Source organism: Pseudalkalibacillus decolorationis (genome assembly GCF_024609785.1).
GTDB lineage: Bacteria > Bacillota > Bacilli > Bacillales > Fictibacillaceae > Pseudalkalibacillus > Pseudalkalibacillus decolorationis.
Genome location: NZ_JANHJQ010000024.1, coordinates 1 through 57,671, shown reverse-complemented (window position 1 = coordinate 57,671; position 57,671 = coordinate 1). Strand labels below are relative to the sequence as shown.

General features: G+C 39.8%; 52 protein-coding genes, 6 pseudogenes and 2 riboswitches (1 of these 60 running past the window's edge). Of the genes and pseudogenes, 6 read left to right on the top strand and 52 right to left on the bottom strand.

Going from position 1 to position 57,671, the window contains the following annotated elements; all coding sequences use genetic code 11:
- From NON16_RS19300 to NON16_RS19225, 17 genes and pseudogenes are all read right to left on the bottom strand, one after another.
- Positions 1 to 633 carry the 5' portion of an ABC transporter permease gene (locus NON16_RS19300; protein WP_257351059.1) on the bottom strand. 150 nt of this gene lie to the left of the window's left edge, so the window shows 633 of its 783 coding nt (coding positions 1–633); it begins with the start codon at positions 631 to 633; the stop codon falls past the left edge of the window.
- A gap of 6 nt (positions 634 to 639) precedes the next feature.
- Complete coding sequence (locus NON16_RS19295) at positions 640 to 1,443, bottom strand: ABC transporter permease (protein WP_257351058.1); 804 nt, start codon at positions 1,441 to 1,443, stop codon at positions 640 to 642.
- A complete protein-coding gene (locus tag NON16_RS19290; protein ID WP_257351057.1) occupies positions 1,440 to 2,417 on the bottom strand; it encodes an ABC transporter ATP-binding protein in 978 nt (325 codons plus the stop codon). Before NON16_RS19290 ends, NON16_RS19295 begins: the two co-directional genes overlap by 4 nt.
- A 347-nt stretch (positions 2,418 to 2,764) precedes the next feature.
- Positions 2,765 to 3,367 (bottom strand): class D sortase, encoded by a 603-nt coding sequence (locus NON16_RS19285; protein WP_257351056.1) that lies wholly within the window; start codon positions 3,365 to 3,367, stop codon positions 2,765 to 2,767.
- Positions 3,368 to 3,455: 88 nt separating this feature from the next.
- Positions 3,456 to 3,917, bottom strand: a complete 462-nt coding sequence (locus NON16_RS19280; RefSeq protein WP_257351055.1) for an LPXTG cell wall anchor domain-containing protein — start codon at positions 3,915 to 3,917, stop codon at positions 3,456 to 3,458.
- Positions 3,918 to 4,121: 204 nt separating this feature from the next.
- Positions 4,122 to 4,290 (bottom strand): annotated as a pseudogene (locus tag NON16_RS25900) (group II intron reverse transcriptase/maturase); the annotation flags it as partial.
- Between the two features lie 349 nt (positions 4,291 to 4,639).
- Entirely contained in the window at positions 4,640 to 5,206 is a 567-nt protein-coding gene (locus NON16_RS19275; RefSeq protein WP_257351054.1) for a DUF624 domain-containing protein, read from the bottom strand.
- A gap of 19 nt (positions 5,207 to 5,225) precedes the next feature.
- Positions 5,226 to 6,107, bottom strand: coding sequence for a sugar phosphate isomerase/epimerase family protein (locus tag NON16_RS19270; protein WP_257351053.1), 882 nt, complete (start codon positions 6,105 to 6,107; stop codon positions 5,226 to 5,228).
- Positions 6,100 to 6,966 carry a sugar phosphate isomerase/epimerase family protein gene (locus NON16_RS19265; protein ID WP_257351052.1) on the bottom strand — a complete coding sequence of 289 codons (867 nt, stop codon included), beginning with the start codon at positions 6,964 to 6,966 and terminating at the stop codon, positions 6,100 to 6,102. The genes NON16_RS19270 and NON16_RS19265 overlap by 8 nt, the downstream gene beginning before the upstream one ends.
- Positions 6,963 to 8,048, bottom strand: coding sequence for a Gfo/Idh/MocA family protein (locus NON16_RS19260; protein ID WP_257351051.1), 1,086 nt, complete (start codon positions 8,046 to 8,048; stop codon positions 6,963 to 6,965). The genes NON16_RS19265 and NON16_RS19260 overlap by 4 nt, the downstream gene beginning before the upstream one ends.
- The gene (locus NON16_RS19255) at positions 8,045 to 8,521 is read right to left on the bottom strand and encodes a GNAT family N-acetyltransferase (protein ID WP_257351050.1); all 477 of its coding nucleotides are present in this window, start codon (positions 8,519 to 8,521) and stop codon (positions 8,045 to 8,047) included. The genes NON16_RS19260 and NON16_RS19255 overlap by 4 nt, the downstream gene beginning before the upstream one ends.
- Positions 8,522 to 8,589: 68 nt before the next feature.
- Positions 8,590 to 9,426: a carbohydrate ABC transporter permease gene (locus tag NON16_RS19250; protein WP_257351069.1), complete on the bottom strand. Its 837-nt coding sequence runs from the start codon at positions 9,424 to 9,426 to the stop codon at positions 8,590 to 8,592.
- A gap of 38 nt (positions 9,427 to 9,464) precedes the next feature.
- A complete protein-coding gene (locus NON16_RS19245) occupies positions 9,465 to 10,355 on the bottom strand; it encodes a carbohydrate ABC transporter permease (protein WP_257351049.1) in 891 nt (296 codons plus the stop codon).
- A 35-nt stretch (positions 10,356 to 10,390) separates the two neighbouring features.
- On the bottom strand, positions 10,391 to 11,710 hold the full coding sequence (locus NON16_RS19240) for an extracellular solute-binding protein (RefSeq protein ID WP_257351048.1): 1,320 nt from the start codon (positions 11,708 to 11,710) through the stop codon (positions 10,391 to 10,393).
- 148 nt (positions 11,711 to 11,858) lie between these two features.
- Positions 11,859 to 13,364 carry a response regulator transcription factor gene (locus NON16_RS19235; RefSeq protein WP_257351047.1) on the bottom strand — a complete coding sequence of 502 codons (1,506 nt, stop codon included), beginning with the start codon at positions 13,362 to 13,364 and terminating at the stop codon, positions 11,859 to 11,861.
- Positions 13,365 to 13,369: 5 nt separating this feature from the next.
- Entirely contained in the window at positions 13,370 to 15,106 is a 1,737-nt protein-coding gene (locus NON16_RS19230) for a cache domain-containing sensor histidine kinase (protein WP_257351046.1), read from the bottom strand.
- A 124-nt stretch (positions 15,107 to 15,230) separates the two neighbouring features.
- Positions 15,231 to 15,549 (bottom strand): annotated as a pseudogene (locus NON16_RS19225) (aminoglycoside phosphotransferase family protein); the annotation flags it as partial.
- A gap of 161 nt (positions 15,550 to 15,710) precedes the next feature.
- On the opposite strand from NON16_RS19225, the gene NON16_RS19220 reads away from it, so the two are divergent.
- Positions 15,711 to 16,061, top strand: a complete 351-nt coding sequence (locus NON16_RS19220; RefSeq protein ID WP_308216637.1) for a prolyl oligopeptidase family serine peptidase — start codon at positions 15,711 to 15,713, stop codon at positions 16,059 to 16,061.
- An 18-nt stretch (positions 16,062 to 16,079) separates the two neighbouring features.
- Here NON16_RS19220 and ppdK read toward each other — a convergent pair whose 3' ends face one another.
- The 8 genes and pseudogenes from ppdK to NON16_RS19185 all read right to left on the bottom strand — a co-directional run bounded on the left by ppdK (position 16,080) and on the right by NON16_RS19185 (position 26,789).
- Positions 16,080 to 18,749, bottom strand: coding sequence for a pyruvate, phosphate dikinase (gene ppdK, locus NON16_RS19215; protein ID WP_257351045.1), 2,670 nt, complete (start codon positions 18,747 to 18,749; stop codon positions 16,080 to 16,082).
- Positions 18,742 to 19,566: a pyruvate, water dikinase regulatory protein gene (locus tag NON16_RS19210; RefSeq protein ID WP_257351044.1), complete on the bottom strand. Its 825-nt coding sequence runs from the start codon at positions 19,564 to 19,566 to the stop codon at positions 18,742 to 18,744. The genes ppdK and NON16_RS19210 overlap by 8 nt, the downstream gene beginning before the upstream one ends.
- 314 nt (positions 19,567 to 19,880) lie before the next feature.
- Complete coding sequence (locus NON16_RS19205; protein WP_257351043.1) at positions 19,881 to 20,834, bottom strand: GNAT family N-acetyltransferase; 954 nt, start codon at positions 20,832 to 20,834, stop codon at positions 19,881 to 19,883.
- 238 nt (positions 20,835 to 21,072) lie between these two features.
- Positions 21,073 to 22,419, bottom strand: coding sequence for an aspartate aminotransferase family protein (locus NON16_RS19200; RefSeq protein ID WP_257351042.1), 1,347 nt, complete (start codon positions 22,417 to 22,419; stop codon positions 21,073 to 21,075).
- A gap of 23 nt (positions 22,420 to 22,442) precedes the next feature.
- A complete protein-coding gene (locus NON16_RS19195; RefSeq protein WP_257351041.1) occupies positions 22,443 to 23,903 on the bottom strand; it encodes a CoA-acylating methylmalonate-semialdehyde dehydrogenase in 1,461 nt (486 codons plus the stop codon).
- A 263-nt stretch (positions 23,904 to 24,166) separates the two neighbouring features.
- A pseudogene (locus NON16_RS25865) lies at positions 24,167 to 24,574 on the bottom strand (GABA permease); the annotation flags it as partial.
- Positions 24,492 to 24,764, bottom strand: coding sequence for a hypothetical protein (locus NON16_RS25860; RefSeq protein WP_425589736.1), 273 nt, complete (start codon positions 24,762 to 24,764; stop codon positions 24,492 to 24,494). The gene NON16_RS25860 and the pseudogene NON16_RS25865, both read right to left, overlap by 83 nt.
- Before the next feature lie 336 nt (positions 24,765 to 25,100).
- Positions 25,101 to 26,789 (bottom strand): PucR family transcriptional regulator, encoded by a 1,689-nt coding sequence (locus NON16_RS19185; protein ID WP_257351040.1) that lies wholly within the window; start codon positions 26,787 to 26,789, stop codon positions 25,101 to 25,103.
- Between the two features lie 102 nt (positions 26,790 to 26,891).
- Between NON16_RS19185 and NON16_RS19180 the strand changes: the two genes are divergently transcribed.
- Positions 26,892 to 28,124: a winged helix-turn-helix domain-containing protein gene (locus NON16_RS19180; protein WP_257351039.1), complete on the top strand. Its 1,233-nt coding sequence runs from the start codon at positions 26,892 to 26,894 to the stop codon at positions 28,122 to 28,124.
- 13 nt (positions 28,125 to 28,137) lie between these two features.
- Here NON16_RS19180 and NON16_RS19175 read toward each other — a convergent pair whose 3' ends face one another.
- A complete protein-coding gene (locus NON16_RS19175) occupies positions 28,138 to 28,575 on the bottom strand; it encodes a GNAT family N-acetyltransferase (protein WP_257351038.1) in 438 nt (145 codons plus the stop codon).
- A gap of 466 nt (positions 28,576 to 29,041) precedes the next feature.
- On the opposite strand from NON16_RS19175, the gene NON16_RS19170 reads away from it, so the two are divergent.
- From NON16_RS19170 to NON16_RS19160, 3 genes are all read left to right on the top strand, one after another.
- Positions 29,042 to 31,195: a M28 family peptidase gene (locus NON16_RS19170; RefSeq protein ID WP_257351037.1), complete on the top strand. Its 2,154-nt coding sequence runs from the start codon at positions 29,042 to 29,044 to the stop codon at positions 31,193 to 31,195.
- Positions 31,196 to 31,494: 299 nt separating this feature from the next.
- Positions 31,495 to 31,992: a CBO0543 family protein gene (locus tag NON16_RS19165; protein WP_257351036.1), complete on the top strand. Its 498-nt coding sequence runs from the start codon at positions 31,495 to 31,497 to the stop codon at positions 31,990 to 31,992.
- 222 nt (positions 31,993 to 32,214) lie between these two features.
- Positions 32,215 to 32,670 carry a CBO0543 family protein gene (locus NON16_RS19160; RefSeq protein ID WP_257351035.1) on the top strand — a complete coding sequence of 152 codons (456 nt, stop codon included), beginning with the start codon at positions 32,215 to 32,217 and terminating at the stop codon, positions 32,668 to 32,670.
- Positions 32,671 to 32,864: 194 nt separating this feature from the next.
- Here NON16_RS19160 and NON16_RS19155 read toward each other — a convergent pair whose 3' ends face one another.
- The 22 genes and pseudogenes from NON16_RS19155 to NON16_RS19050 form a co-directional block, all read right to left on the bottom strand.
- Complete coding sequence (locus NON16_RS19155; protein ID WP_257351034.1) at positions 32,865 to 33,278, bottom strand: DoxX family protein; 414 nt, start codon at positions 33,276 to 33,278, stop codon at positions 32,865 to 32,867.
- A 31-nt stretch (positions 33,279 to 33,309) separates the two neighbouring features.
- Complete coding sequence (locus NON16_RS19150) at positions 33,310 to 33,531, bottom strand: SRPBCC domain-containing protein (RefSeq protein ID WP_257351033.1); 222 nt, start codon at positions 33,529 to 33,531, stop codon at positions 33,310 to 33,312.
- Positions 33,500 to 34,045, bottom strand: coding sequence for a DinB family protein (locus NON16_RS19145; protein ID WP_257351032.1), 546 nt, complete (start codon positions 34,043 to 34,045; stop codon positions 33,500 to 33,502). Before NON16_RS19145 ends, NON16_RS19150 begins: the two co-directional genes overlap by 32 nt.
- Before the next feature lie 199 nt (positions 34,046 to 34,244).
- Positions 34,245 to 34,649, bottom strand: a pseudogene (locus NON16_RS19140) (transposase); the annotation flags it as partial.
- A gap of 186 nt (positions 34,650 to 34,835) precedes the next feature.
- Positions 34,836 to 35,657 (bottom strand): ABC transporter ATP-binding protein, encoded by an 822-nt coding sequence (locus tag NON16_RS19135; RefSeq protein ID WP_257351031.1) that lies wholly within the window; start codon positions 35,655 to 35,657, stop codon positions 34,836 to 34,838.
- A 24-nt stretch (positions 35,658 to 35,681) separates the two neighbouring features.
- Entirely contained in the window at positions 35,682 to 36,653 is a 972-nt protein-coding gene (locus NON16_RS19130; protein WP_257351030.1) for an ABC transporter substrate-binding protein, read from the bottom strand.
- A 17-nt stretch (positions 36,654 to 36,670) separates the two neighbouring features.
- Entirely contained in the window at positions 36,671 to 37,696 is a 1,026-nt protein-coding gene (locus NON16_RS19125) for a FecCD family ABC transporter permease (RefSeq protein ID WP_257351029.1), read from the bottom strand.
- On the bottom strand, positions 37,693 to 38,730 hold the full coding sequence (locus NON16_RS19120) for a FecCD family ABC transporter permease (protein ID WP_257351028.1): 1,038 nt from the start codon (positions 38,728 to 38,730) through the stop codon (positions 37,693 to 37,695). The genes NON16_RS19125 and NON16_RS19120 overlap by 4 nt, the downstream gene beginning before the upstream one ends.
- 14 nt (positions 38,731 to 38,744) lie before the next feature.
- Positions 38,745 to 39,298: pseudogene (locus NON16_RS25740) on the bottom strand (nitroreductase family protein).
- A 133-nt stretch (positions 39,299 to 39,431) separates the two neighbouring features.
- Entirely contained in the window at positions 39,432 to 40,991 is a 1,560-nt protein-coding gene (locus tag NON16_RS19110) for an AraC family transcriptional regulator (RefSeq protein ID WP_257351027.1), read from the bottom strand.
- Positions 40,992 to 41,458: 467 nt separating this feature from the next.
- Positions 41,459 to 41,554 (bottom strand): annotated as a pseudogene (locus NON16_RS25735) (transposase); the annotation flags it as partial.
- 156 nt (positions 41,555 to 41,710) lie between these two features.
- Positions 41,711 to 41,872 (bottom strand): Fur-regulated basic protein FbpA, encoded by a 162-nt coding sequence (locus tag NON16_RS19100; protein WP_257351026.1) that lies wholly within the window; start codon positions 41,870 to 41,872, stop codon positions 41,711 to 41,713.
- A 74-nt stretch (positions 41,873 to 41,946) separates the two neighbouring features.
- Positions 41,947 to 42,360, bottom strand: a complete 414-nt coding sequence (locus tag NON16_RS19095) for an IDEAL domain-containing protein (RefSeq protein WP_257351025.1) — start codon at positions 42,358 to 42,360, stop codon at positions 41,947 to 41,949.
- An 81-nt stretch (positions 42,361 to 42,441) separates the two neighbouring features.
- On the bottom strand, positions 42,442 to 43,230 hold the full coding sequence (locus tag NON16_RS19090) for a hypothetical protein (protein WP_257351024.1): 789 nt from the start codon (positions 43,228 to 43,230) through the stop codon (positions 42,442 to 42,444).
- Positions 43,231 to 43,251: 21 nt separating this feature from the next.
- Positions 43,252 to 43,710: a flavodoxin gene (locus tag NON16_RS19085; RefSeq protein ID WP_257351023.1), complete on the bottom strand. Its 459-nt coding sequence runs from the start codon at positions 43,708 to 43,710 to the stop codon at positions 43,252 to 43,254.
- A gap of 56 nt (positions 43,711 to 43,766) precedes the next feature.
- Positions 43,767 to 44,048: a DUF2325 domain-containing protein gene (locus tag NON16_RS19080; protein ID WP_257351022.1), complete on the bottom strand. Its 282-nt coding sequence runs from the start codon at positions 44,046 to 44,048 to the stop codon at positions 43,767 to 43,769.
- A 345-nt stretch (positions 44,049 to 44,393) separates the two neighbouring features.
- Entirely contained in the window at positions 44,394 to 45,836 is a 1,443-nt protein-coding gene (gene eat, locus NON16_RS19075; RefSeq protein ID WP_257351021.1) for an ethanolamine permease, read from the bottom strand.
- 81 nt (positions 45,837 to 45,917) lie between these two features.
- The gene (locus NON16_RS19070) at positions 45,918 to 46,685 is read right to left on the bottom strand and encodes an SDR family NAD(P)-dependent oxidoreductase (RefSeq protein WP_257351020.1); all 768 of its coding nucleotides are present in this window, start codon (positions 46,683 to 46,685) and stop codon (positions 45,918 to 45,920) included.
- Between the two features lie 45 nt (positions 46,686 to 46,730).
- Positions 46,731 to 48,149: a glutamine synthetase family protein gene (locus tag NON16_RS19065; RefSeq protein ID WP_257351019.1), complete on the bottom strand. Its 1,419-nt coding sequence runs from the start codon at positions 48,147 to 48,149 to the stop codon at positions 46,731 to 46,733.
- A gap of 15 nt (positions 48,150 to 48,164) precedes the next feature.
- A complete protein-coding gene (locus NON16_RS19060; protein WP_257351018.1) occupies positions 48,165 to 49,610 on the bottom strand; it encodes an NAD-dependent succinate-semialdehyde dehydrogenase in 1,446 nt (481 codons plus the stop codon).
- A 92-nt stretch (positions 49,611 to 49,702) separates the two neighbouring features.
- Positions 49,703 to 50,284 carry an ANTAR domain-containing response regulator gene (locus tag NON16_RS19055; RefSeq protein WP_257351017.1) on the bottom strand — a complete coding sequence of 194 codons (582 nt, stop codon included), beginning with the start codon at positions 50,282 to 50,284 and terminating at the stop codon, positions 49,703 to 49,705.
- Complete coding sequence (locus NON16_RS19050) at positions 50,259 to 51,689, bottom strand: sensor histidine kinase (protein ID WP_257351016.1); 1,431 nt, start codon at positions 51,687 to 51,689, stop codon at positions 50,259 to 50,261. Before NON16_RS19050 ends, NON16_RS19055 begins: the two co-directional genes overlap by 26 nt.
- A 499-nt stretch (positions 51,690 to 52,188) precedes the next feature.
- Here NON16_RS19050 and NON16_RS19045 point away from each other — a divergent pair, with 499 nt between their 5' ends.
- Positions 52,189 to 53,529, top strand: coding sequence for an HAD family hydrolase (locus NON16_RS19045; protein WP_257351015.1), 1,341 nt, complete (start codon positions 52,189 to 52,191; stop codon positions 53,527 to 53,529).
- Positions 53,530 to 53,635: 106 nt separating this feature from the next.
- Here the strand turns inward: NON16_RS19045 and NON16_RS19040 are convergent, their stop codons facing one another.
- The 4 genes from NON16_RS19040 to NON16_RS19025 all read right to left on the bottom strand — a co-directional run.
- Positions 53,636 to 54,808, bottom strand: a complete 1,173-nt coding sequence (locus tag NON16_RS19040) for a M20 metallopeptidase family protein (RefSeq protein ID WP_257351014.1) — start codon at positions 54,806 to 54,808, stop codon at positions 53,636 to 53,638.
- Positions 54,809 to 55,194: 386 nt separating this feature from the next.
- Entirely contained in the window at positions 55,195 to 56,445 is a 1,251-nt protein-coding gene (gene glyA, locus NON16_RS19035; protein ID WP_257351013.1) for a serine hydroxymethyltransferase, read from the bottom strand.
- A gap of 89 nt (positions 56,446 to 56,534) precedes the next feature.
- A riboswitch (glycine riboswitch) is annotated at positions 56,535 to 56,618 on the bottom strand.
- 3 nt (positions 56,619 to 56,621) lie between these two features.
- Positions 56,622 to 56,723, bottom strand: a riboswitch (glycine riboswitch).
- A 109-nt stretch (positions 56,724 to 56,832) separates the two neighbouring features.
- Entirely contained in the window at positions 56,833 to 57,219 is a 387-nt protein-coding gene (locus NON16_RS19030) for a GNAT family N-acetyltransferase (RefSeq protein WP_257351012.1), read from the bottom strand.
- Positions 57,220 to 57,379: 160 nt separating this feature from the next.
- Positions 57,380 to 57,671 (bottom strand): transposase (locus NON16_RS19025; RefSeq protein ID WP_257351011.1); only part of this gene is annotated, 292 nt, incomplete at its 5' end.

Sequence of the window (57,671 nt, the reverse complement as noted above, 5' to 3'; positions counted from 1 at the left end):
GACAGTTCCAAACGGAATAACAAATGTAAAAAAGCGGGTCACCCACTTCTGATAAATATTAAGCGGATACTGGGCCATTTCCCTTCCCCCGTCTGTAAAGATGTTGACCACTTCAAGACCCTGGATCGTCCAAAAGCATAATGTTGCAGCCAGTATAAAGAGCCCCGCGAAAATAGACACTCCGCTGATAATCATCAAACATAAGGTAATTGCTTTGATCACACTCCATTCGATGGCCAGATTGTTCAATGCCCAGACCAAAACCAACACACTTTGGAGCAGCCTCCCGAATCTCGTAAACTCGAATTTAGAGCCAAGCACTTGAACGATCGTACTCCTGGGACGTACCAATACCCGGTCAAAATCACCATTGTGAACAAGACTCGAAAAGGCATCGAATCCACGTGCAAAGCATTCACTGATCGCAAAGGCCATATGAATGACGGCAAAACAGAGTGCAACCTCGTAAAAGTCCCAGCCTTTGATCTGACCGAAACGCTCAAACAAAAAATACAAACCAGCAAAGAGAGATAACGGAACTAAGAACTGACCGATTGTTAAAAGCCAAAACGATGTCCGGTACTGCATTTGTGATTTAAATAGAATGAAAAGATAGTTGAAATAAAGGCTCAAACTCTCTCACCCTCCTTGTACGACGACTTTTTGTAACGCTTTGTTCAGTGCGATTCTACCGAGCAAAACAAGGATCGCTAGCCAAACCAGTTGTAGGAGTATACCCATGAGTGCTTCATCCTGTGGAATATGTCCCGAATAGACCCTGAATGGAAAATCAGCCGTCAACCGTAACGGAAGCATGTATGCAATCTCCTGTAACCAAGAAGGCATTAGTGGAATCGGAATGACTAATCCTGCGAAAAATTCTCCTATAACCCCGAACACGAGTAACGACCCAACCGGGGACAATGTAATAAATACAGAAATATAAATGAACATGGAGATGGCCACTAGAAGAAATAACCCAAACATCAACGTTACTAGAAATAATAGGAAGGTTGTGAAGCTAGGTGGTAGTGTCATTCGGTATGGTTGCGGTAAAAAGAAAGCGACGATCAGGATTGGAAAACATCGCAGCAAAGCACTCGATAAACGTTGTGCGAGAAGCTTGGCATACCAGTAACCGTAGATTCCACACGGCCTGCATAGTTCATAGGCGATATTTCCGGTTGTGATCAGATCGAACAGTTCGTTATCACGGAACCAAAGCATGATGAAAGCAAGAAACGACTGCTGGAGCCAAAGATAAACAATCAATTCCTTCAAGGAAATCGGCGGGTTATGTAAGACTTGATCATAGAACGCTTCAAAGATCATGATGTACATGAATCCCCAGAAAAATTGCGTCGCCACTCCTGCCAAAGCGGCTGACCTGTACTGCATGCCATTGAGCAACCTTAACTTTAATACCGAAGAATAAGGCTTCATATTTGGTACTCCTTATAAAGCTGAACGATAATGTCTTCGATCGGTTGTGCATCAATGGAAATATCAATAAGTTCAACTTGATTTGACAATTGCGTGATGACCTCAGAAACCATCGTTTGTTCTGTATCTACACTGAAGATCGCTCGTTCAGATGACCACGAAAGAAGTGAAGTGCCCGGAATATCAAACCTTTTCGCATGCTCACGATAATCTACTGTAATCGTCTTATGAGTGCCAAATCTGTTCCGTAATTCATTCAGTTTTCCGTCGTACAATATGCTTCCCTTTCCGATCAAGAGCACTCGGTCTGCCAACGCTTCGATATCAAACATATCGTGGGTCGTCAGAATGATCGTGACCCCCTTTTCTTTATTGATCGTATTAATGAATTGTCGGACTGCAATTTTGGAAACGGCATCGAGTCCAATTGTAGGCTCATCCAAAAATAATATTTTCGGGCTAGGTAGGAGAGAAGCGGCAATTTCACAGCGCATCCGTTGTCCTAAGCTTAATTGACGGACAGGTGAGTGAAGAAGGCTTTGAAGTTCAAGTGTTTCAACGAGCAGATCAAGATTATCTTTATACTCTACCTCTGGAATTTTATAAATATCGCGAAGAAGTTCGAAGGAATCGATGACCGGAACATCCCACCAAAGCTGGGAACGTTGCCCGAACACCACCCCGATATTTTGGACATAGGACACACGATCTTTCCATGGCGTGTAACCCATAATCGTGCAAGTCCCCGCGTCAGGCACCAAAATACCACTCATCACTTTGATCGTTGTCGACTTCCCTGCCCCATTCGGACCGATATAACCGACAATCTCCCCCGGTTCAATGGAAAAAGAGATATCTTTTAACGCGTCCACAATCGTATGCTCCCGATGAAAAAGTGCCTTCGTGGCTTGACGTAATCCGGAAGAACGCTTTGGAACCTTGAAAGATTTACTTAAACCTTCTACTGTTATCAATGATGATCTCCTCCTAACTTTTAACAGTCAAAGAAGATTATCTTACCATCATCATTATGAATCGTCAATTACTTTTTAGAAATTTGCGAACAATCAAAATCAAGAAAGAACGACCTTTAAAAGCCTACCTGGCTTTTCGGTCGTTCCTCTTCTTATTACCCACTACATAAAACATATTAAAATTGGAACTAGTTTTTGCATTTCAATTTCGGCCACCGGTAAGGCTCCACATAACGGACCATCGTATTGAATACGACTCCCCATTGATGTTCACTTAACTGCTGACTGGAGCTTCACGTTGAACGCCAGCATTTTTAAGCAGATATTTCATTTTATATTGTAATGTGTCACTTGACCTCGATCAACTCGCTCTGAATAATATATCGGTATAAAGCATCTCCTAAAAATTGAAAAGGATAACAGGTGGATAAAGTAAGCAAAGGCCTTTCTTTTTCGACAATCACTGTTCTATCATCCTTGTGAGTAACAAATATTTTTCTTACTTGATAGATATACGCTTTTCCTTTGAATTCAACCGAAACTAAGTCACCGATTTTCAATTCTCCCATTTCTTCAAACACCGTATCCCGATGTCCTGCCAAAAATACATGACCTGATTGATTCGGTTGAGTTGTCCATTTACTATCATACATCCCAACACCTGATGTTAGGGTTTCATCATCTGTTCCCCAATATATCGGATACTCTTTTTCAATGGCAGGGATATTCAATTCACCAACTTCTTCCCCTTTTTCAAAAAAGTAAGTTTCTTCACTCTCATTTTTCAAATCGATACCTGTTTCATAGATATCATCATATCCTAGATACTCATTCAATTCCTCATGGCTCATATCCTGAATGGCTTGTCTTTGTTCCCACCAATCATAGCCATAATAACCGACCACACTTAACCCGATTAGAATAATTACAAATCCTATTTTTCTACGCATTTAATCACCTATTTTATAAATAAAGAGCAGGCAAAATCGCCTACTCCGAAATCTATTAACCAACGGGATGAAAAACGCATTCAATTAATTAATTGATTTGCTTTTTACGAATAAAGAATAATCCACCAAGAGCAACCACCATCGCCCCCACCAACATCATCATTGGATTATTTGTTGCAGTGTCAGGTAATTCTCCACCTTTTTGATCGTCACTTTTGTTAGAAGAATCATCATTGGATTCTGTTGTTGTAGATTCTTCTTCTGTTGAATCTGCATCTGAATTTTTCTCAGCTTTTTTATCAGCAACATATTGATTCCATTCATCAGCTGAAACTTCACAAGGAATTCCATCATCGACAGAATTTCCACGACCATCTAAACGATGCGGATCATTTTCCGCAGAATATCCATTGTCATACCAAAATGCCATCACTTCTTCATGGCTAGAAAAATCGCCACAATCCTTATCAGATTCTGCATTAACAACTTGAAAACCACCTGCGATTAATCCCACAGATAATAAACCAACTGCAAATAACTTTTTAAACATGATAAAAAATCCCCCCGAGGTTAAATATGGTTTTACATCCCGTTGTTACCAATTCTAGTAAAACATAACTATATATTTTTTTCAAATAACTTTTTTCCTAGATTTACCGAATTATAATGTTTGTTGTCCTAATCTCACACCTTTTTCCGGGATTAATTTTGATTAGAAATTATTATTTCTTACGAAGATAGAAGTTCAACGATTTTTTTCACTTGTCTCAAGATGTAGTCTTATAGAGAAAACCCTTTATGGTATAATTCATTCGAACCGCTTGGGAGCGTGTACGACATAAGATCTTGAAGTCCTCCGCATAGCGGACGATATAAAATTCTTTAAGATTTGATTTCTTCAATGCTTGTACTCTACTTCCATTTTAGGTTGGTCGTTGCCGAAATGAAAAGATTTGAGCTAGATTCTACTTTGTATGCTTTAGGGGTTGAGCTAAATAATGAAATTTTGACCTCTATCATAAAGTCTTACAGAGATAGTACAATCTCTTATTACACAATATAGTCTTTTAAGAACGAAGTAATCAAAACAAAAATCCTGTAAGCATAATACAGGATTTTGCAATCTTTTGAACAGTGATCTTTATTTTAAAATTCACGTTAACAAGATATGTTCCAGTTTGATAGGTTACTTACCATTAGGTTAAGGTTATTGCATCAGAACAAAGAATTCCACCCACTATAGGTTACGACCTACACTTTGGTAAGCGCCTCTTATTTTGATGCCAGGTATATGATTGCCTTTGCCGCAATGCTTACGCCGAAGAAGCATGTGATGCCGGGGATGAGCCAAAGGGCTGCCCCTAGCATGAGAAAGATGCATGCGTAACCTACATTTTGTTTTGGATGTAGGCAGGCGTGTGCGAAGGATCGTTTGATTTGTACCGTCATGTGTTCATCTGCCTGAAAATAGTTAAAGAAGTGCACGATGCACAGTAGTAAGAAACTTATCATGCTTACAACAGCGAGTTTTAGTACTTGCTGCGTGTCTGGCAGGATCAGTAAGTTGGTGATCATAAGTAGGAGCATGGTGATCCAAATGATCGATGCTTTATTAATGACAAAGAAGGCGTCACGATAGGCTTCGCGAAAGGTGTGAAATATCGCGGCCGCCGATGTGTCTGCTTGTTGTTTCATCACCGTCAGTAGTGCATACGTTGCTGGAAATAGGCCAAAGATGAGTAACCCAGCTAGTGTAAAAAGTAGCCATAGTATTTGTACATAGGCGTACAAATATATTTTTTGAAGAACGCTCGCATATTGAGTTAGCACCGTATTCATAAGTATCACCACCCCATTGTTAGATGTTCTTTGCGGTTTGACGTGCTTGTAAGAACTGTACGGCTTGCTTAATGTTTTGAAAAGCATTGGTGCCTGCTTCGCGTTCAACAATTAAGTAACCGTCGTAGCCGATATCTTTGAGTGCTTGAAAGTAGTTATCAAATGGAACAGAGCCTTGTCCGAGCGGTGTTTCTCTGAAACCTGTGCTGTTTTCGACCATTTCGGCAATGGCTGCGTGACTCATTGGCTCGTATCCGAGTTCCCCGTAAACGTCTCGTGGATCAACAAGACCGAGTTTTCTTCCATCTTTGACGTGTGTATGCACGATGTAGTCCTTAAGTATATAGATGCCTTGTACAGGGTCATCGCCTGTGACCATCACCATGTTGGCTGGGTCAAAGTTGACAGATACACCGTTCGTTGATAGCTGATCAAGAAACGATTTAAGACGAGTAGCCGGCTCTGGTCCAGTTTCTACAGCAAAATACGCATCCAACGATGATGCAAATGTTCCAAGCTCGTCGCATGCCTTGAGCATTGTCTCATAAACGTGATTTTCTTCTTCTGGGATAATACCGATATGGGTCGTAACGATCGGTGTACCAAACTCAACAGCAAGCTCTAGTATACGCTTAGACATATCGATCTTTTCGGGGTTCACACTTCGATCTTGAAATCCGTGACCGCCTAAGTCCCCGCATAGGGCGGATATGGTTAAGTTGTTTCTTTGCAGCTCCTCTTTTAGCCGTTTTTTTGTGTCAACGGTAATCGTTTTTGGATTCATTTCTCCCGAAACGGCATACAGCTGTACACCTTGTACGTTCAGCTCTCCGGCTAAACTCAAGCCCTCCCAAAGTCCTCGTTGAAAGCCGTCTGTAATAACACCTATTGGATTATGCATGTGTTGCACACTCCTTATTTACTTGATTTTGGACATATTGAAAGCCCTTCGCCGTACCATCCAAACAATGTTCTATTCCTTCAAATTCAATCGAAAGCCAGCTGTCGTAACTGCTTTCAAGAATCGTGTGCAAGATACGGTCGATTGGCAGGTCACCTTGCCCAATGACCGAGCCTCTTATTTTTTTGCCGCCTGCTGTTTGGATCCAGCTGTCTTGTAGCAGCTCGTTTGCTTCGCGTACGTAAAAGTCCTTGATATGCACCATTGATGCATATGGCAAACATTTTTCTACTGCGATTGCTGGGTCTTCATCCGCACAAACGAAATTGCCAACGTCTAATGTAAAACGAAAATTAGGATGGTCTACTCGATCCAATAAAGCAATGACGCGATCACTGCCTTGTAAATATAGTCCGTGATTTTCAATCGATGTCACAATACCGTACGATGATGCATATTCGGTAATTTCTTTACATGCAGAGGCTAATTGGTCGAGCTCGTTAATAAATGTCGTGATAGTACCGTTCGGCCGTGTGGCTGCATCGTGTCTCATATGTTTAACACCAAGTGCCGCCGCCACATCTACTTGCCGCTTCACTCGTTCGATTTCTTCTTTGTACTGCTTTTCATCATCTACCGCAAAATTAGCGCCGATTGCGTAGTTCGAAATGGCTAAACCTTCCTGTATCGCTTGCTCACGAATGACGGGTGCGGTATCTAACGTGACATCAAAGCCGTGTGGTACGATTTCTACGTGCGTACCTCCTATTTGCTGGATCCATTGAAACATCCCTTCTACGGCTATTTCATTAGACCGTAGCGTTTGCAATAGGCTGTAGGAGCTTACACCAATGTTCATTCGACCGAAGCCCCTTTTTGCTTTTCTAATGTAATCTCTTGATGTTTTTCAGCAGATTCATAAATGCCATTCAGCATTCTCATCATTTGTACGCCATCTTCTAGCGAGCTAATCGGTGTTTGTCCTGTTTGACAGCATTGAATAAAGTGATCAATTTCTGCAGCGAATGCTTGTTTCACATCTAATGTTGGTGAATCAGTTTGCGGGAGGATGTTAAGCATCGTATCGTGCTGCTCGGTAATTATTTTGAGCTCAGGCTCCACTTCTAAACCGCCTTTTGTACCGTAGAGCTTCACAGCCGTTTCGTCTTTTGATGCATGTAGCGTATAGCTCACGTCCACCATTAAGGAGGCGCCATTTTCAAAGCGAATGATCGCATTTGCTAAATCCTCGACGTCATTTTGATTCGGATCATAATCAGCGGCTTTATAAAAAGATACATTTTGAATATTAGAACGGTTTCCGAGCTCATGGTACGTATTAGCGCTAATGGATACTGGCTTTGGCTTGCCCATTATATACCAGCATAAATCAATGACATGCACACCGATATCGATCAATGGACCTCCGCCAGACTTCTGTTTATCGGCAAACCAGCCGCCTGGATTACCAGCTCGGCGCAAATAAGACGCTTTGGCGTAGTAAAACTCCCCAAACATTCCACCATCGGCAAATTGCTTCATCATTTGCGTATTCGGATCAAAGCGGCGCACAACGCCCACTTGTACGATTTTACCTGCTTTTTTAGCAGCATCTTGAATTCGCTCTGCCTCTTCTACATGAATAGCGAGCGGCTTTTCCACGAGTATGTTCTTTCCAGCCTGCAGTGCGGAAATGGTAATGTCGGCATGTGTATAATTCCACGTGCAAATACTTACTGCATCTAATTCTTTAAGATCCAGCATCTCTTTATAATTATCGAATACGTTTGGTACGCCATATTTGGCTGCTACCTCTTCCGCACGCTCTTTTTGTTGATCACAAATCGCGAAAATCTCCGCATCCGGCTGCTTTTTATAAGCCTCAAGATGCTCATACGAAATCGAACCTGTTCCAATAATTCCTACTCGAATACGATTCATTCTAACTCCCCCTTTGTTTGTAGTATCCCTTCGTACACACCTTTATCAGATCCTGGTATGTCAATCGCTCCAACTGCCCGTTTGTAAAATGATACGGGACCGGCACCTCCGATGATGGCATACGCATAGCCCATATGTTTCATTTCCTTCAAACTTTCTACTAACAGTGCATGTCCAATCCCTTCTCCACGTGCCGTTTCATGCACACCCGTCGGACCGAAGAAATTGAGACAGGTGACGTCATAGCAAGCAAATCCTAACAGCTTCCCATCTTCAACAGCAATGAGGCAAGAAGCGGGTGTTTGCGCACATGCCACATCACATTCGCTTGCCCATTTTTCCGAAAAATGCTCTTTTACCCATTCCACTACAATATGTTTCTCTGGCGGTAATGGCTTCCGAATCAACCACGACTGTTGTTCAGATGACTTCTCATGTCTCAGTCGATACAGCGGCACTAGTAAATCTCCCATTGGTCTACCTCCCTGTTTATAAGGTTCGGTCCCCTCATACGTTAAATCCTTTATCGGTTTACCCTGTCCTAGCCTTTTACAGATCCGGCTACCATTCCTTTCATGATTTGCTCTTGGAAGAAGGCATACATTACGATTGTCGGGATAACAGCAATGGTCATTGCTGCCATCGTCAGTCCGTAATCGGTACTAAATCCATCAGAAAAGATCGCTAAACTAAGCGGTAACGTTTTTAACGACGAATCGTTAATAAATACAAGCGCAAACACGAACTCGTTCCAGTATCGTAAAAATGCGAGGATCGCCACTGTAGTCAGAGCCGGAACAGACAACGGAAGAATCATCCTAAAAAAGATGCCCCAATAGCCCGATCCATCCATTACAGCTGCTTCTTCTATCTCTTTCGGAATCGACGACATATAAGCGACAATTAAAAAGATCGCAATCGGCAGTTCAAACGCGGTGTAAGGCAAAATAAGTGCCCAGTACGTATTTAACAGCCCAACCTCATTCATTAACGTAAAGAGCGGCACGAGCGTACTGTGAATCGGAATCAGCATACCGAGTAAAAAGAACATCATCAAAAATCCTTTTAAACGAAACGTAAATCGCGACAGGGCATATGCAGTAAGCGCACCGAGAAATACGGTTAATAACGTAGCTGCAACGGTTACGATGGTTGAGTTCACCATCGCCCGCCCCATGTCAGCAATCTGCCAAGCACGAACGATGTTATCGAACGTCCACTCTTTAGGAAGAGAATAAGGATGCTGGAAAAACTCTTCATTCGATTTAAACGAACTAATCATCAGCCAATACAGCGGATAAATCATCAATAAAGAAAATAAAGCTAAGAACCCATTTTTCAGTACACGAAACACAACTTTTTTGATTTGAAATGTCATCGAAGGTGCTTGCTTTTCAAGTACTAATTTCTGCTCCATCATATACCCCTTCCTTCCTGATCTCTTCTCTTCATTAACAGCTGACTAATTACAATTAAAATCAAGCTCACAATAATAATCATGGTTGACACGGCAGAACCATAGCCGTAGCGATAGACCATAAACGTATTATTGTACATATAGGTAGCCAACAGCTCCGTTGATTGTGCTGGACCGCCGCCCGTCATTACAAACACTTGGTCAAAAGCCTTCAAGCTACCAGAAATACACAAAACAACAGCGACCATAATCGTTTTCCACATCATCGGCAGTGTCACATGAATCAGCTTCTTGAATCCATCAGCACCATCAATCTTGGCCGCATCATCTAATTCAGACGGGATATTCTGTAGTGCAGCAATGAATATAATGAGATATGGACCAATGTAATTCCATATAATCGGAATCGCCACGGCATACATATTAATACTTGGATCCGCTAACCACGGGCGTGTCCACGACTCTAAGCCAACCGCAGTAAGCAGCGAATTAATGATGCCAAATTGCGGATGGTAAATATATCCCCAAATCAAACCAACCACAACGGTAGAAATAACCATCGGTAAAAAGATAGCGGAACGCACAAACCGTTGAAACAACGAGCTTTTGCGAAGCATAAGGGCAAGACCTAATGCAATTGGCACCTGACCAAATACCGAGGCACCGACAATAATCATGTTATTTTTCAACGCCCGCCAAAAGATCGGATCCTTTATCACCTCTAAATAATTTGCCCAACCAATAAATGACGCATCACCAACACCAGACCACTCAAAGAATCCATAATAGGCAGACCAAAAAATCGGAATAATAACGAAAAAGGAATAAAGCAAAAGGGCTGGAAGCAGTGTGACTGCAAGCATGCCCTTTACTTTTAATACTGACTGCATGTTCTTCTCCCCCTTTTGCTTATGACATACTTTCTTTATTCATCAACCGCTCGAGCCTGTGCCTGCTGTAACTTTTTCGCTACGGCTTCCACATCTCCACCTAACATGATTTCTTGCAGCCCTGTATTGATCGCTTCACCAGCTGCCGCTGACAAATGCAAATCGTACACTGGTACATACTCAACCTCACGTACTAATTTAAACGCTTCATAAAATAGCGGATTCACTTTTTCTGGATCAATTTCCACGTCATACATCACCATAGAATTACTTTCCGCAATCGCCTTTTGCGCCTCCGCATTACTTAAAACATAAATGAGCTCAAGAGCCGCCTCTTTCGCATCACCTTCCGTTTTACTGCTAAGTAAGAAGCCACCACCTGGTCCACCCGTGATCGTGTTGGCACGACCTTTTCCGTCTGGAATCGCCGGAACTACAGATACCCCAATATTTTGCAATGTTTCTTCCGATGCAGAAGCGGCTAAGCTGCTTATCGTCCACGATCCATTAATCATCATAGCTGCATTTCCTTGAGCAAAATACTGCTCTGCTTGTGTATTATCAATCGCGTTTGCTCCATCCTGGTAAGCATTTGCATCCACTAGCTGCTTGAAATATCCCAGTGCTTCAATAAAAATAGGATCCGTAAAAGACGCTCCGTCTTGTGCAACAGCATCTATAAACCATTCCGTACCTGTAACGCGATCTGCAATAGCACCGAACGTAGTCGACTGAGCGACCCATGGCGCCTTGTTACCAATCGCAATCGGAGTAATCCCCTTTTCATTAAACACATCAATCACTTGCATGAACTCATCCCATGTTTTTGGAACTTCAAGATTATTCTCTTTAAACAACTGTTTATTGTAGTACAAAAATGAAGTAGCCGACATCGCAACTGGAGCTGAATAAATCTCTCCATCACTATACTCGAACGCATCGAGCGCACCAGGTAAAAATGAATCACGCCATTCTGGATGTTTCTCCAACAGTGGAGTAATTGGCTGAATCAAATCACCTTCATAAAACTCATCCGTAAAGCTTCCAGTATACGTCAAGAAAACATCTGGAAGCTCATCAGCTGCTGCTACCGTACTGATTCGCTGGCGGTAGCCATCAACCGGTATCGCCTGTGCTTCCACTTTAATCTCCGGATGGTCCTTCTGAAACTGGTCAATCATTCCACGAACGGTTCTTGCACGAAGATCATTGCCCGCAAAGTTATGCCAAATCGAAATTGAAACCCCATGTTCACCTTCTGTATCATCAGAATCACTAGAACCACTTTCATCGCCGCTGCATGCAGCTAACATAAGCAACAACAGAAGCCCGATGCTTACAAACCATTTTCTCATTGAAGAAGCCCCCCTTTTTTAATATAGACTCATTATATGGTAGCGTTTTCATTCACTAAAGGGGTCAAATCACAGACATAGGGTAGAAAAAAATAGAATATTACGACTTTTTAGTAATAAAAATAGGAAGCTCTACTTCTCGAGCATCCTATTCATACTGATGACGGTATTGAGATGGCGTCATACCCGTATACTTTTTAAACTGGTTGGTGAAATATTTCCAGTCCGCATATCCAACTAATTTCGATATGTCCTTTACTTTAGCATCGGAGTGGAGGAGTAGTTCTTCTGCTTTTTTCATCCGAAGACCGGTGAGGAGTTCAATATATGATTTTCCAGTTTCTTTACGGATCATATCGCTTAAATAATTGGGGTGTATGTGTACGTGATCAGCGACTTTATGCAAGGTCAGTGATTCACCAATCTGCTGTTCGATATAATAAATGGCAGTTTGCACGTACCTATTTTGCCGATTGGCCTGCTTCTGAAAATCGTCCAACACCTGTAAAAATAAAGGGGACAGTGTTTCTTCCGGTAACGGAAACCACTCAGCAGCTGAGGGTAGTGATCTGTAGTTACGCACCTCTTGTCCAGCCGAAAGTGCTACCCGGTTGACGAAGCGAATCGTTGCAATAAATAAGGTTTGTACATATAGATGGACAGATCCTGGTGTCGCCTGTGGGTGCGCAAACAGCCATCCAATAAGCTCCATCATCCAACGCTTCAAATCATCGTGGTTACCTATCTTCATATAATGAAGCAGCTCTGCCTCATGATCAGGCAAACGTTCTGTATGTGGAATGCCTATGCGTGACTTGATATCTTCGGTGCCGATCAACGTATGATCTGGCAATAGCCATTTGTATAAAATAAGTGATGTTGCTTGCTCATAAGATGAGGAAAGTTCCGTTAATGATGACACCACCGATCCGGCAAAAACAGGTTGGTGTAACTGTTGAGTGATTTTCTTGGCAGCCATGCGTAATAGGTAATCATCCTCTAAACGGGGATCCCGTTGAACTATAATGACGGTTTTCTCGTTGCATGGGACCCATTTGCCAAAGACATACGTATTCCAAAGCATCTCATTCTCTGCCAGCTGACTTGGCTGCAACGGCTCATCGATAAGTAGTATCTGAAACGGCGCCTCCTCAAGCTCCGGCACGAGTTCGTATAGTCGATCGACATCAGCGGGACCAGCGTTTTTGTGGAGCAACCGCTTCACGAACGATGAAATCATGCGTTCACGTTCTCCCTGCTTCCACTGAACATGCTCCTTCGTATGCTCAAGCCTGCCTTTCGCTTTCTGAACCGCTCGCAAAATATCATCTGGAGCACTCGTTTTTAACAAGTAATCACAAACGCCTTGACGTAGTGCCTCCTGAGCATAGGCAAACTCATCATATCCAGTTAATACGATCACTTCGATCGCTAGGTCAAGATCGTATACGTATTCCGCTAAGTCAAGGCCGCTTTTCCCTTTCATTCGTATATCCGTTAGTATAATATCCGGCCTTTCCTTATTAATGCGCTCCATCGCCTCTTCTGCTGAAGATGCCGTCTCAAGAAGCTGAAACCCGTGCTCACTCCAAGCAACTACCTTTCGCATGCCCTCTCGAATGATAACCTCATCATCTACAATCAACACTTTCATAACACTTACCTTCTCTCTAATGGAATGGAAAACTGCACCGACGTACCATGGTCTAAATGACTTGTAATGCTGAGCCTTGCAGACGGACCATAATGTAATAGGAGACGAAGATTCACATTCCGAAGCCCGTAACTTTTACCAACAACAATTTCGTCACTCGCATCATGCGCAAATTGATGATGCAGCTGTTGTACCATCTCCTCTGTCATACCGACACCGTTATCCGTAACCGTCATATGTAAATAGGTTTGATCCCATTCACCATTGACTTTGATGACACCGTTTTTCACACTTTTTGGAAATAATCCGTGTACAATACTGTTTTCAATAAGTGGCTGCAGCACAAGCTTCAGCATATACATCTGCTTCACATCACCGGGAATATGAACCTTTAGATGAAATGCACCAGGATAACGGATTTCCTGAATGCTCACATAATGGGATAGATGCGCAAGCTCCTGTTCCACCGTACAGTACTCGTTACCCTTATTTAAACTAAATCTCAAAAAGCCGCTAAGGGATGAGACCATTTCCGAAATATTCGTTTCTCGTGCCGAAAGCGCCATCCAGTGTACCGAAGCGAGTGTATTATATAAGAAGTGTGGATTGATTTGCGCTTGCAATGCCTGCAAATCAACCTTTCGCTTAATGGCTTCATTTTTCTTCACTCGCTCCATTAACAACCGAATACGATCATTCAAATTATTGTAGCTAACAATCAACTGACCGACCTCATCTTGTGAATGTAAGACCACCTGTTCAATGCCGTCACCGGGATGCGACGTTCGAATCGCTGTCGTTAACGATGAAAGCGGGCCAATCACTTTACGAACAAAAAATAATACAAGTCCAGAAACAAGAAGGCCTGCAATAGCTACCGCAATAACCGTCAGCCACAAGAAGTAGCGGTTTTGTGCACTATACTCTTGAAATGGAATAATGCCGACTAGCTTCCAACCAACATCCGATAGCGTCGTAGATAATACCGTACTTTTTTCTCCATCCATTTGATACGTAAACGCGTGTTTACTAGTGCCTCTATCCACTATTGAATAAATGCTCGCTAGCTCGTGAGCACCGCCAAACTTCTCGGATTGTCCTGCCAACACATCCCCTTCATACATAAGCAGTACAAACCCATTCCACTCAAAATTAATCGACTCCAAATGTTCCTCAATGACCTGCTGATCCAAGCTAATAGACAAGTATCCAATTAAATCATAGCCGTCTGTACTACGAATCGGCCGCGACAATGTAATCATCTCTTGCGTTCCTAGCGTCGTCTTGTCTTCATGATGTGACGACCACCATTTACCCGCTTTATGAAAGTCGCTAGACTCTCTATTAGAGGTAAGAGTCGGAACGATCGAAATATCCGGATTGCCATTGATCGGCTCTATTACAACATTGGAAATATACGGTTTTGATAGTGCCAAGTTTGATAGAAAGCCATAAATAGCCCGGCGTTGTTGATACGGATCTTGATCCATCTGCAAATATTGCTGCACATCTTCATTACCAATCAAGAAGACCGACATATTTTCCACATCATTTACAATAATTTCCAATTGTGTTTCCAATTGCTGCAACGCGCTTTTACCGGAAATCGTAGCACGCTCTTTTGATAGATGAACAGCGGTCAAATAGGAAAACACACCAAGTAAACAAATCGGAAGCAGCACAGCAAGCAGTATAAATACCGTTAACTGATTTTGCAACGACCGACGAAACCACTGTTTCATTACCGATTTCCTCCTTAATCTAGCAAGACACTCTTTAGATTCTTTTAAACTTCATCCATTTTCTCGGGTGCTCCTACTATCTGGATTAGCCTTTGTTTGTCTGCCAAGAGCAAGTTTCGCAAGTTCACAACCTAAATACACATTCAGAATTATGAATTACAATATCGTGAGCAAGTTTTTGATTGGAAAACCCCTATGAAGTAATGTCAATCCTCCTAGGTGCAAGAAATATGGTGGCGTAATTTATAGAATAACATTCTGATAGGATCAAAGGTATTACACTTTAGATATCGATCGTATTCTCCAAATCGATTCTGTAGAAAACTAGGGTCATGTTCAATATCAAAAAACAGAGCCCGTTCGATATCGATTAAATATGGTTCCAAGTCTTTATTTACATGATCGAGTCCTAATTCTCTATGAATAAACCCGTAACTATTTCTTAGTACGATTGTAAATCATGTATATTATATTCTTAGTTTAATCTGGACTTTTTTGATATTTCGGAACCTTCCTAACAATTATGATACTATTACCTTATATTAGAAAGGGGGAAATGCCAGCATAAGTAGAAGTACATGGAGGTCCTGGAGGTCAAAAGAGGATAAGCTATAATCCGCTGTTTCAATATCTTTCCAACAATGGTTATGCGATAATTGCCGTTAATAATCGAGGCAACTCTCGATATGGTAAATCATTTTTTAAAGTGGCGGATCGAAAACATGGTGTGGTTGATCTCGCAGATTGCATTGAAGAAAAGAATTCCCAAGCTTCTAACGGGTATATCGATGAAAAGAAGATTGGAATCATATTTGGCAACTATGGTGGGTATCTAGTTCTAGGAGCTCTCGCATTCAAACCGTATTCATTTGATGTTGGTCTCGACATTTTCGACATTTCAAATTGGAAGGATACATTTATAAACCTGTACGCAAAAAATGAAGAAACTGCCTAAAGAGGCAGCTTTTCATTTTTATATTTTAGCTTGAAGTTCGTACTGTTTTTGTTCATGTTTAATAGTAGCTTGAGCCGCTGCAAGCCGTGCAAGAGGTACACGGTATGGTGAACAGCTTACGTAATCCAGTCCTATATCATGACAGAATTGTATTGAATTTTTTTCTCCTCCATGTTCTCCGCAAATACCTGTTTTTAGCCCTGGCTTTTTTTCCCTACCAAGCCTTACTCCAGTTTCAACAAGTTTTCCTACACCTTCTTGATCAAGAGAAACGAATGGATTTTCTGGAAGAACTTTGTTTTCAATATAGGCTTGAAGGAATTTACCCTCTGCATCATCACGACTATATCCAAAGGTCGTTTGAGTCAGGTCATTTGTTCCAAACGAGAAAAAGTCCGCCTCTTCGGCAATTTGGTCAGCAGTTAAAGCTGCTCGTGGAACTTCAACCATCGTACCAATAAGATAATCAAATCCCAGTCCCGTTTCTTTCTCAACCTGCAAGCCAGCATCGATCACTAATTGACGCATTTCTTTCAACTCATTTACGTGGCCAACTAAAGGAATCATAATTTCTGGTTTTACGTCTATTCCTTTTTCCATTACCTTCGCAATTGCATAGAAGATTGCTTTTGCTTGCATGAGGTAAATTTCTGGAAAAATCATTCCCAATCGGCAGCCACGGTGCCCTAACATTGGGTTTGATTCATCTAATTGACGTACTTTTCTTAAAAGATGCTCTTTATCCTTTAATTCCTTGGAATTTGAATCTGTCATCTGAAGCTTTGTAACTTCAACCAGCAGTTCTTCCTTATCCGGCAAGAATTCGTGAAGAGGAGGATCTAATAAACGAATCGTTACAGGTGACCCTTGCATCGCCTTAAAGATTCCCTCAAAATCCTCTTGTTGCATAGGTAAAAGCTTAGTAAGAGCAATTTCACGCTCCTCATATGTTTCAGCAAGTATCATATCCTGAACAATTGGGATTCGATGGGTATCCATAAACATATGTTCTGTACGGCACAAGCCGATTCCACCTGCTCCAAATTTAAAAGCTTTTTTAGCATCCTCTGGATTGTCAGCATTTGCTCTTACGCCAAGTTTCCTTTCCTCATCTGCCCAAGTAAGCAACATTTGAAACTGGTCAGAAAGTTGAGGCTCAATCATTGGAATTTCACCTAAGATGATTTCACCAGTTGAACCATCTACAGTAATAAGATCACCTTGGGTCACGGTCGTATTTCCTACCTTAAACTGCTTTAATTTCAGATCAATATTTAGTGATTCACAGCCACATATACAAGCTTTCCCCATACCTCTTGCAACAACTGCTGCATGACTAGTCATTCCTCCACGGCTAGTGATCGTTGCTTGAGCAGCTACAATTCCATGAATATCATCAGGTGTCGTTTCTGGGCGAACGAGAATAACCTTTTTACCATCTTTCGCTATTCTTTCGGCTTCATCTGCATCAAATATGACTTGCCCTGTTGCTGCCCCAGGCGAAGCTGGTAAACCTTTCGCTAACGGTTTCCGGTCATATGAATCATCGATTCGACGATGAAGCAGCTGATTTAGCTGATCAGGATCGACACGCAGAATCGCTTCTTTCTTACTAATAAGTTGTTCCTTTACTAATTCAACCGCTATTCTAATTGCTGCTTGAGCTGTTCTTTTCCCCGTCCTTGTTTGAAGAATAAATAGTTCACCACACTCTACCGTGAACTCAATGTCCTGCATGTCTTGATAGTGCTTTTCGAGAAGATGACACGTCTCAACAAACTGTTGATATACTTCTGGCATTTCATCTTGGAGGGTAACAATAGGTTGAGGGGTACGAATTCCAGCTACAACATCCTCTCCCTGAGCATTTATCAAATATTCACCATAAAGCTTAGCTTCTCCTGTAGATGGGTTCCTTGTAAAAGCCACTCCAGTACCAGAATCGTTACCCATATTTCCAAAGACCATGCTTTGAATGTTCACTGCAGTTCCAAGATGACCAGGAATTTTCTGCAGACGGCGGTATACAATAGCACGTTGGTTGTTCCACGATCCAAAAACAGCACTGATGGAAAGGAATAATTGCTCCTTTGGATTCTCAGGAAAAGCCCTTTTAGCATGTCTCTTAACAATATCTTTGTATCCTTTAATAGCTTCTTTCCAATCTTCCGCAGACATTTCAGGATCTGAATCATATCCCTTTTCTTCCCTGACTTCTTCTAAAAATTGTTCAAAATAAAAACCATCTACCTTAAGGACAACATCACTAAACATTTGAATGAACCTACGGTAAGAGTCATATGCGAAACGTGAATTTTTTGTTAGCTTTGCCATCCCCTCCACCGTTTCATCATTCATTCCAAGGTTTAATACTGTATCCATCATTCCTGGCATTGAATGCACCGCACCGGAACGGACGGAAACAAGCAGTGGATTTGATGGGTCTCCAAGTCTTTTACCTGTTTTTTCTTCAAGTTTTTTAAGAACTTCTAAAACCTGAAATTCAATCTCTGTTGAAATGGATTTTCCTTCATCATAATATGAATTACAGGCCTCTGTTGTTATCGTAAACCCATAAGGAACGGGCAAACCAATTCGGGTCATTTCTGCTAGATTAGCTCCCTTACCTCCTAAAAGTTCCTTTTTTTCACTGTTCCCCTCATCAAACATATAGACAAATTTATTCATGGTAGTCTATTCCTCTCTTTTTTAACATTGCTAATATTAAATCCGCCGTCTCTTCTACTGCTTTATTTGAGACATTAATGACTGGACAACCGATTCGTTTCATAATTTTTTCAGCATAATCTAATTCTTCAAGGATCCGATCCAAATTCGAATAATTCGCTTGGGTTGTTAACCCTAAATTCTTCAATCGCTCCCTGCGAATTACATTCAGTTTATCTGGTGATATTACTAAACCAACACATTTATTTTTTGGAATATCAAAAAGTTCCTCAGGGGGTGTTATTTCAGGTACTAAAGGTACATTTGCCACCTTAAATCTTTTATGGGCTAAATACATAGAAAGCGGTGTCTTTGATGTCCTAGAAACTCCGATTAGTACAATATCTGCACGATTAACCCCTCTTAGATCTTGTCCATCGTCATATTTTACTGCGAACTCAATTGCTTCAACCCTACGGAAATAGTTATCATCCAATTTCCTCATAAGCCGTGGTTGCCGTTTGGGGTCTTTATTAAATTTTTGACTAAATGCTTCCATAAGCGGATTCATTAAATCAATTGCAATAATCCCTTCCTCTTGGGCCCGCTGGTCAAGATATTTCTTTAAAGGTGGTATAACGATGGTATAGGCAATGATGGAATTACTATACTTCGCAGCAGTAAAGACATTATTAAGATCTTTAATATCCTCTACATAAGAGATATGTTTGATTTCAACATCTCCCCCATTAAATTGTGCTGCAACTGCTTTTACCATCAACTCAGCTGTTTCACCAACCGAATCAGAAACAACATAAACAATTTCCTTACTATTCAATACCGATCCCCCTATTCGTTCACCTTTTGATGTTGTTTAATTAAGTGATTATGTTATTCTAAAAACCTTAATTTCTATAAATATGTTATACTATTAAATTAAATAGTATATTACCATTAATGATGATAAGATACAATCTTTTTTTCAGTTATGGGGCAAACACTTCAGGACAAATTATAGGTAATTTCAATATCGGTATTTTTCGGTAAAGGATATAAGTTATGGGGTTGATGTAAACAGAATGATGTAAAAGGACAAAAAAATGACCATTTAGCTGAGATGAAAGGGTGGTCCTTAATTTGTCTACGTATTATTCACACTAGCTTTTCGTACTTATGATAGGCTTTCCAAACGTCGTATCCTAGCTTTCCATAGAACTCAACAAGTCCCGTCCAATCAATGACAATCCGATTAATCTCTCGTTCTCGTAAAATAGCGATCCCCGCTTCCACAATAGCCATCCCGTACCCTTTTTTTCGCTCATTGGGGTCGATTCCTAAGGGACCTATCCCACCAAGCGGTTCTGAAAACAATGGGGACCAGTACACATTTTGTACAATGAATGGGGATTGATGGTCGTTGATCCGGCAAAAGCCGATTATCTTTCGTCCTTTTTTAAGAACGACGAACTCCCTCCCAGTGCCACCTCTTTTAAAATAGTGAATCGCTTCATATTCCCATCTTCCGGGAAAGCAACGATGTAAAAACGTAATAAATTCTTCTTGATCTCCCTTTTCCAAAATCGCAAACTCAACTTCATCAAACGAAGGAGGTGGCGATATTATTGCCTTATCGTAATGACATATGAGGTCAAAATCCTGACCGGATGATGTATATCCTCTGTTTTCAAACCACTTACGTGTTTCGTGAAAGTCACCTGGGACTCCAGGGAAGTAATACCAAGGATCTCTTCCGAGAGAGACCTTCGTAGCGCCGCTCTCTATCAAAGCTGTTTCTGCTTTTTCAAGTAACCGCGAGCCAAGCCCTAGATTACGATAATCAGAATCTACAAGTAGAACCTGGATCCATCCAATAGATTTCCCCATATGAAGGTTCAAGTTCTCTTGCCAACGCTTTGAGACGACAAATCCGATCAGTTTATCATCAGAGTCGACCGCTAAGAATGAACCTTGTAAAAGCACATTTTCATCCTCAAAACAATTTAGTTTCAAAAGCTCTTCCCTCATAGGAAACTGGTCTCCGATTTCCTTATTCCAAAGACAGAGTACATCTTGTAATTTATCTTCTGTCCAAGTTATAATCTTCAATTTTCACACTCCTCGCAAAAGGGATTGAATATTCATAAAATTATCTAAATCTATTATACCGTGCAGATATCATATTTTTAACTATATTTGTAATACATAAAAATTTTACTTCAACACACAATAAAAGAGGGTAATCTAGCGATCACCCTCTTTTATGTGGTATGCAAATAAGCATAAACACTTATAAAATTAACAATATCAAGCAAAAGCAAACGATGCCATTCTTCACTGTTACATACTAAATTTGCCAAATTCCTTCTTTAACCGTGTTAATAAGGAACTCTAAATCCTCATCTGTCATGCTGAGTGGTGGACTAAGCGTTAAAATGTTATTAAACCCAGCAACTGTATCACCGTTTTTCCCTATAATTAGCCCTCTTTCTTTGCAGGTAGCTATCACTTTGTTAACTTTTTCTGGAACGGCAGGTTCTTTTGTGTTTTTATCTTCAACAAGCTCGATTCCCATGAGTAAGCCTTTACAGCGTATATCCCCTACATTCGGATGGTCATATAGTTCTTGCATCTCATGTTTCAGCTTCTGTCCTAGTCGTTCAGAGCGTTCTACAAGACTTTCTCTTTCCATGATCTCTAAATTTTTAATTGCAACAGCACAAGAGGCGGGACTTCCTCCAAAGGTATTCACATGACGAAAATGATCGTACTCCTCTGTACCTTTAAATACTTCAAAGATGTCTTTTCTAACGGCCGTTGCCGATAAGGGTAAATAAGCACTTGTAAGTCCTTTAGCCATCGTTATAATATCCGGTTTAATTCCATAATGCATAAATCCAAATGGTTTACCTGTTCGACCGAATCCACATATTACCTCATCACTGATAAGAAGTGCCCCATGCCGGTCGCAACTCTCTCTCACCTTTTTTAAGTAATTATCATGTGGAACTAGTACACCCCCACCGGTAATAATCGGCTCCATAATGACTCCGGCAATCGTTTCATCCAATTCCCATGTCATAACACGGTCAATCTCATCAGCACTTTGTGAACAGCATAAGCCATCCGTTGAAGGAAATGGGCTTCTATAGCAATCCGGTGGGGCGACATGAAGAAATCCTTGCCCTAATGGTTCGTATTTATATTTTCTTTGTGCTTGACCAGTAGCTGCCAATGCCCCCATTGAATTCCCGTGGTACGAACGATAGCGGGAAATAAATTTATATCGATCTGGACTACCATTCTGCTTATGGTATTGACGGGCAATTTTAAATGCTGTTTCATTTGCTTCAGATCCACTATTTGAAAAGTAAATAATATAATCGTCACCTAGCCACTCATTTAGCTTTTCGCCGAGTTCTATCGCAGGGGTGTGACTGTGTGTCAATGGATAGTAGGGCATCTTTTTCAATTGATCATAAGCAACCTGTGCAAGCTCTTCACGACCATATCCAACATTCACACACCAGAGACCTGACATTCCATCTAAATAACGTTTCCCATTATTATCTGTCACCCATGCTCCATCCGCCTCTTCCACAATCATGGTACTTTTCGGGTCAAATCGGCGCATTGAATGCCATATATATTTTTCATCCTTTTGGACAAGGTCCATCTCTTCCTTAACAGTCATGGTTATACCCCTCCCTGATTTTTTTAAAAACGAGAAGTGATCATCTTTTTTCGTGTATAGAATTCCACACCATCTTTTCCGTTCGCATGCAAATCACCGAAGAATGAGTTTTTTGCACCTGAAAACGGGAAAAATGCCATTGGGGCAGGAACTCCAATATTTACACCTAACATACCTGGCTCTGCATCTTCACGGAATTGGCGAACTGCTTTTGCATCATTGGTGAAAAGTGTTGCTGAATTCCCAAAACGTGACTTGTTTACGATTTCTAAAGCAGCGTCTAGATCATCTGCACGTAAAATGCTTAACACTGGTGCAAAGATTTCTTCTTTTGCAATTGTCATCTCAGGCTTAACATGATCAAAAATGGTTGCTCCTAAAAAGTATCCGCTTTCAAAGTCATTACTATCTTTTCGTCCATCACGGATTAGCTCAGCACCCTCTTCAATTCCCTTTTCAATGTATTTCAAGGCATTTTCACGGTTCGAATCGCGAATCATCGGAGTTAAAATAACACCATCATCTAACCCATTTCCTACCTTCACTTCATCAACCTTTTGCTTTAATTCTTGAACAAACTCACCTCCGTCACCAACAACTACTACCGCACTACACGCCATGCAACGTTGGCCCGCGCTTCCAAATGCAGAGCTAATAATGTTTTGAACGGCTGTATCCTTATCAGCATCAGGCATGACGATGTGATGATTCTTCGCTCCAGCTAACGCTTGGACGCGTTTTCCATTCGCAGCGGCTTTTTCATAAACATACTTACCGACTGGCTCTGAGCCAACAAAGGAAATCGCCTTTACATTTTCATGACCCAATAAACCATTAACTACATCATGAGCACCATGAACGACATTAAACACTCCATCTGGAAGGCCTGCTTCCGAGAAAAGTTCTACTAATCTATTAGCAAGGACAGGCGTACGCTCAGATGGCTTCAATACGAACGTATTTCCGCAAGCAATCGCTAACGGGAACATCCAACAAGGTACCATCATCGGGAAGTTAAATGGAGAAATACCACCTACTACCCCCAGCGGGTAACGAAACATTTGGGAATCAATGTCTGATGCAATAGTTGAGAGGGAGTCCCCCATTAAAAGACTTGGTGCACCAGCTGCAAATTCCACACATTCAATCCCTCGCAGCACCTCTCCATATGCTTCCTTATAGCTTTTTCCGTTTTCTTGCGTGACCAACTTCGCAAGCTCCTCATGATGTTCACTTAACAACTGCTGGTATTTAAATAATATTCGAGCTCTTTTTGGAACTGGTGTTTTACCCCAAGTTTTGAAAGCTTGCTTTGCAATAGCGACCGCTTGATCGACATCACTATAAGACGAAATCGGAACCTGTGCTAACACTTCACCTGTCGCTGGGTTAAACACGTCTTGATATTGCTCAGTATTTGCTTCCACCCATTTCCCGTTAATAAAGTTTTTAAGAGTAGTAGTTTCTTGCTTTGTGACAGTCATATGTCAAGACCTCCTAGTGGTTTTAAGAATATTCTTTATTTAAAGATGATGTTCAAAAAGTCCGGTAAAAATAGCTGTCGAATTTCTTCGTTACTCTGTCTCTCCGGTCCTCACGTATTAATAGCATACGTTCCGGTCCTCAAGACGATCGTGCCTCGAACTTCTCGGCTCTTTTGATCCTCCTTTTTGAACACGCATTTTAATGAGTATAACGTGATTGATTGGTTTATTCATTAGACAAAATGTGAAACAGTTCATCGATTCTAGTTTACTTTTGAAGAAGGCTTGGTTACATTACTATGTTTCGTTTGTTGAATTCCAGGTTGTTTTTTAACAAACAGAAAATAGGATGCAATCACTATTGCTGTGATAATTGCTGTTAAAATTAGTTGATTTCTCATCGAATCAATGAATACCATAGCGACTAATATTACCGTAATTCCTATAATGGTAAAATAGGTTAAATACGGATATAACCACATTTTTATTTGTAAGGCTTCTGGATTTTCCTTTTCCAATTTTCTCCTCATGCGTAATTGGGATACTGCAATAACCAAATAAACTAGTAATGCGATTGCCCCTGAAGAATTAACTAGAAATAAAAATACTTTGTCTGGAGAAATATAGTTCATAACTACCGCAATATAAGAAAAAAACGTCCCGGCAACGATAATGAGCATAGTGGGCAAATGAACCACTAGTAGGATTTGCCACTGCCATTTCCCCTAGCATCCTCATAATGAGAATAACAAGACCACCTGCTAGTGCATAAGAAACGATCGCCCCTGGTCCTGTAGTGTGGATTACTGCTCCACTACCAATGAAAAGTCCAGCCCCAATTACACCTGCTATAGCAATCATTGTCATATGACGCTTTTTTAACCCTTTTTGTAGATCTGTATTCGACCCCATCAAAAACCTCCTAAACGCTAAGTATTTAGCTGATGATAATATTCCCTACACTCTTAAATCGTCCCCCTTTTCTAAATATTCAAATATTACTTTATCAAACGTAGTTTATCATGTAACCGTTTTCATATCATTGGACAAAACATAAAAGATAGTTTGTGGAAATTTAACATTATGTAAATAACTCAAAAAAAAATGGTTAAATCCGTCTATGGGATTTAACCAAAAGAAATTCACGCTGACTTATTCAAACATAAAACTTACAAATTTTAAAATGCAAAATGACTCCTACTGTTTATTCATATACTTCCATGCAGATAGTGAAAACTCTATTGCAAGGCGCTTTTCGGTATTCATAAAGTCATCACCTAACAGCTCTTTAAGCTTATCAATTCGATGATATAATGTTTGTCGAACGATAAATAGTTTCTTCGAAGCTTCTTTTTTTGACCCACTAGAATCAAGAAGAACCTTTAACGTCTCCATTAAGTTCCCATTATTATTTTTGTCATACTCAATGACTGCACCTAGATATTCCATAATAAATTGCTCTAAATCACTATGTTTGTTAACTAGTGAAATTAAGCGGTATACATGTAAATCTTCGTAAAATGGAGTGTTAACTAGATTCTTCTTTTTTTGGATAAGCAAAACTTCTTTTGCCATCCGATAACTTTCATGAACTTGATCTAATTCATCAACCAGTTTCCCAATCCCAAAAGGGGCAGATGAATCCTCCACCCTAATTTGATCTGTCTTTATTAGTTGTTCAATTGCCTTACAAACTCTAGTCTTCCAATCATTCTTCCCTCTTTTATTTATTAAAATTGATACGATTTGGTTTGCTTCAAACGTAATAACCGGATGGAAACCATGTTGTTCAAAAATGGAACGTAATACAGCTAAATAATAAGTAATGTTGGAATTATCTATCTGAGTGTCAAATGTGCAAATGGAAACCGTACCGCCGTTTGGCTTAAAGGATGGATTAAGTGCTGAAAAATAATTTTGTATATCTTCTTTGCTATGTTTACCATCGAGCCATTCTTTTGCCCATTGATTTTCTCGGACCTTTTTCCTCTCTTCAACATATAGAATTCTTAAGAGGTCTTGCGACAATGCAGTTGCAGAGCGATCTAATACAAGTTGTTCATATTCATTGAATGTTTCTGTCTCAGAAAAAATCAATAGGTCAGCAAATTTATGGCCCATAGCCTGTATAGATTGATAGGCAAATGCTTTTTCTTTTTTGTCTGGGAAGAGGACCTTTTGCAAGTTTTCTTTGGATAGATTCCCCTCAACTCGATCTAGTAAGATTTCCCTTTGTTCCATTGGAATTTCCGGAGTAAAAAGGGCTTCCTTTTCTGATGTCGGGATATAGACTACCTGTACATGCAAAGTCTTACTTAAGAATCGTAAAATTCTTTTAAACGCATCAGGTAATAGGAGAATTTCGTTTAATTTATTTGAAATAATCTCCAGGTCAGCGATCATTTTATAATGATAGTTCATAAGTGATGTATTCAAATTCTGAGTAATATCGATAAAACGTACTTCTTTTTTGAAAATAATTAAAGGGAAGTTATATTGTTCAGCAAGAAGGATCATTTCCTCTGGGATATCTGAAATGTATGTATCAAGTTCAACACAAACCCCAGCAACATTGGCCTCTATTAACTGTTTTAAAAAAGATAGACTCGTTTGTTTTTCCTGCCAACCGACGCCAGTTGTTAAGATTAACTCGTTACCATTCAACAGCTTTCCTATCTGAGTTACCTCCATTATATGAACCCATTTAATTTCTCTGTCTAGTCCACTTACCCCTGCTTTCAATTCCGACTCTATAAAATAAGGGTGGTTAAGTATATCCTTAACGGTTAGTTTGTACGAAGTAATCAATTTCTCTCCCCCCTCTGAATACACTTCTTCTTTAATAATATCACAAGCATTTTCGAAGTAACTTTGTATTTTATTCAAAAAATGAATACCCAACACGCGTTCGCTTTTTTCCTATTTAATGGTATGATTGTATTAATTGAGTTGATGGTATATTTAATATAATGCGAGGTGGATCAATCCATGACGACTCCCTTTTCTGTTGATCGAGTATCCGTACGTAGGTTTCTATTAAATAAGCAATCTCTATTAACACCTGCAGAGAACACTTCTGTTTCAGAATCAACTGACTCTGAAGACACATTACGAATGGTTGAGAAACTTGAATGTGTTCAACTTGATCCAGTTTCTGTCGTGGAACGGAATCAACACTTGGTATTGGCAGCGCGGATTCCGGGATATAATCCTAAGCATTTAGATCACCTTCTCTCAGAAGGAAAGGTTTTCGAGTATTGGGCCAATGCAGCTTGTGCTATTCCGGTTGAAGACTACCCTATTTTTGAACCAATTCGGGATCGAATTCGTAAGCAAGTACAAGAGCCATTGGAAAAATTAGAACTTATAGCGGAAACTGTTTTAGAGCGTTTGAAATCGGAAGGTCCTCTCCCTTCACGTGCATTTACTTCAGAAAACCGTGTCCATGGTTACTGGGACAATAAAATACCAAAGACGAAAGAAACGTCCCTTGCTCTTAACCTACTTCTTGATGCAGGAATAATCAGGGTTGTACATAGGGAACGAACTGAACGATTCTTTGACCTGACAGAACGGACAATCAGTGTGGAGAGTTTGAATGCTGCAAAGTCAATTGAAGAATCTGCTGCCCGTGAAGCCTTAATCGAGAAGTACATCCGTGCTTATCGAGTATTTGATCCACGGGATTCACGTTTTGGATGGCAAAAGATGATCGCTGCGGAGAGGCGTACGGAGATTGAGCAACGTGTTCAAAATGAAACTGTGCTTCCACTCCAGATTGAGAATGTGAAACGCCAGTATTATATGATGGCTGAAGATTTGGAAGAGCTAGAAGAATTCATTCGATCAACAAAACAGGAGTATTTGCCTCTAGAAGGACCGATAATCTTCTTACCTCCACTCGATAATTTACTTTGGCGACGTGAACGAATCAGCGATCTATTTGAGTTCGACTATAAATGGGAGATTTACACCCCACAAGCTAAACGGAAATATGGACCTTACACGATGCCGATTCTATATGGAGACCGGTTGATCGGACGAATGGATCCACTCCTTGATCGTAAAAAGGAAGTACTGAACGTCCGCCAGCTGCACCTTGAACCTGGAGTTAAAAAAACAGCTAAACTTCGCAGAAGCATCCGTGAAGCACTTGAAAAGTTTGCCGAGTTCAACAAAGTGAAGGATTTGATAATTGAACAATCAGATATAAAATTGTGATTCTAATAGTATGTTATATTTTTTTTCTAAATGAAAAGCACCACTTATCGTAGTTAAGCCTCTCTTCATAGAATCTGTGAGCATCTATTCTTTGGATTCCCGATTCTAAGGCTACATATTCTGCCCCGTTTTCTTTTGCCCAAGCATGAATATAATTTAATAATTTTTCACCATATCCAAGGGAACGGTGTGAAGCATTTGTTACCAAATCATATATAAATACATGACGTTTACTATAAAAATTAACTCTGAAGCTTAAGCCTGCCAAAGCTACAATATTATCTTCAGCAAATAATGCAAATAGTCGATATCCATCTTCTTTCATCTCACTAAGCAATTCAAGATATGTATTTTCCACTAAATCAGAACGAAGCTGATTCATAATGGGGAAGGCTTCTTTCCACTGTGCAGAAGTTGTTAATTCTAAGATCTTTTCCGTTGTAACTTTCATCTTAAATCCCCCCGTAAACCTTAATATGATGTGTTTCTACACAAGAAATAAAACTCCTTTAGTGTCTCTAAATAAAATACCTTCCTTTTCAATTAAACTGCACTAAGGAAGAAATGACAAGATTCTGACCGCAATTTCTTTTTAGAGAGATCGAATTCATCCTATCGCTAAAGTAATGGGCTTTCTTCGCTCCCCTTTCTGTAATTCAAATAGCTGGGGTGTCACATGCTGAGCATGAAATAAAGAACGCAATCCGTCTATCTTTATAGGATTACTTTTGCCACAATACTATTTTATCATTGCTTTAAGGCTTTTTACCTGAACGGCACCCCCATTTATTTCGACTAACGAAATAAATACACCTATTGTCCTACCGACAAATTTATAATAATTCCGACAAATACATCATGGTGAATGCACATTATTTTGCTATAATTTTTACCAATATTACGAAAGGAGTGGTAGTTTGATAGATTCAGGTCGAAAATCCATCACCTCAGATTCAACATCTAGACGTAGAAAGAGAAGAAAAAGTCTTGGTTTAGTATTTGTAAGTTTGTTGTCACTTTCACTTGTAACTTCTGCAGCCCTTCCGTCTCAAGCACAGACACAGAATAATTCAATTACGGGATTTGCTGAGGAAAAATCAGATTGGCAGCAACAGTTTGAAGCGATTTTTTCTGAAAAAGTCAGTACGGATGAAATCAAACAAAATTCGCGTACAATGAGTAAACGTATACCACTTGTTGGTACGAAAGGAAACGAGTCCTCCCTCAATTATGAGTTAAAACAGCTTCGGAAAGCCGGACTTGATCCAGAAGTAAAATCCTACAGCGTATACATGTCAGAGCCGAAAAACATATCCGTAACACAGACTGCTCCACAGCAACAAGAACTAAAAGTAATCGAAGATTTACCTCCTGAGTTCGCAAAAAAGGTTGTTCCCGGTTACAACGCTTATTCTCCAGCTGGGAATGTAGAAGCCGAACTAGTCTATGCAAACTATGGTAGACCAGAAGATTTCGCAGAGCTTGAACGAAGAGGTATTTCCGTAAAGGACAAGATTGTGATTGTTCGATACGGAAAAAACTTCCGTGGAGTTAAACCAGAACAGGCAGCGAAACGCGGTGCGATTGGTATGATTATTTATTCTGATCCCGCCGATGATGGATATACCAAAGGTGCGGTTTATCCAGAAGGTCCTTGGAGGCCTGCAGATGCCATCCAACGTGGAAGCATCCTCTACATCTTCCGTTACCCAGGTGATCCGCTTACACCTGGTAAACCTTCCATATCAGGGGTAAAGCGAATCAATCCTGATGATGCGGAATCTTTACCGACAATACCTACGACCCCGTTGTCATATGGGGAAGCAAGTCCACTTCTTGAATCCATGCAAGGGCAAGAAGCACCTGAATCATGGCAAGGTGCCCTTCCGTTTACGTATAATCTAGGCCCAGGACCGGCCAAAGTTCGTCTGTCACTAGACATCGATTACAAACGGAAACCGGTAAACGACGTTATCGTACGCATCCCGGGTTCGAAGTATCCAGAACAAACGATTGTCATCGGTGCCCACCGCGACACATGGGTCGAAGGAGCCAGTGATAATATTTCCGGTTGGACGGCTGCGATGGAAATTGCCCGGGTTCTCGGTAAAATGTATCAAAAAGGGTGGCAGCCCGAACGTTCCATCGTAATTGCAGGATGGGACGGTGAAGAATATGGCCTTCTCGGCTCTACAGAATGGGTAGAGGAAAATAGAAAGGACCTGACGAAAAATGCAGTAGCCTACTTGAATATGGATGGGGTTGCTGGACAATTTTTCAATAGTTCAGGGGTTCCTTCCATGCAAGATCTAATTCATGCCGTAACGAAAACGGTTGAAGAACCAAGATCAGGTCTGTCAATCTATGACGACTGGTTCATAAGATCCGGAAGGGAAATTCCAAAGCTCGGCCAGCTTGGAAGCGGTTCTGATTATACCGCATTTATCGATCATATTGGTGTCCCTTCAGCGGGTATAGGATTCAGTACACCTGGAGGATTATACCACAGCGCGTATGACAATTCAGATTCGATCGAGCGCTTTTTCGATCCTGGATATAAACACCATGCAGCTGCATCCCGTGTTACAGGAAAAGTAGCATTAAGACTGGCAAATGCGGATGTCATTCCTCTACAATATTCAGATTATGCTGATAACGTTGTATCACTACTCGAAGATATGGCAGACAAGAACACTACAGGTGTTGATCTGTCTAATGTTATTAACCAAGCAAGGGAATGGAAAGCAGAAGCTGAAGCACTCGAAAGAAAGGCGGACGGGATCCTGGAAGATGGTAAGATCACTCGTAAGGAACGCCGTCAACTTAAACATATTAATCATGCACTGATTCAGCAGGAACGTGATTTGACACGAAAGAAAGGGCTACCTGAACGTCCATGGTTCAAACACCAAGTATGGGCACCAGGACTGACCACCGGCTATGCGGCACAGCCGTTGCCAGCACTTGCTAAAGCACTGAAAGATGGCGAAATAGAAGCATTCCAACAAGCTGCAAAGCAACTTGAAAAAGCGTTGTTTGATGCTACAAAAACGACCGAGTCTGTTCAATAGGATTTGAAGGTATCTCCCATCTCAATATAATGGGGGTGACCCCAAGCACGGAGTCACCCCCATTTTTCATAAAAAAGTGATAAAGTGCAGATAAAATGTCTCCTATGACAATAGAGCTATTGATTTTCTGCTAAATCTTTAAGAGGTTGTTCACAACATCCATGCCAAAATTGACACCGCGATAGACACACACTTTAATACTTTTGTTAGCAATAGAAAAAAGTAATTCGCCTTTTATTTATGATTTAACTGGAAATAATAGTTATTAAAGAATATATTTCAGAAAGGCGAAATTACGAGTGCATATTTTGTTATCAATACTTGTCGTAATAGCTTCTATATATTTAGGAGACTGGAAAAACTGGAAGCGGTATTATCCTACTATGTTATTTATAGCTCTATCTAATTTGTTGTATAAATTGTTTGCCCTTACATATTTTCATCTTTGGGAAGCTCTTCCAAACTTTTTATTGTTAGATAAATTAAGTGTTTACTTTCTTCATGTATTTATTATTAATCCTTTTTCAGCCTTTCTTTTCTTATCGAATTATCCAAAAACAAAAGGAGCACAAGTTTTTCATACCGCAAAGTGGATACTCATTTATTTGGTCCTAGAATGGATTGCTGTTCATAATGGAAGTATAAATCATTACAAAGATTGGAATATGGGTTGGTCAGCCCTCTTTGTGATTGTCATGTTTTTATTGCTAAGAATACATTTCCTATATCCATTTCGAGCATTAGTGCTATCATTGTTCCTCACATTGTTTTACTTGATTGTATTTGATTATTTGTAATTAATCGAACGAAGTAATTTGGATCGTTCCCTTAGACTGTTTTTAAACAATCTAAACCACTAATGATTGGTTTTTGCGTTGCTCTACTGTAGAAAATTCAAAATTTCATTTGATACAGATTTTTCTATCCAATGAAATCGGGTTGCTTCCTGAAAGCAATAAAGGTGTTCACCTTGGCTATTATATATAGTAATCCATTTAGAAAAGGGAGCCGGATTGAGCATGGAAAGAGTGATATTGTGGGGTTTACTTATTATCGGTATTGCTTTATTATTATATAGTTTAAGAAAATTGCCGTTTAAAGAATGGCTGTTTGTTTATTTATTGACCACTTATTTTTCAATTATAATTGGAACTATTGTTGTAGAAGAAAATATGCTTGATTATCCTATAAAATTTCTAAATAAACATTTTGATTCCAGTCTGCTTTATGAATACCTTTTGTTCCCCGTTGTTTGTCTTTACTTTTACCGAACCACCTATCACTCAAGATATTTCAATATACTTCTGCAAGGGGGATTATATACCACTGCTTTAACGATCATTGAGGTACTTTTGGAAAGATATACTGATTTAATTAAATACAACTCATGGACATGGATATATACGTTTACAAGCGTCTTTATTCTATTGGTCTTTATCCGTATTATTGTACAATTGATATATAAAGAAAAATAAAGAAAACTTGGCTAGCACCAAGCCTTAGCGCAGGTGATCGCCTTAGTTGCGCTTATACTATAGAAAGTATTTTTTATACTTTCTTAACGTGTAAATTAAAAACTTTCTTCCTTTAAAAAACAAACAAAAGGACTCGTACGTATGAGTCTTTTTGTTTGTTTTTTTGATAAATGCCATTAATGCATTTGATGTTTTTAATTAATTGTTGCACTGTCGTTAAGTTTTTCCGTATGACTCGATGAAAATACTTTTCGTTTTTTATGGTAGAAAACATAGGAGCCAGCTATCAAAATGTATCCAAAAAAGAAAATCACCAATCCACTGGCCGGGTCACCTACTGATATGCTTGAATACATAGCACCCGTCAAATCAATTACAAATCCAGCATAAGCCCATTCCTTAAGTCGAGGAAAGCCAGGGGTCAGTATCGCGACCACACCTAACAATTTGGCAATTCCAATAAAGGGAAGAAGATACAAGGGGTAACCTAAATGATTGAATAAATCAACTGCTTCGGGAGTAGACATGATATCAGGAATCGAACCTAAGAGCATTAATGCTGACAAGAGACCTGTGAAAATCCAGTAGGTAATCCTTATTTTTTTCATGATACTTACTCCTCCTTTAGGTTGAAGGTTCTTAAAACGTCACCAATAGTTCCTCAAGTCGATCAAGCGTTGATTTTGCACCTTCAATGGCTCCATACTCCTTTACCACTTTGTCGAGTTCTTCTTCAGACTTGAAGATCATTCGCATGGTGAGCACGGTTTTATTGTATTGCTCTTCAAACGTAACTATCACTCTAATTTGTAAACTACTAAAGTTTTGTTTAATTAGTTTCCAGATTATCGACCTTTTCACTATCTGTTTCCTTATTAGAATATAGAAAAAGACCATAATCTTGCATAACAGAGGTGTGCCCCATTTGTCGCAACATAGTGGCTATATTGCCACGGTGATAGGATCCGTGAGTGACAACATGAAGTACCGATTCAGAAATAGACGTATCAAGTATCCCAGCGTATGGATTATCAACTACAATTTCCTTTTCTACATCTTCTTGATGGTCAAGATAGGCTTTAAACCTTTTGTATAGGTCGAAAAAGATGGTTTCCATTTCGTCAATACTTTTTGTTTCCACCTGTTCTCTTAATTGATTTGTGGACGCCATTGCTTCCTTCATGCTTTTACCTGAGACAATCTCAAACCATCCACGATCTACAAGATAAATGTGAGACAACACCTTCGATACTGAAGAAAATCCAGTCTGAATTTCCTTATGATAAATATCCTTTGGAAGTTCCTTTAAACGATCGATTATAACGCCATTTGCCCATACGTGGTAGTCGTACATTTTTAATGCAGAATGCAGCATTCAAAATCCTCCTTTTTTAAGGGTTATTGATACCTGAATTTCCAATTTCAGTCTTTATATTCTCTATGAAAATAAGAATACCTCTTTTGCTAAAAGAAATACTGAAGATGCCCATTGACTATGAGAATAGAGTTGGGTTTATTGATAGAAAAGATAAATTATTCGATCGAGATTTGACATGCATTTAGCATGAACAACCTTACGAAATTAAAAATAGCCAAGCCAAACGGTCCACAGCTAATTTTGATGCATTATAAACTAACGTCACTAGATCAAAGTGAACCTTGGCACGTTTTCCAGTACGATAACGAACATTGTTTAGTTGAAAATATTCCTTGAGATACGCATTTACACGTTCTACCGCGGTACAACGTTTAAATAAGGTTTTCCAAGCTTTGGACCCTCGGGCTGGTGCTGTATATTTTCTAAGATCTGTCGTGATTTTCACTTTGTATACCTTTTGACAGAGACCTTCGTTAGCTAAAGGAAAGTCTTTGCACTCGCTTGGATGAGTATATTTGAGTGTTTCATATTTCTGATCAAAACGATCATATCGATAGGAATGTTGGCGATTAAAGACACAAGTAGGTGCGAAATGTTTATCAGTGAAATCGTTAGGATTACTTGGCGTAAAGGTGATCTTGACAGGAATTCGACCGGAATTGGCTGTGAATATGACTCGCGCAAATAGTGAATTAAACAAAGTCACTGTTCAATCAAACTTAGTATGATTGACTGGTTTAGTAATTCCAAAATGGAAAACCCCCGCTAAGCGGGGGTTTAATGACTGCTAGATTAACACCTCATGATTTATTTTTTGGTTTAGTTTATCTTTAGAGCATAGCCCATATGGTAAGCACAATGGCCGATTACTGCGAGGGTCTTTTATAATGTCACTTTTAACACCATATATATTTTCTAAAGTATCAGGCACCATAACCTTTTCAGGTGTTCCCGTTTTCACGACTTTTCCATTTTTAATTCCAACCATATGATGTGCATAGCGGCTTGCATGATTTAAATCATGGACTACCATAATTATCGTTTTGTTATCTTCATGATGAAGTTTCTTCAATAAGTTTAGTACTTCAATTTGATGAGCCATATCTAAAAAGGTCGTCGGTTCATCTAAAAATAAAACAGGGGTATCTTGAGCGATCGCCATAGCAATCCATGCTCGTTGCCGTTGCCCTCCTGATAAATGATCAACGGCTTGGTAAACAAATTCATACATACCCGTCATTTCTATCGCCCATTCAATGATTTCTTTATCTTTCTTCGTGAGTGACCCAAAACCCTTTTGATGGGGGAAACGTCCATAGGTTACCAATTCAGACACCGTTAATCCTTCTGGAGCCACTGGATTTTGCGGTAAAATTGCAAGTCTTTTGGCTACTTCTTTTGTCTTTTCCTCGTAGATCGATTTCCCGTCAAGGTAGACCGAACCTCTTTTCGGTTTTAATAGTCGGGCTATTGCCTTTAAAATCGTGGACTTGCCTGACCCATTTGCTCCAACTAATGCGGTAATTTTCCCAACTGGAATCGTTACGTTTAGATTTTCAACAATAAGGTTTTCACTATAACCAATATTTAGCTCCTGTGTTACAAACACTTCGTTTCACCTCTTATGAATCTCTTATTTTCCGAGATTTTGAATGACCGCTTCCACTCCAGCTATTTGTCCTAAGAAAAAGGTATCGCTAGCAAGTGTATCCATCGTGTATACTTGGTTGTTTTCAACAGCATGCAGCCCTTGCCAAACTGGATTATCATTCCATATATGAATAAGCCCATTTTTATCGTCTGCATTCATTTGTCTTCTATTTTCTGCGATAAAGATATGATCCGGATTAATCTTCGTCAATGCCTCCACGCCGATTCTTCCATTCTTCTCTTCTGGCAACCCTCCAGGAGCTGTTAAACCGATTTCATCATAATAAACAGGAAAATCTTTCGGATTCATCACTGTGAAATCCTTCCCATTTGAAATGAGGAAAAGAATGGTTTCATTTTTATGTTCCGCTGCAACGACACTTGCTTCCTCTACTTGCTTATCAAATTCAGCAATCAGTTCTTTTGCTTTATCCTCTTTCCCAACAATTTCAGCTATTTGTGTAAGACGAGAACGAACTCCCTTAGAAAAATCAATGACGATCGTTGGAGCAAGATTATTGAAATCATCATATTTATCGACTTTTTTACTTTCACTACTCATCAGCATGACATCTGGAGCATTTGCTACAATTGTTTCCAAATTGACATGTCCACCAAGATCAGCGATATCTTTTCCTTCTGCATATTTAGCAAAAATGTCTGATCTTTCTTTTGTGCTAATACCTTCTGACATAATAGGCGCTTCATCTAATACAAGCAGGTAATCTGTTATCATAATGTCAACACTTGCAATTCTATCTGGCTTCTTTTCTAACTCAAATTCCCCTTTCACATGCTGAATAGTCCTTGGGAATTGAGATGTTGCTTCTGTTTCTTCCTTTTGATCCTCTTCAGCAGCTGCCGCTTGACTCGTTTCTTCCGTTTCCGTACTTCCGCATGCTGCGAGCAAAACACACAATAAAACCGAAAATATCCCCATTAATTTCTTTTTCATCATTCTCATCCTTCCAATTATGCTTTTGATTTTATTAATAAATATAGAAAATAAGGAGCTCCTAAAAGGGAGATCACAACCCCAACTGGTATTTCTGTGTTTTCCATAATACTTCTGGCAATCGTATCTGAAGTTAAGACAATAAGAGAACCGACCAATGCTGAAATAGGAAGCATAAACTGATGCTGCGGTCCGACAATCCTGCGGGCGATATGTGGACCTAGCAGCCCAATAAAGCCAATACCTCCTCCTATTGCGACACTGGAAGCCGCTAGACCAACTGCTGCTCCAAGTAAGATGAGTCTCTCTTTTTCAATTGAAACCCCTAAACTACCGGCAAGATGGTCATTAAGACTGAATAAGTTTAAAATAGGAAACTTGTAATATACAAAAGGCAGTAAAAGGATCGTCCAAGGTAGTAGGGCGAGCACAAACTTCCAATTGGATCCCCATAGATCTCCCATTTGCCACATCACGACAAATTCTAGATTTCGAGGATTAAGTTTTAACGTTAAGATGATCGTAATGGCACTAATTCCCGCTGCAACCGCTATCCCAACAAGCAATAACCTTGTAGGTTCGATTCCCTTATTCTTTTTAAAAGAAAGAAGATAGATGAGTATCGCAGTGAACCCAGCCCCGATTAAGGCTAAGAATGGCATTAAGAATGCAGACCCCTGTGTTTGGTTAGGAAACAAAGCTACAAAAACAAGAACAGCGAGGCTTGCTCCAGCATTGATCCCTAAAATGCCCGGGTCGGATAGATCATTTCGTGAAATCCCCTGTAAAATAGCTCCGGAGACCGCTAACCCTGCTCCTACTAAAACGGCGATGACCATTCTCGGCAGGCGTAAGTTAAAAAGAACCAGGTTTTGTTGATGGGTGCCACCACCAACCAGAGTTTGAATGACTTCAATGGGGGACATACTGAAGGTCCCAGAATTCATACTTATAATAAAGGAAATGATCACTAAACCAGAAAAGACAATCATCATTTTTATACTGTGAGTTTTGCGATTTTGCTGAAAAATATCTGGCTTCATGCAAGCTCTCTCCTCTCTTTACGCGCCAAGTAAAGGAAGAAAGGAATACCAATGACAGCAATAATCGATCCAAGCGGTGTTTCATAAGGCATATTGACTGTTTTAGCCCCAATATCAGCAAGAACAACTAACAAAGCCCCAATCACTGCTGAACAAGGAATAATCCAACGGTAGTCTACACCAACCAGGTATCGAACGATATGTGGAACGATAAGCCCTATAAATCCTACCCCACCAACTGTTGAGACCGCTGCACCTGACAAAATTAACACGATTAAAGTGGCTAAACCCCTTATTAGCTTTGTCCGTTGTCCTAATCCAATCGCAATCTCTTCACCAAGACTTAAAATTGTAATAAAACGAGATAGAATGAAAGCTGCAATGATTCCCCCTGCAATCCATGGTGCCATAACTGATACTTGAAGCCAGTCAGCCGTCGATACTCCGCCAGCTGACCAAAAAGTAAGATCATAGGTAATTTGATACAATAAAGTGATCGCTTGACTTAAACCAGTTAGTAAAGATCCAATAACTGCTCCTGCCAGAACAAGTCTTACGGGTGAAAGCCCTCCTTTTGCAAAAAAGGCAACTCCATAAACAAGTCCTGCTCCTAGAGCAGCCCCAATAAATGAAAATATAATCATCGCTTCAAATGGCAGTTTAGGGAAAAAAGCAAATACCAGGACTAAAACAAAACCTGACCCTGCATTTACTCCAAGCAGGCCGGGATCTGCTAAACCATTTCTAGTCATTCCTTGCATCATTGCCCCTGCCACTGCAAATCCAGCCCCGACCAATGCCCCAGCAAGCACCCTTGGCAACCGGATGCTCCTAATAATTTCATGCAATTCATCCTCGGGATTAAAGGAAAAGAGACTATGCCATAATGTGCTTAAGGAAATTTCTCTTACACCGATCATAATCGAGGCCGCCATTGCGAGAATAATCGCCATCAAACCGATCAATAAAATAGCTGCTGCAGCTTTTGGTCTTGCACGAACTTGATAGCTATTTTTCGTCTGAATGCTCGCCATGCTCCATTGCTCCTCTAGTCTTTTATCACTGTCAGCTTTTCTTCTGCAGCCGTTCTTTGTTTTGCTATTGGGATTGCATATGGAAAGCCAATATGTAGGAGCCCCACAATCTTTTCTCCAGGTTTCACACCAACATGGGTACGAAAATTTGGTGAATAAATATATTGGTTTGTTTTCCAAATTACACCGATACCTTGTTCCCATGCTGCCAATTGAAAATTTTGAATCAGTGCGCTCATAGCTGCGAAATCCTCCTCCCATTCTTTTTGCCGAGGATCTTCGTTCATCACAACCAGTAAATGAGCAGGGATCCGTTCCATATATTCCTTTATTGTTCAGGACTCTTTTTCGCATTCACCTTTCCTTTACCTAATTCTTGAACAATTGCGTCCACTAATTGCTTTTTTCCTTCTTCAAGGAATAAGATGAAACGCCAAGGCTCTCTCAGTCCATCATTGGGAGCCCAAACAGCAATATTTAACAACTCACAAATTAACTCATGTGGAACGGGTTCCTCTTTAAACTTTTTAATGGAACGCCTTTCTTTTATCATGTTAGCGACTGCCATTTCTGGTACTCTATTCATTCATTTACCTCCAACAAACAATAATGATAATCATTTTCAATTGAATTATGACAAAAAAAAATCCACTTGAAAATGGACAATACTCTATTTTTATTTTACAATTCTCCAAAATGTCTTAACATAAATGCATTCTTACTTCTGATAGAAGTCGAGCATTTCCCATCGCTGAGTTTGTGAGAAATGGAAATTCCCTAAAATGGTAAATATTACTATTAAATAGTGTTTGAAGTTGATCGATTTCAACCTTTGTGTCGTGATCTGCAAAAAGGAGAATGTGATTTGCTCGGTACTCATTTAATACGTCCCACGTAATATCTCTAAACTGCATGCCTTTTATATTTTTGGGCGGATTTAGCTCTAAGTCTCGGTAGAGTACATCACTTATTTTCCTTCTCTTTTCTCCAAAAATTCGAATATGATTATTTGTTAGTCTTATTGCAAGAACGGTCTGATCTGCTAGTTTTTTCTTCAATTGATCTCGCAATATTTTTGCCTCTTGATCATATTGACGAAGCCAAGAATGTGCTGCTTCCCTGATTTCTAAACTTTCAGCAAGTTGATAAAGATGATCTTTCCATGTGTTATTTTTAACTGGGATAAGTGCAGTGCGAGAAATTTGCGTAAGGTGTTCATAATAATGGTTGAATTCATTCGAACCAACAATCAAATCAGGCTCTAGACATTGCAGTTCATTTAAGTCAAATTTAATTTTAGAGACCTTTTTCAACAAGCTTTTATGATTCGATTTATTTGATGACAAAGCGCAAATACTGGATAATTCACCGCCTAGAGCTAAAAAGTCACCAATAAAAACAGGAGTCAAAATTACTACCTTCTTTCTTAATGAATTTCTAAAAATAATAGGGGAAATACCTATATTCCTTTTAAATACCCTACTAAAATAATACTCATCTTCATATCCAACCCCTCTAGCAACTTCAGAAATCTCAATATTAGTTGACAAGAGCGTTTTTTTTGATTGATCCAGTCTTTTATTCGTTAAATAATGCAGCGGCGTCATTCCTGTATATTCTTTAAAGTAGTGATAAAAAGAAGATGTATTCATTTCTGCTAGTCGTGCCATTTGTTCAATTTGAATTTTTTCTGCATAATTTTCGTCAAGATAAAGTTTCACCTGAGAAATTGATTCTGCAATATTATTTGTTTTTTTGAAGTAATTTGCTTGGGTCTCAACTTCTTTATAGACCAATTTTAGAAGTTTAATAAAATGGGAATTCGTTGTACCTTGTTGGCTATAACCATTTTCTTCGTTTAAAATTATTTCGCAAAGCTTTTCGAATTGTTGCTGTACTATACTACCGATTCTGATATTTGTTTGATACACATCTAATAGGTTATTATCCTTTAAGATCCAGTTGCCTTTTTCCCAAGAAACATATGCACATTGAAAGCGTATCAAAAATATATTTAATGATACAGCTGTAAGGAGATTTATACTTCCTTTTGCCTCAGAAGGAAGTATAATGAAGTCGTTCTTTTTTATAGCAGTCGTTTCCTGCTTGGTCATATATTCTGCTTTACCATCTACTACATACATAATTATTTTTTCTCGTTCTTTTTTTAACTGTCTCAAAGAAAAAGACTTTTCTATTTTTTTGTAACTAACCTCTTCTATATGAAAAACCATATTATACAACTGATTTCTATTAAACAAGTTAAATTCAACCCTTTCTTCTTAAAATGATAATGATAATTATTATCAATTTAAATTAATATGGTTGATTTTACAATATTGTTAATTAATCTACATAATTATTTTTCTTCGTTGGCTTGCTGGAATAATGTAATCACTTATCAAAGCTGGATTTAAGAACAATAACTTCTATCGCTTCTTAACTGAGAGAAGTTGGCCTATTTTTTTAATTGGTACTGAGAACGGCCTAACCATAATCGGTAAGGCCGAATAAATTAATTAGTATCTTTTTAAAAGAAATGATGAAAAGAATATCGATCTAGTTTAAGGAAATCAGGTTCATTATTTAATATCCAAAACAATAATATTACTTATTTCGATTCCTATATAATAAATAAAAATGATTATCTAAACTAGCTCAGTATAAGTAATTGTCTTTGTTGATGCACACAATGTAACAGAACGGCTAAACCATTCTCCTTTGAATTTGCTTCGATTAAATCGATAGCAAAATTCGTCTAAATAGGATTGGAGATACTTAGAATCAAGTCCGTGGAAGGTTCCACCAACAATGCTTTAGCATTCGAAAGAACAGTGTGTAACCAGTGTAAGTGGTCTGGACTTTCTTTCGCATTATAGATTTGATACTCATGCTTAAAACCAGCCTCATCAAGTGCTCGGTATAGTACTTTAGGCCAAATGCCATGTCAAGTATAGGTTTTTAGCGAATTTTCGAATAATTATTTACACATCTTTTTATATTCATATTCTAATTCACTTAATGTTAACTCATATAACTGACGATCGTCCGTTGATTTGTAGGATTCCAATTTTAACATTTGTTGAATCAACTGTTCTTTTCGGTTCATTATTACTTTTACTTTATTTAAAATATCACCCATTTTCATAATCTCCTTTAGAATTTTTACGTCGATGACCTAATTTTTGTTTCTTAATTTTGCTCATTAAATACATTTTATGTGGTATGGTTTACTGCTTCGTTGTTTAAATAATTCTCCAATTTCACTTGAAGTTCACTTGATTCAATTAATTTGTTTGTATAACTCAGAAAAGACGCTTCATCCCCTGTATCAAGTGTTTCATTTATCTTAAATTGGAAATAGTTTATCTTTAAGTCTATTTCCAAGACAGATAAAAGTCGTTCTTTCATAAAATACTGCTCCAAATCTTCGAGGGCTATGTAGAAAATACATAGGTCATTGATCCCAACTAAAAAATACCATCCGTTAGCCATCGTGAATTTACGTTCATTAGTGACTTCGATTATATCTCCTTTATTAATTGTTAAAAAATTCGCATGATCACCACCCGGACAAAAACAGTCAATTTGATGTTCAAACGTTTTTACTGCGATTAAATGTCCAAACATTCTCTTCTCTCCCATTAATGGTATAGTTTCGAAATTTTGAACTGAAACTCCATATCAAAAGGACTTTTCTTTTTGATACGATCAGTGCAAAAAATCCTCATTTCGTCTGTTAATCCCTTTAAAGCTGCTTGGACTGTCTTTACATTTGTGTGTAAAAGGACAACTCCTGCATTCTGTTAGTGAATTTGTTTTTGTATAGTCATTTGGATGTTGCAGAAGATCTTTCATATACTTTAGGTACATGTTTCCTTGAGCAACATTGTTCATTGTTGGTGAAAAAGTATATTTTTTACCCTCTAATAGAGTGTTGATTTCAATTTTTTCAGGAAGTTTTCCAAATGCTTCATTCGAAAATACAACCATTAAGTGATTATATAGTTGGATCATTTCCTCGTCTGCTTCCACAAGGAATTTTTTTACAGTAAAAGAATAGGTTGACCATTCTGCTAATTCAATAGTTAATGAAAGTTGAGTTTCCAGTTCCTCAATATAGGTATTCAATTTTTGATACAAAAATAACGGTGGCTTCTGCTTTTTCTTCATAGATAAAAATTGAAGCAAATGATCTGTTGTCTTTGCTAAAACCATGTAGTAGTGTACCTTCGATTCGAATAACTGTGGACTTACGTTTTTCCAATACCTATCGATCAATTTCAATACATTAAATTTGTTTTGTGCATCCAGTGGAAGTTGATAAAAGTTCTGGACCACCTGATTAATTATAAATTGAATAACCTGTCTCCATTTTACTTGGATGGGATTTAACAATAAAACATGTTGATAATAATATTTATAAGGACACCTTATAAACGACTCTAAGTGATAATCGGTCATAGTTTTCACAGAGACTAGTGGGTGCCTGCTTGTCATTTAGTTGATCCTCCCTTTCCTTTAAACAATTAAGGTTCTTAAGAATGTAACAAATTTCTTCCCGAACGTTCGGCAGGCTTCTTCTTCTTCCTTCTCTGGTGTTAATTCAACTTTTAGTCCATGAGGATACACCTCCGCCCCTCGCTCTCTAAGCCTTTCCATTATGATGTCTACTGCTGCACCGTATTGTGGATAGGCTGAATCACACGAACCAAAAACGGCTGCTTTTTTTCCTGTTAAATTAATGCTCTCCATTTCATCATAAAAATTCAAAAAATCATCAGGTAATTCACCGTCTCCCCAAGTATAAGCTCCTAACAAAATCCCATCATAACCTTCTAATTCATTCGCTTCTGGCCCACTCATAATATCTATTACTTCTAAGTCCTCCCCCACCTCTCGCACACCTTCAGCAACGGCTTCTGCCATCATTTCTGTATTACCACTCATGCTAGCAAAAATCAGAATTATCTTTGCCATTTATATCCCCTCCGAAATAATGATCACCATTCTCAACAAAAAGAAAAAATTTAATCCTATACTACATTTTTAATAGCTTGATATATCGAACACCAAGAACGCTTAGCATAAAAAATGGGAATAGCTTGATTTTTAGCCCGCTGCTTTATAACTGCTGACAGATTATGATTAACGTAATCCGTTAATACAAGAATAGAACTAATATTTTCTGGTATACCTTTTTTAACCATTTGTACTTTTCTTCCACTAATGTGTACGACTTTATCAAATCCAACAGATACTAATTTGTCGGGAATAACACCTAAATGATCTGCACCTACGATAAGTAAAGAACGCATGTATCTATCCTCCATAATTCAAATAGTAAACTTTGGGCTATATCTACATCACACAAAAAGAATAGTTTTTATGGGTTATCAGCCATTCATATTGATAATGATTTTCATTCTCTATTAAACATTCTAATTGATAATCATTATCACTGTCAAGAAGATCCGTTGTAATTATCAAAAAGAACTAGAGTAGAGAAAATACGCCTCTACTCTAGTTCTTTTTCGGAAGAAACTATAAATATTTTAGTTACATAGGCGTAATCTCTAGCTCCAGTTCCCAGCACAAGCGCTTTTTTCTTTTTACACTACTTTTTCAAAAAGTAAGCGTTTCTAAAATTGCTTACTTCAATATCACTGTTCTATCACTTCTACACCTGCGTCTTTCCCTTGGTTCTGTCCCACCTCGGCTCCAGACTCATCCAACTCATCAAGAACGCCAAATTCTTGATCGATCGGCAACAGCTTATGTTTTGAAACTGTAAAATAGTATACAATCGCTCCGCCGTATATAACCGCTAACACTATTAAAAGCGGTACGTCCAATCCAAACAGCGGCAACGTTGACCCTAGAATACTGTAATAGATAACACAGAATAACGAGAACAGCCCCAATATCAAGGCAAGCGTGGGTACCCAAGGGTAAGCAACTTTAAATGGTCTTTTTAAATCCGGTTCTTTTATCCGTAATACGAACAGCGAGATGAGGCTTAAACAGTACATCATTGCCGCTCCGAACACGGCTAAAATAATTAACTGGTTTGCAAATGTGGCGTTCCCCGCGGCGATGACACCGATTGCACCTGGAAGAATCAATCCCCACGTCGGAATTTGTCTCTTGGAAAGCTTCGATAGAAATTTCGGTAAATAGCCTGCTCTTGAAAGTGCGAACGTCTGTCTTGAGTAACCGATAATAATTCCGTGCAAACTCGCAATAAGTCCTGCAAGGCCGATAATCGCAGCTAATTTTGGAAGGAAATGTGTGTCTCCATATACAGAAACGAGTGCCTCAGGTAACGGATTATCAGCCGGTTGACCAATTCCGCCTCCCAATCCTGCCGTAATTAACAATGTTCCGATTGTACATAACGTAAGCGTCGCAATGCCGGCGATAAATCCTTTTGGAATATCCTTTTTCGGGTTTTCCACTTCCTCAGCTGCCATCGCACCGCCTTCAACGGCTAGATAAAACCAGATCGCAAACGGCATCGCCATAAAAACGCCTGTCCATCCGTTCGGAAACGCATTTGAGTTCACAATGTACTCCCATTTTACATGGGAAACACCTGCAGCATAGTACGTTGCAAGTCCAATTAAAGCGATGATGGTCGCTGTCATTTCGATTAATGCGGCACCTTTGACACCGATCATGTTGATAAGGATAAAAAAGACAAATACAGCGACTGTTGCATATACGGGGTTAATAGAAGGAATTAAAAAGTTGATGTAGGCTCCTGTCGCTACTGCTATCGCAGGCGGTGCAAAAACGAATTCGATCAATACAGACATTCCGGTCATGAAACCAGCAAAAGGACCCATTGCTTTTCTGGCATATGCGGACGGACCACCGGCATGCGGAATCGACGTCGATAATTCGGAGTAACTGAAAATAAATGCCGTGTAAAAAATCGTGATAAAAATAGCCGCTATTATTAAACCGATCGTTCCACCTTGCTCAAACCCGTAATTCCAGCCGAAATATTGTCCAGAGATAACCATTCCGACTGAAATTGCCCATAGATGGATCGGTTTCAACGCTCTTTTTAAACTTTGATTTTCACCTTGATTCGTTGCCATCGAACCACTCCCCCAATTTGGTATAAGAGGTCGAACAAAGTGTCGACCATCCATTGTTCGACCCCATTTGACTAAAAAGCCTTAGAAATAGTTCGCCGTAATACCGCCATCTACATTTAGAATCGCACCGTTTGTCCAATCTGACTCACCCGACGCCAAATACATTGCACAATAAACGATGTCTTCCGGTTTACCGAAACGGCCGCTCGGTTGACGGCTTAACCGAGTTTTTTTCGCTTCTTCATCCTTCACAAGCCATTCCATTAATAAAGGTGTTTCAATTGGCCCCGGACAAATCGCATTCGTTCTAATCCCTTGTGGACGAAACTGGATCGCAAGCGACTTCGTTAATGACACGACCGCTCCTTTTGATGCGGTGTATGCATCTTGTGGAACACTACAGCCCATATGTGCGACAAATGAAGCAATGTTAATGATCGAACCTGACTTCCTTTTCTGCATTTCTGGAATCGTATATTTAGATGTTAAGAAGATTCCTTTTACATTAACGTCCATTACTTTGTTCCATACATCGACGGTCGTGTCGATAACAGAATGATCTTCTTCAATCATAATTCCGGCATTATTGTACAAAACGTCAATTTGTCCGTATTGTTGTACAGTACGCGAGACGGCTTGTTTAACACTTTCTTCGTCTGTGACATTGCACTGGAAAAAGGTGGCGTCTCCTCCTTCTTTTTTTATTTCATCGACCGTTTCTTGTCCGCGTTCTTCATTCAGTTCGAACACGGCAATTTTTCCGCCTTCTTTTGCAAACATTTTCGCCGCTGTTTTCCCCATACCACCACCGGCTCCAGTAATAATACATACTTTCTCTTCTAATCTCATTTTCATGCCTCCCTGATCGTCTTTTCTTCTTAATGATTTAATGAATTAGCCTTGCTCAAAATAACGTTTTCTTTCCCATTCTGTGACAATGCCATCATACATTTGTTGTTCTGTAACAGCAGCATAAAGATAATGCTCAAATGTTTCTTCCCCTAATACCGTTTTCACGATATCGCTATCTTTCCAGCATTGAATCGCTTCGTAAAGAGACGACGGAATTTTCGGTACATCAAGTTCGTATGCATTGCCGTTACATTCATCCGGCAGTTCAAGCCTTTGTTCAATTCCATATAATCCTGAGGCGATTAAAGCAGTGTAGGCAAGATATGGATTGACATCCGCACCCGGAATCCGCGTTTCAAGTCTTAAGCTTTTATTTTCTCCGACGATACGATATCCTGATGAACGGTTGTCATGGCTCCAAGCGATGTTTACCGGTGCCCAACTTTCGGTACGGAATCGTTTGTATGAATTAATATGTGGTGCAAAGAATAGCGAAAAGTCTCTTGTATATGCGAGAACACCAGCCAAAAACGAGCGCATTTCTTGAGACATGTGATTGTCCGTGTTTTCAGAATCATAAAACAAATTGTTGTCTTCGTTCGTATCCCAAAGGCTAAGATGAATGTGACCGCTCGATCCTGTCCACTGGTGATCCGGTTTTGCCATAAACGTCACCGAAACACCATCCTGAATGGCCATTTCTTTAATGCCGTGTTTAAACATGATATGATTATCAGCTGCTGTAAGGGCTTGACCGTAGCGCAAGTTAATTTCATGCTGCCCTGAGCAGGACTCACCTTTTGAGGATTCTACTGGTAAGCCAGCTGCTGCCATATTTCGTCTGATTTTTTGGTAAAACGGTTCGTTTCTCGTTCCTTGAAGCAAGTTATAATCCTCATTATAATGACCTGCTAGCTCCATATTTTGATAGTCTTTTTGATGAATCGACTCAAACGTCTCATTAAACATGTAAAACTCCAATTCACTTGCCATCATGAAGCTGTACCCTTTTTGTTTTGCCTTTTTCAATTGATTGTTTAATAGATTTCTTGGAACAACCGCCACCTCTTGTCCGGTTTTGGCGTCTTCGACATTACAAAATACCATCACGGATTTATCCAACCAAGGTACGATACGGAGCGTCGTCCAATCCGGAACCGCGGTCCAATCCCCATAGCCTTTCTCCCAGTTCATCAATTTATATCCAGGTGGGGTGTTCATCTCGAAATCGGTACCCATTAAGTAATTACAGAAGTGCGTTCCTTTGTCGATATTATTTTCTAAACAGAATTCGGCTGTTAACCGTTTCCCCATTAGTCGTCCTTGCATGTCGCAAAATGCCAGAAGGACCGTATCTACGTGACCTGATTGTAAATCATCCATCAATTGTTCCTTTGAAATCAACCCTGACTGTTTACGATTTTGTCCGACTGTCGGTTCGGCAATATTTTGTTTGATCATTTTCGGACTCCCCCTCTATTCGTTTTCAAGTGTCAACGAGATGTATTTCACTTCTAAGAACTCTTCTAACCCGTAATGACCACCTTCTCTTCCCATGCCACTTTCCTTAATTCCGCCAAACGGTGCTTGCGGAACACTTAGCTGCGTCCCATTGACGCCGACCATTCCGACATCGAGCTGCTCCGCCAAACGGTATACCCGGCCAATATCCCGGGTGAAGAAATATGCCGCAAGTCCACATTGATTTTGTTTTGAAAATTGCAGGACTTCCTCTTCTTCTTTAAAAGGTAAAATCGGTGCCACAGGGCCGAAGATTTCTTCTTTCGTTAGATCCATGTTAAGTGTGACGTTTGAAAGAACGGTTGGCGCGTAATATGACCCTGAAGCATAAGAGCCGTCCTTCAACCTTTCACCGCCAATTAGCAATTCAGCACCTTTTTGTTTCGCATCATTGACCAAACGCTCGACATTTTTGACTGCGTCATCATTTACGAGAGGGCCAAGTTGGACAGGATCCTTACCGTCACCAACCTGAAGCTCCTGGACGAGTGAAATGACTTTTTCCGTTAAATCGGCTTGAATTTCTTCGTGAGCGAAAATGACGTTAATACCGTTACACATTTGACCGCAATTTTCGAATTTGTTCCCGACAATGGCTTCTGCAGCTTTATCAAGATCGGCATCAGGGAAGACGATCGCTGGAGCATTTCCCCCGAGTTCTAATGAAATGCGCTTCACTTGATCAGCAGCTTGCTTCATCAACTGTTTCCCGATATTTGTTGAACCAGTAAAAGATATTTTTCGTACCCGTTCATCTTCAAAAAGCGCTTCACCGATCATTTTCGGATTCCCTGTGACGATATTGGCAACACCGCTTGGAATCCCTGTTGCGATAAGCTGTTCAAACATCGCGATTGCAATTCTCGGCGTTTGTGACGCGGGCTTCAACACGACCGTACAACCTGTAGCAAGCGCTGGTGCGACTTTTCTTGCGATCATTGCCCCAGGAAAATTCCAAGGGGTAATCATCCCGCATACCCCGACAGGTTGACGGAGTACCGTAATACGTTGTTCTTCACTTGACCCTGGGATAACTTCCCCGTATATTCGTTTACCTTCTTCTGCATACCACTGGATAAACTCTGCTGACCCTTCAATTTCGCCTTTTGATTCCGAAAGCGGCTTACCTTGTTCTTCCGTCAGGATTAAAGCAAGTTCGTCCCGATTGTTCAATAAATGATCAGCCCATTTGAGCAAAAACTTCGAACGCTCTTTTGGAGGAAGCTTGCTCCACGTTTTAAACGCCTCTGATGCAGCATCCACTGCTAGTTTCGTTTCGCTCTTACCTGCATTGGGTACGTGATCGATTACCTTGCCGTTTGCCGGGTTTATGACGTCTATCGTATTTTGTAAACCGACTTTTTCTCCATTAATCCACATATGATTCATCGTTTGCAGCATAGTACGTTTCCCCTCCTGTATTAAGATTTCTTAATAAAAATTGCCTAAGCCACGCAAATCGAGTTTGCACAGCTTAGGCGCCTTTGCCTTGTTTAATTCACTTGTTTTTGATACTTTTGAATGATCATTTTTGCGATCTTTTCCATCGACAGTTGATTATTCATACTAATCGTTCTCATTTTTTCGTATGCACGGTCTTCATTCCAGTTCTTTTCTTTCATTAAAATGCCCTTCGCTCGTTCGATCATTTTCCGTGACTGTAATTTGTCGTTCAACGACCCAATTTTTGTTTCACATTCTTGGATGTGACTTGCTTGAAATAGTGCCACTTCAACTGCTGGAATTAGATTCGATTCAGAAACTGGCTTTACTAAGTACCCGACAATGTTTTTCTGTTTCGCTTTTTCAATGAATTCTTTTTGACTGTAAGCTGAAAGCATCAAAATTGGAATGTTTAATGAAGTGGAAAGAATTTTACTCGCCTTCAGTCCGTTTAATTTGGGCATTTTAATATCCATCAAAATCAAATCGGGTAGGAGCTTATGAGCGAGTTCAATGGCCTGTTCACCATCACCTGCCTCTCCTACGACTTCATAACCCGCATCTTCCAACATTCTTTTGACATCTAACCGGAAAATCCCTTCATCTTCAACAAGTAAGATCTTTGCTGTCACATTCATTCACCCCATTAACTGGAAATCTGATTGATGCTCTCGTTCCTTTTTCCGTTCCTTTCGCAATCGAAAATCCGCCCTTTAAGTCATGATTCGTAATTTCTTCAACGATTGTTAACCCAAGGGTTTGGTTCCCGTTAGGGTTAAATCCGATTCCATCATCTTGGACAACCATTTCAATCCAACCGTCGGAATCGGAAAAGTGTACAACAACTATTCCTTCCACACTCCCGCTAAATGCGTGTTTAACACAATTTTGAATCAACTCATTAAAAATTAACGCAAGTGAAACCGCTTTATCAGACTTTAATACTATTGATTCGCCACTAAATTCAATCGAAATGTTGAGATAGCCCTTATTTCGGATTAACATGTTTCCAATCCGCTTTAACAGTTGTTGAATTTCGATCTCTTCAAGGTCGTTCTCAGCCGCAAGGAGTTCTTCGTGAACGGCGGCAATGCTTAAAATTCGGTTTAAGCTTTCTTGAAAATAGCCTTGACTTTCTCCCGGGACATTTCGCTTTTGCAATCGCAAAAGACTTGCGACGGTTTGAAGATTATTTTTGACCCGATGATGCATTTCTTTTATGACAGCCGACTTAACCATTAATTCCCGTTCTTTATTTCGTAAGTCCGTCAAATCACGGATAATTAACAAAATCCCTTGATTTTTCTTTAAACAAATCCGCTTGAGCTCAAACACTTTTTTGTCAACGGTTACCTCTTTTAATGACACGATCTCGTTTGAAAACGTTATGCCGTCCAAAAAAGGACAAATCGTTGTGATAGGGATTCCGATAACCTCTTCCACACCTACCATTTCGGCTGCCAAATGCAGTCCTCTTACATTGGCATAGACGACGGTCCTATTTGGGTCAATTAAAAACAGAGATTCTTGAATCGTGTCTGAAATGATCGAGTCTTTCTCCGTAAGGCCAAGCAACGTCTCACTTAATTGTTCCGTCGTCTGAGACAGCGCTTTCAATTTGTTCTCATGATAAACTTGTTCACTAACATCTTGCTCTAGAATGAGGGAACCGATTACGTTTCGTTCTTTGTTCTTGATCGGCACGACACTTTGTTTGACGACTTGTCCTTCTTGCGTAATCGCTCGTTTACGGGTTGCCGGTTTGCCCGTTTGATGTGTGTAAGCGACAGCAGGCTCGAAAGATTGGTATGCAAACTTACCAATTACAGATGTTTGATAAAGCGAAGGTACGGTTTGTGGTGCCGCTTCCGCCACTACAATCGCATGTTCGCCGTCTTTCACAGGACAGTCGATAAACAAATTAGCTTGGGATAAATCAGCGGTATGCTGCAACGTTTCCGACATTTTGCAAATGATTTCAATATCGGTTTTCGATAACGTTGTGTGTTGTTGACATAATTGTTCGATCGATCTCATGACTGCGTGTTCTCCTTCTTTGGAGCTTTTAGAAAGCAAAAAAAGGGCTCAATTCTACACAAATGTGTAGTAAACTGAAAGCCCCTTAGCTTTTTTCGTTATTTACTTATATTGCATAGTTTATATTGTTTTTTGTTTTTTGTCAATATTCTTATAATGGAAATCAATGATCCGACATACTAATCAACAGTAATTTTTTGAAAAAATAAATTGTTCCAAATTTTCTGTATATATGGTACGCTTATTTTGCAAAATAATAACAAGGCAAAGGCGCCTATTACAACGGTTATGCAACTGTTGGAATAGGCGCTTTTTTGCTATTTAAGAGGTTGTTCAAAAAGTCCGGTAAAAATAGCTGTCGTATTTCTTCGTTACTCGGTCTCTCCGGTCCTCACGTATTAATAGTATACGTTTCGGTCCTCGAGACTGTCGCGCCTCGAACTACTCGGCTCTTTTTATCCTCCTTTTTGAACACAAACTTTAAGGGGGAATTTGAATAATGTTAGGTAAAGGAATGTTTTTGAAAGGCATTACCACAATTTTAATCGCTGTCATGTTTCTTTTCGGAACAATTGGATGTACACAGTCAACTGCTCCATCTGTAACGAAAACAAAACAGGAAAATGGTACAAAAGGGGGTGATGTACAAACTGTTCATGTGTTGGATCAAGGAAAATGGGCCCCTGATACATATGAAGCGATTCAAAGTTTAATCAAAAAACACAGTATCCAAAGCCCTGATTATAATCCGAAAAAGAAGCCGTATGTTATTTTCGATTGGGATAATACAAGTATTATGAATGACACAGAAGAAGCCCTTTTCTACTATCAAATTGAACATTTGAAATTCAAATTAACACCTGAGCAGTTTTACAAAGTCATACAAACTAACATTCCAAAAGGTCCATTTTCAGAAGACTATCAAAACGACAAGGGAGACACGATTACTCTTGAAGAGATAACGGATGATCTGAAACGAGATTATGAGTATCTTTATGACCATTACGAAGGATTAAAAGGTAATCAGTCTCTCGATGCGATACACACGACTGATCAATTTAAAGATTTTAAAGCGAAGTTGTATTTCCTCTATGAAGCGATTGGCGGTACGTATAGCACTGACGTCAGTTATCCATGGGTTCTCTACTTATTTTCGAACATGACCGTTGAAGAAGTACAACAAATGGCGGAAACGTCCAATGATCTCAATTTAGGTGCACGTATTTCAGAAGTAACAATGACAAGTCCGGAGTCTCTTGTTGGAGATGCCGGTGTAGTAAGCGTTTCCCATACAACCGGTCTACGTTTAACACCGGAAATTTCTAATTTAATGCACACCTTCCAAAAGAATGGTATTGATGTATTTGTGGTATCCGCTTCAATGGAAGAAGTTGTCGAAGTCTTTGCGACAAACCCTAAGTATGGTTATAAGCTCCCGAAGGAAAATGTATTTGGGATGAGATTAAAGAAAGAAGAAGGAAAGATACAATCAGCTTATGAGGAAAATTATCCATTTACCGCGGGGCACGGAAAAACAGAAAGTATTCTAAACGAAATCGCCAGCAAAAGAGACGGTCAAGAGCCTTTATTTGTCGCAGGTGACAGCAGTTCGGATTATGAAATGTTAACCGAGTTTAAAGATACGAAACTTCGCTTGATTATCAATCGCGTGAGTGACGGAAAAATCGGGGAACTTTCAAAAACGGCAGCGGAACGTATCGGTAAAAACAATCCGAAGTTTATCCTTCAAGGCCGAAATGAAAACACCGGTTTATGGATTCCAACTGAATCTACAATTAAACTAGGAACAGACGAAAAGGTTTTGTTGTCAAATCAATAACTATTGACTGAAACCAAAAACAGTGCGCGAAACATCCGATAGCGCGCTGTTTTCTTATTTAAATATTTCCAAAATGGATTCATTTACAGTTCTTATTGACGATTGCTTAACTTAAATACCGGACAGCCGATTCACACATGATCGCAACCCCTATCGGAAGTGCTTTTTCATCAAATACAACACCGGAGTTATGTAAAGGAAGCAGCGATTCTTTCCTTTCATTATGTGTCCCTAACCGAAATAACACACCTGGCGTATTTTCAACATAAAACGAAAAATCCTCACTGCCCAAAGATGGATTTTCGAGGTATACTAAACGTTCTTCACCTAGACAATCAGTAGCGACCTTATCTATTAACGCTACCATGCTGTCATCACTAATTAAAGGGGGTGTAGCAGATGTATAGTCAATTTCCGCTTCTCCGTTCATACTTTCCGCTGTTTTGCTTACAATGCGGTTAACGATTTCAGGCATTCTTTTCTGAAGATCTGGATTAACGGTTCGAATCATTCCTGAAAGCTTTACACTCGACGGAATTATATTTGGTGCTGTACCGCCCATAATTTGACCAATTGTTAGAACAGCAGGGTCAGTTGGTGATGTTTCTCTTGAAATGACGGTTTGTAACGTCGATACGACATGACCAGCAATCACAATTGGATCCACACATTTGTGAGGATGCGCCGCATGACCTGCCTTACCTTTAATTTCAATGTTTACAAAATCGGCTGCGGCTGTAATCGGCCCCCTTCTTATACCAATTGTTCCGGCCGGTAATTCCGGCCAACAGTGCAGGGCGACAATGGCATCGACCGAAGGATTTTCAAGTACACCAGCTCCTATCATTTTCGTCGCCCCTGTCAATTTCTCTTCTCCCGGTTGAAAAATGAGTTTTATCGTTCCATTAATCTTCTCCTTATACTTGTTTAGAAGAATCGCACTGCCAAGTAAGATGGACGTATGAAAATCGTGTCCACACGCGTGCATGACACCCCTGTTGCATGAAGCAAATTCAAGTTCCGTTTGCTCTTCGATTGGGAGTGCATCCATATCCGCTCGTAAAGCAATTGTTTTCCCAGACGATTTCCCTTTGATTAACCCGACTACACCTGTTCCCGCGACATTCCTTTCCACTTCAACACCAGCATCTTCTAATATATTTGCAACAAATTCGGACGTTCTATATTCCGCAAAACTCAACTCCGGATTTTGATGGAGATGACGTCTTATTTCTACTATTCTACTTTGAAACTCTTTTGCCATTTGTAGAAAGTCCACTTTCAATTCCCCCTTTTTAANAGATGACGTCTTATTTCTACTATTCTACTTTGAAACTCTTTTGCCATTTGTAGAAAGTCCACTTTCAATTCCCCCTTTTTAAATAAGAAAAGCGCAAGCGCCCTGCTTAGCCACGAAGGTCACTGGAAGACCGACGAGGAGGCTGTTGCCGCCGCAGGAGGACTGAAGTGATCCAAGTGGCTGGGCGCTGGAGCTAGACATCACTTCTATGCCTACAAAATTTTATACTTTCTTACCTTTTAGAAAAAAAAGAAGCCCCAGAACTATACGAATCGCATAGTTATCTGAAGCTTCTTTGCTCATTAGTATTTACTTTGACTTTATTTTAAACATGGGATTTAGTATTGTCAATATTCGTACAACTCTTAAACGGTCATAGGCTGTTCAAACAATGGGTATGAACCACAAATGATTTTGGTCGTTTCCTTTGCTTTTACAAGCACCGCTTCGTCCGCTTTACTCCTAAGAACAGATGCAATTATTTCACCGATTTTCACCATGTCTTCCTGTCTCATGCCCCGTGTGGTAAGTGCTGCAGTTCCCATACGAATTCCACTTGTCACAAATGGGCTTTCCGGATCATATGGAATCGTGTTTTTATTTACTGTAATTCCCGCTTCCTCAAGAAGTTTCTCTGCCTCTTTTCCTGTTAAGTTCCACGGACGTACATCTAAAAGAACGATGTGGTTGTCTGTTCCGCCTGATACGAGTGATGCGCCTTCTTTCCTTAACGTTTCACCAAGTGCTGACGCATTTTCAATGACCTGCTTCGCATAATCGTTAAAGCTCGGTTGTAATGCTTCGTTAAAGGAAACCGCTTTTGCCGCAATAATGTGCATGAGTGGTCCACCTTGAAGGCCAGGGAAAACCGCTTTATTGATTTTCTTAATCATCCCTTCATCGTTTGTTAAAACGAGCCCGCCGCGCGGACCCCGTAGTGTTTTATGGGTTGTACTTGTCACAACATCGGCATACGGTACTGGCGATGGGTGAAGACCTACGGCTACAAGACCTGCAATATGAGCCATATCAACCATGAGCTTCGCACCGACTTGATCGGCAATTTCTTTAAAACGAGCAAAGTCAATTTTTCTTGGATAAGCACTCGCACCTGCGATAATTAATTTCGGCTTTTCTTTTTTTGCTATCGCTTCAAGCTCATCATAGTCAATCAAGTGGTTATCCTCTCGAACTCCGTAAGGTACCACATCAAACCATTTTCCTGAAATACTGACTGGACTTCCGTGTGTTAAGTGCCCTCCGTGTGAAAGGTTCATCCCCATCACTTTATCACCAGGCTGAAGCAGTGAATAAAAGACGGCCATGTTTGCTTGTGCACCCGAATGCGGCTGTACATTCGCGTACTTTGCACCAAACAGCTGTGTTAGACGTTCAATGGCTGTTCGTTCGGCTATATCGACAAACTCGCACCCTCCGTAGTAACGTTTGCCTGGATAACCTTCTGCATATTTATTGGTCATCACGTTACCCATTGCTTCTAATACATCGTCACTAACAAAATTTTCTGACGCAATTAACTCTAATGTTTGGTGCTGGCGATTTTCTTCCTTTTTAATAGCTTCAAAAATGGTTGGATCATTTTGCTGTAAACTCATCAAACTCCTCCTTGATATTTTATGTTTTAACGTTTCACCACCCTTTTCTGCACGTAAAAAAAGGACAGAGAAGGGTAGCATTTTCCCTTCTCTGTCCTTTTACCTGAGAGTTTAACTCTACAATCAATAGAGTCTTCCCCTTTGGTGACGTTTTATAAACGCGCTCTCCAGAGGTGCGTCCCATTGTGGTTCTTCTACCTGAGAGATTGGTTCCAAGGGCCTTTTTGGAACTTGCTCCTTCGGCGGCTTTTTGCTTTACACTCTCCCACAATCATCATCCGCTATATTTGTTTTAGAATAATCATAAAATTCCTTATTGTCAATCATTTTTATAGCTTATAAATATTATCTGTTCAGTTAAGCCACCCCTATCGTTTATCAGCTGCTTTATACCCTTTTCTTTTTATAAACTTTACTTTTTTCTATTACTTTACATCCATTGGCCATAAACGTTTTGAGCATAGGTTCATTGTTTTGACTTGTACTACCAATATAGTACGACGCTTGAAAGTCATCCCTTAAGACTTGTAAAGCTTGCCTATGAAGTTGCTTACTTTTTCCCCTACCCCTTTCACTTGGAATAATCCCAAAATAGAACAACCTACCTTCTTCCTTTGTGCCAGGTTCTATATGAGGCATAATGACTCCAATTGGTTTTGTTTTTTCAAGCACAATCATACAAGAATTTATGTAACTTGGACCTAACTCTATTTCAACACTTTTCATATGTTCATCGATATTTAATGAGGAAGGGGCATTTGGTGAATGAACCATGAATACTCCCGCCACTTACTCTGCCATAGGGCTTCCTTGAAGTGGGGGTTTCTAACGTATCGACCTAAAGGGACGCTTAACGTTTGTGGAGCTGACACATTGGCGACCTGATTACGCCCAGCCCCTCTATGCCATTGGTCTTGCCTTTGGCACTTCTTTTTTAGAAGACAGTGGGTTGCCACACATTCACCGACCGGAGGGAAGCGGCTCGCTCTTTGAAAAACTGGAGAATCGCCTTTTTTAAAATATTGGCTGCTCCGTTGAGGTCTGCATTCACGTGTACACCCGTAGATGCTCGATACAAACCCCGCTTCACCCGTCTTCCTGAAAATACAGGTGGAGGCTTCCCTTCATCCCAAACAGGAATAGGATCATCATCTAAAAAACTGGCTTTCGACGTGTACGACTCTTCCGTTGTGATGACGTTAACCCCATACTGTTGAGCTTTGTAG

What these genes read in the sequence shown, in the direction of transcription:
- NON16_RS19295 (WP_257351058.1), bottom strand. Translation starts at nt 1,443, where the DNA reads ATGAAGCCTTATTCTTCGGTATTAAAGTTAAGGTTGCTCAATGGCATG.
- NON16_RS19285 (WP_257351056.1), bottom strand. Translation starts at nt 3,367, where the DNA reads ATGCGTAGAAAAATAGGATTTGTAATTATTCTAATCGGGTTAAGTGTG.
- NON16_RS19280 (WP_257351055.1), bottom strand. Translation starts at nt 3,917, where the DNA reads ATGTTTAAAAAGTTATTTGCAGTTGGTTTATTATCTGTGGGATTAATC.
- NON16_RS19275 (WP_257351054.1), bottom strand. Translation starts at nt 5,206, where the DNA reads ATGAATACGGTGCTAACTCAATATGCGAGCGTTCTTCAAAAAATATAT.
- NON16_RS19270 (WP_257351053.1), bottom strand. Translation starts at nt 6,107, where the DNA reads ATGCATAATCCAATAGGTGTTATTACAGACGGCTTTCAACGAGGACTT.
- NON16_RS19265 (WP_257351052.1), bottom strand. Translation starts at nt 6,966, where the DNA reads ATGAACATTGGTGTAAGCTCCTACAGCCTATTGCAAACGCTACGGTCT.
- NON16_RS19260 (WP_257351051.1), bottom strand. Translation starts at nt 8,048, where the DNA reads ATGAATCGTATTCGAGTAGGAATTATTGGAACAGGTTCGATTTCGTAT.
- NON16_RS19255 (WP_257351050.1), bottom strand. Translation starts at nt 8,521, where the DNA reads ATGGGAGATTTACTAGTGCCGCTGTATCGACTGAGACATGAGAAGTCA.
- NON16_RS19250 (WP_257351069.1), bottom strand. Translation starts at nt 9,426, where the DNA reads ATGACATTTCAAATCAAAAAAGTTGTGTTTCGTGTACTGAAAAATGGG.
- NON16_RS19245 (WP_257351049.1), bottom strand. Translation starts at nt 10,355, where the DNA reads ATGCAGTCAGTATTAAAAGTAAAGGGCATGCTTGCAGTCACACTGCTT.
- NON16_RS19240 (WP_257351048.1), bottom strand. Translation starts at nt 11,710, where the DNA reads ATGAGAAAATGGTTTGTAAGCATCGGGCTTCTGTTGTTGCTTATGTTA.
- NON16_RS19235 (WP_257351047.1), bottom strand. Translation starts at nt 13,364, where the DNA reads ATGAAAGTGTTGATTGTAGATGATGAGGTTATCATTCGAGAGGGCATG.
- NON16_RS19230 (WP_257351046.1), bottom strand. Translation starts at nt 15,106, where the DNA reads ATGAAACAGTGGTTTCGTCGGTCGTTGCAAAATCAGTTAACGGTATTT.
- ppdK (WP_257351045.1), bottom strand. Translation starts at nt 18,749, where the DNA reads ATGAATAAATTTGTCTATATGTTTGATGAGGGGAACAGTGAAAAAAAG.
- NON16_RS19200 (WP_257351042.1), bottom strand. Translation starts at nt 22,419, where the DNA reads ATGACTGTTAAGGAAGAGATGGACCTTGTCCAAAAGGATGAAAAATAT.
- NON16_RS19195 (WP_257351041.1), bottom strand. Translation starts at nt 23,903, where the DNA reads ATGACTGTCACAAAGCAAGAAACTACTACTCTTAAAAACTTTATTAAC.
- NON16_RS25860 (WP_425589736.1), bottom strand. Translation starts at nt 24,764, where the DNA reads ATGATTGCTATAGCAGGTGTAATTGGGGCTGGACTTTTCATTGGTAGT.
- NON16_RS19180 (WP_257351039.1), top strand. Translation starts at nt 26,892, where the DNA reads ATGACGACTCCCTTTTCTGTTGATCGAGTATCCGTACGTAGGTTTCTA.
- NON16_RS19175 (WP_257351038.1), bottom strand. Translation starts at nt 28,575, where the DNA reads ATGAAAGTTACAACGGAAAAGATCTTAGAATTAACAACTTCTGCACAG.
- NON16_RS19160 (WP_257351035.1), top strand. Translation starts at nt 32,215, where the DNA reads ATGGAAAGAGTGATATTGTGGGGTTTACTTATTATCGGTATTGCTTTA.
- NON16_RS19155 (WP_257351034.1), bottom strand. Translation starts at nt 33,278, where the DNA reads ATGAAAAAAATAAGGATTACCTACTGGATTTTCACAGGTCTCTTGTCA.
- NON16_RS19145 (WP_257351032.1), bottom strand. Translation starts at nt 34,045, where the DNA reads ATGCTGCATTCTGCATTAAAAATGTACGACTACCACGTATGGGCAAAT.
- NON16_RS19130 (WP_257351030.1), bottom strand. Translation starts at nt 36,653, where the DNA reads ATGAAAAAGAAATTAATGGGGATATTTTCGGTTTTATTGTGTGTTTTG.
- NON16_RS19125 (WP_257351029.1), bottom strand. Translation starts at nt 37,696, where the DNA reads ATGAAGCCAGATATTTTTCAGCAAAATCGCAAAACTCACAGTATAAAA.
- NON16_RS19120 (WP_257351028.1), bottom strand. Translation starts at nt 38,730, where the DNA reads ATGGCGAGCATTCAGACGAAAAATAGCTATCAAGTTCGTGCAAGACCA.
- NON16_RS19100 (WP_257351026.1), bottom strand. Translation starts at nt 41,872, where the DNA reads ATGGGTGATATTTTAAATAAAGTAAAAGTAATAATGAACCGAAAAGAA.
- NON16_RS19095 (WP_257351025.1), bottom strand. Translation starts at nt 42,360, where the DNA reads ATGTTTGGACATTTAATCGCAGTAAAAACGTTTGAACATCAAATTGAC.
- NON16_RS19090 (WP_257351024.1), bottom strand. Translation starts at nt 43,230, where the DNA reads ATGACAAGCAGGCACCCACTAGTCTCTGTGAAAACTATGACCGATTAT.
- NON16_RS19085 (WP_257351023.1), bottom strand. Translation starts at nt 43,710, where the DNA reads ATGGCAAAGATAATTCTGATTTTTGCTAGCATGAGTGGTAATACAGAA.
- NON16_RS19080 (WP_257351022.1), bottom strand. Translation starts at nt 44,048, where the DNA reads ATGCGTTCTTTACTTATCGTAGGTGCAGATCATTTAGGTGTTATTCCC.
- eat (WP_257351021.1), bottom strand. Translation starts at nt 45,836, where the DNA reads ATGGCAACGAATCAAGGTGAAAATCAAAGTTTAAAAAGAGCGTTGAAA.
- NON16_RS19070 (WP_257351020.1), bottom strand. Translation starts at nt 46,685, where the DNA reads ATGAGATTAGAAGAGAAAGTATGTATTATTACTGGAGCCGGTGGTGGT.
- NON16_RS19065 (WP_257351019.1), bottom strand. Translation starts at nt 48,149, where the DNA reads ATGATCAAACAAAATATTGCCGAACCGACAGTCGGACAAAATCGTAAA.
- NON16_RS19060 (WP_257351018.1), bottom strand. Translation starts at nt 49,610, where the DNA reads ATGCTGCAAACGATGAATCATATGTGGATTAATGGAGAAAAAGTCGGT.
- NON16_RS19050 (WP_257351016.1), bottom strand. Translation starts at nt 51,689, where the DNA reads ATGAGATCGATCGAACAATTATGTCAACAACACACAACGTTATCGAAA.
- NON16_RS19045 (WP_257351015.1), top strand. Translation starts at nt 52,189, where the DNA reads ATGTTAGGTAAAGGAATGTTTTTGAAAGGCATTACCACAATTTTAATC.
- glyA (WP_257351013.1), bottom strand. Translation starts at nt 56,445, where the DNA reads ATGAGTTTACAGCAAAATGATCCAACCATTTTTGAAGCTATTAAAAAG.
- NON16_RS19030 (WP_257351012.1), bottom strand. Translation starts at nt 57,219, where the DNA reads ATGGTTCATTCACCAAATGCCCCTTCCTCATTAAATATCGATGAACAT.